This is a genomic window from Lelliottia nimipressuralis, from assembly GCF_004115925.1.
Classification (GTDB): domain Bacteria; phylum Pseudomonadota; class Gammaproteobacteria; order Enterobacterales; family Enterobacteriaceae; genus Enterobacter; species Enterobacter nimipressuralis.
In genome coordinates, this window is record NZ_SDDX01000013.1 from 57,672 (window position 1) to 115,342 (window position 57,671).

Genomic DNA, 57,671 nt, shown 5'->3' on the forward strand with positions numbered 1-57,671 from the left:
GGTAGGCCGTCGTTTCCGTCTTGCACACGTGATGTTTGGTCCGGAAATTATCGAAGTGGCAACCTTCCGTGGCCACCACGAAGCCGGCGCACCAACCGATCGCACGACCTCTCAGCGTGGCCAGAACGGCATGCTGCTGCGTGACAACATCTTTGGTTCCATCGAAGAAGATGCCCAGCGTCGCGATTTCACCATCAATAGCCTTTACTACAGCGTGGCCGATTTCACGGTGCGTGATTTCGTGGGCGGCGTACAGGACCTGAAAGAGGGCGTGATTCGCCTGATTGGCAATCCTGAAACTCGCTACCGCGAAGATCCGGTGCGTATGCTGCGCGCCGTGCGCTTTGCCGCCAAGCTGAATATGCAGATAAGCCCAGAGACCGCTGAGCCGATTCCGCGTCTGGCAACGCTTATCAACGACGTGCCACCGGCGCGTCTGTTCGAAGAAGCGCTGAAAATGCTGCAAGCCGGTTATGGGTATGAAACCTATAAACTGCTGCGCGAAAACAGCCTTTTCCAGCCGCTGTTCCCGACCATCGTGCGCTACTTCACCGAAAGCGGTGACAGCCCGATGGAGCGCATTATCGCTCAGGTGCTGAAAAACACTGACACCCGCATTCATAACGATATGCGTGTGAACCCGGCGTTCCTGTTCGCGGCGATGTTCTGGTATCCGCTGCTCGAAACTGCGCAGAAAATTGCTCAGGAAAGCGGCCTGGCCTATTACGATGCTTTCGCGCTGGCCGCCAACGACGTGCTGGACGAAGCCTGCCGTACGCTGGCGATTCCTAAGCGAATCACCACCCTGGTTCGCGATATCTGGCAGCTGCAATTACGCATGTCTCGCCGTCAGGGCAAGCGTGCGTGGAAGCTGATGGAACATCCGAAATTCCGCGCGGCTTACGATCTGCTGGCGCTGCGCGCTGAGATCGAGAACAACAAAGAGCTGCAAAGTCTGGCCCAGTGGTGGGGCGAATTCCAGGTTTCCGCTCCGCCGGAACAGAAAGGAATGCTCACCAATCTGGATGAAGAGCCAGAACCGCGTCGCCGTCATCGTCGCCCACGCAAGCGCGCCCCGCGCCGCGAAGGCAGCGCATGACCCTTGCGTATATCGCCATCGGCAGCAATCTGGCCTCTCCTCTGGAGCAGGTTAATGCTGCCGTTCAGGCGTTAAGCGAGATCCCACAGAGCCGCCTCGTGAAGGTTTCTGCGTTTTACCGCACGCCGCCGCTCGGACCGCAGGATCAGCCTGATTACCTGAACGCCGCCGTGGTGCTTGAAACATCCCTCGATGCCGAAACCTTGCTGGATAACACCCAGCGTATTGAGCTTCAGCAGGGCCGCCAGCGTAAAGCAGAACGCTGGGGACCGCGCACGCTGGATCTCGATATCATGCTGTTCGGTGATGAAGTCATAAATACGGACCGCCTGACGGTGCCGCATTACGACATGAAAAATCGCGGTTTTATGCTCTGGCCGCTGTGGGAAGTCGCCCCTGAATTAACCTTCCCCAACGGTGAATCGCTGCAGGCGATTTTGCAACAGCTCAACGCCGAAAAACCCGCCCTCTGGTAATCCCGTTATTTTGCTGATAACCCCTAAAATAATTGGTGTTAATCGGTTGCCTAAAATCATTGTTCCCCCGAATGTTACTGTTAGAATGCGCAAAGATTCGTTTTGGGCTATCAGGAAACATTATGAAACCAACCACCATCGCCTTATTGCAGAAATGCAAACAGGAAAAAAAACGCTTCGCCACGATCACCGCCTATGACTACAGCTTCGCGAAGCTGTTTGCCGACGAAGGCATTAAGGTCATGCTGGTCGGCGACTCGTTAGGGATGACGGTACAAGGACATGATTCCACCCTGCCAGTGACAGTAGAAGATATTGCTTACCATACCCGCGCCGTTCGTCGCGGTGCGCCGGAGTGCCTGCTGCTTTCCGACCTGCCTTTCATGGCCTATGCCACGCCAGAACAAGCCTTCGAAAATGCCGCCGCCGTGATGCGCGCAGGCGCCAATATGGTGAAAATCGAAGGCGGAGCCTGGCTGGTCGACACCGTGAAAAAACTGACCGAGCGCGCGGTGCCGGTTTGCGGCCATCTCGGTTTAACGCCGCAATCGGTGAATATCTTCGGCGGATATAAAGTTCAGGGTCGCGGCGAAGCAGGACAAACGCTGCTGGACGACGCGCTGGCGCTGGAAGCCGCCGGTGCGCAGCTGTTGGTGCTGGAGTGTGTGCCCGTTGAACTGGCCAAACGCGTCACCGAAGCGCTCTCAATCCCCGTAATTGGCATTGGCGCAGGCAACGTGACCGACGGGCAAATCCTGGTGATGCACGACGCTTTCGGCATCACCGGCGGCCACATCCCTAAATTTGCGAAGAATTTCCTAAGCACCGCGGGCGACATGCGCGCTGCGGTCAGGCAGTATATTGCCGACGTCGAATCCGGTGTTTACCCGGCTGAAGAACACAGTTTCCATTAAGGAGTCTCATTGTGCTAATCATTGAAACCTTGCCACTGCTGCGTCAGCACATTCGCCGCCTGCGTCAGGAGGGTAAACGTATCGCCCTGGTCCCGACCATGGGCAATCTGCATGATGGCCACATGAAACTGGTCGACGAAGCGAAAGCCCGCGCCGATGTCGTCGTGGTGACGATTTTCGTTAACCCGATGCAGTTCGACCGTGCCGACGATCTGGCGCGCTACCCGCGCACGCTGCAGGAAGATTGTGAAAAGCTCAAAAAACACCATGTGGATTTCGTCTTCTCACCCACGCCTGACGATATTTATCCGCAGGGTACCGAAGGGGCGACCTTCGTCGATGTGCCGGGCATTTCGACCATGCTCGAAGGGGCCAGCCGTCCGGGGCATTTCCGCGGCGTTTCGACCATCGTCAGCAAGCTCTTCAACCTGGTGCAGCCGGATATCGCCTGCTTTGGCGAGAAGGATTTCCAGCAGCTGGCCCTGATTCGCAAAATGGTCGCAGACATGGGCTACGACATTGAGATCGTCGGCGTGCCGATTGTGCGCGCCAAAGACGGTCTGGCGCTTAGCTCACGCAACGGGTATCTGACCGCTGACCAGCGCAAAATCGCGCCGGCGCTGAGCAAAGTCATGAATGCGATGGCGGAGAAGCTGGAAGCTAACGAACTGACGGCGGAAGAGATTATCGCTATCGCGGAACAGGAGCTGAACGAAAAAGGGCTGCGTGCCGACGACGTTCAAATCCGCGATGCGGACACGCTGCTGGCGCTTTCAGACACCAGCAAACGCGCGGTGATTCTGGTGGCCGCATGGCTCGGTCAGGCGCGCCTCATCGACAACAAAGTGGTTGAGCTGACGCAGTAGACAGCGACTAAAAATCGGGCAATACTGCGCTAATATTTGCCTGGGGAATGTTTCCCCCCACCCTGCCCTCTCCAGCCGGAGAGGGACTGCATGAAGAGTAAAGGTAACGTTATGATTCGCACAATGCTGCAAGGTAAGCTTCACCGCGTCAAAGTGACGCAGGCAGACCTGCATTACGAAGGTTCCTGCGCGATTGACCAGGATTTCCTTGAGGCGGCGGGTATTCTCGAATACGAAGCCATTGATATTTACAACGTAACCAACGGCAAACGCTTCTCTACCTATGCGATTGCCGGTGAGCGCGGCTCAAAAATCATCTCCGTCAACGGCGCGGCGGCACACTGTGCTGACGTGGGCGATATCCTGATTATCGCCACCTACGTCACCATGCCGGACGAACAGGCGCGCAGCTGGCAGCCTAAAGTGGCCTATTTTGACGGCGACAACGAGATGAAACGTACCGCGAAAGCCGTACCGGTTCAGGTTGCCTGATGTTACCCCTGCGGCTGATTGCTGATCAGCCGCGACATTGTCTCCAGCGAATCCGTTCTTAAGATATACAGGCGTTTAAGTAAGAACGGATTATCTCCCGGTTTCACCTTCCCTTTTACCGTCGTCACCGCCAGATGAAAACCGGCGTCGTTCGCCGCTTTCACCGCTTTGTCATCGTAACCGCCGAACGGATACGAGAGATAGAGCACGCGCGGGTTGAACTGTGCCAGCGAGCGCCGCGAGCGTTCAAAATCAAACAGAATGACGTGGTAGCTACGGCTCAACAAAATAGGATGTTTATTGCCATCGACGCGGTGCAGGAAGTGGGTGTGCGACTGGATATCAAACACATCCTGAATCTCTTTCAGCTCCGACACGCTCATAAACTGCAGCGATTTCGGGTCCCACTTCTGCGGATGGCCTTTGATTCGCGACGAGATGATAAACGCCGTCGCCTTAAAGCCGTACTGCTTCAGAATCGGCCACGCGTAGCGGTTGACCGACTTCAGACCATCGTCAAAGGTAATCACCACCGCGCGGGCCGGCAGGTTCATTTTATTGCGCACGTAGCCTTCCAGCTGATAGAGCGTCAGCGTGGTGTAACCCTGATCGCGCAGCCAGGTCATCTGGTTGTTAAAGGCGCGCACGCTGGTGGTCGTGGAGGTGTGGCGGAAACGGGTGTTCTCTTCGTCGCGCAAAATATGGTGATAGGTGATCACCGGAATACCGCTGTCTTCCTGCGCATCCAGGCTGCTGATCCACGCCAGACGGTTGCCCATGCGGATTTGAAACCAGGTCTGGTTGAGTCTGTCTTTCAGCTTGCTGAGAATGGGATAGCGCAGGTTTGAACTCAGCGTACCAAACGGGGCGCTGCCGCTGTTGGGTGCGTTATACACCGGGGTGTCTTTCCAGGTGATCAGATTCTGGTTACTGAGCGGCTTATTGAGATCGCCCAGGCTGTCCTGAACGCGCTGTTTCCCCTGCACCTTTTCCAGATGGCCTTTGTCGATAAACCCGGTGCCAAAGCCGAAGCGAAATTCGTAATAGTCTGCTGCCGTAGGAACGACCGCAAGAATCTGCCCCGCGCGCACATTGCCGACGTTAACAACCTCGTTGCCCACCTGCGCCCAGATCGCCGCATCTTCAGTGGTTTGCATATATTGAGCGGGTAAGCCCTGCTGGCTTAATAAACTGGAAGAGACGCCGCCGGAGACCAGCAGCAACAGAAGGGAAAAAACACGTATAAACATGGGATTATTATCGACACTAAAAATCAGTCGCCATTGTAGCAAAAGCGACATCAATACCAATGTTTAATTCTTATACAGATCGTGGAGCAGGACAAAAGGCGGGTTTTTCTGCTGCTGATGCCAGAGGCTGCTGACGCCGGGGATCTCCTGCCCGACCAGCGTATCGCGGAACTCGGCGCTGCTCAGCGTTTCGCGCAGCGGATACATCATCTCCAGCAATGCGTAGTTAATCCCGGAAATCACTTCACAGTTTTCATGCTTGTGACTCAACAACGCGGCGGCGCGATACGGCGCAGCGCCCGATTTGTCGGTCATAAAAATGACGCCCTCACCGGTATCCGTCTCATGCAGCGCATCGCACATCATACGGCTTAGCATGTTGGTGCTCAGCCCGCGCCAGTAGTTCACCGCCCGGCACTGAGGCAGCGGACCCAATTTTTTTTCCAGGCGATCGATCATTGCCTGGGCATCGTCATCATGACAGGTAATCACCCAACCCAACATAGCGTCTCTCCTTTAGGGGAAAGTAGTTTAGCGGAGTGAAGATTAATTTATGGTGATAACTATCAAAGAAAATGCCCCGGCAGGCAGAGTGCTGCCGGGGATGCGGCTTAGCTGCGCAATCCACGTCCGCGCTGAATCAGATACCAGCACAGAATATAGAAAGCGATGATGAAGACGGCGAGGACGATAACGGTGGTAAACAGCGGCACGTCAGTAATGCCGAGGAAGCCAAAGCGGAAGCCGCTGATCATGTAGACAATCGGGTTCAGGTGCGACAGCGCCTGCCAGAACGGTGGCAGCAGCGTCAGGGAGTAGAACACCCCACCGAGATAGGTCAACGGCGTCAGAACAAAGGTCGGGATCAGGCTGATGTCATCGAAAGTGGTCGCAAACACCGCGTTCAACAGGCCTGCCAGCGAGAACAGGATCGCGGTCATCAGCAGGGTCAGCGCCACGAACATCCATGAATGCACCTGGAACGGGACAAAGAACAGCGAGATAGCCGTCACCAGAATCCCTACCGCCAGCCCGCGCGCTACGCCGCCGCCCACATAACCGGCGATGATGACGTGCGTTGGCACCGGGGCCACCAGCAGTTCTTCAATATTACGCTGGAACTTCGCGCTGAAAAACGACGACGCCACGTTGGCATAGGCGTTGGTGATCACCGCCATCATGATCAGCCCCGGCACGATAAACTGCATATAGGTAAAGCCATGCATTTCACCAATACGGGAGCCAATCAGATTCCCGAAGATGATGAAATAGAGCGTCATGGTGATCACCGGCGGCACCAGAGTTTGCACCCAAATGCGCATAAAGCGGTTAATCTCTTTGGCCCAGATACTTTTTAGCGCCACCCAGTAAAGATGCATCATGCCTGCTCTCCTTGTTTATCCTGGACCAGCGAGACAAACAGTTCTTCCAGTCGGTTAGCTTTGTTACGCATACTTAATACCTGAATGCCCTGCGCGCTCAGCTGCGCAAAGACGCTGTTAATGCCCTGCTCGCGCAGGACTTCCACTTCCAGCGTCGACGTGTCTACCAGACGATACTGATAGCCCTCCAGCTTCGGCAGCGGGCTTTTGGCCGCCAGATCGAGGATAAAGGTTTCGGACTTCAGCTTGGACAGCAGGTTCTTCATCGAGGTGTTTTCCACCAGCTCACCGCGCTGAATGATGCCGATATTGCGGCACAGCATTTCAGCTTCTTCGAGGTAGTGGGTGGTCAGAATGATGGTGGTGCCTTTGTCGTTCAAATCTTTAAGGAAACCCCACATCGAGCGGCGCAGTTCGATATCCACGCCTGCCGTTGGCTCATCAAGGATCAGCAGTTTTGGCTCGTGCATCAGGGCGCGGGCGATCATCAGACGGCGCTTCATCCCGCCGGAGAGCATACGCGCACGTTCGCCGCGTTTTTCCCACAGATCGAGCTGTTTGAGGTACTTTTCGCTGCGCTCGATGGCGTCCTGACGTTCTACGCCGTAGTAACCCGCCTGATTCACCACAATTTGCTGCACGGTTTCAAACGGGTTGAAGTTAAATTCCTGCGGCACCAGCCCCAGCTGACGTTTGGCGTTGACCACATCTTTTTCGAGATCGTAGCCAAACACCGCGACGCTGCCCGAAGACTTGTTCACCAGCGAGCTGATGATGCCGATGGTCGTGGATTTCCCCGCGCCATTCGGCCCCAGCAGGGCGTAGAAATCCCCCGCTTCGACCTGCAAATCAATTCCGCGCAGCGCCTGAACGCCGCCCGGATAGACTTTTTTAAGCTGCTTAAGCTCAAGTGCGATAGTCATGAATTAAACTTACCTATAGTTCTGACACACGTTGTGTGGTTTCAATAAAAGTCGAGTTACCCTATATTAGCGCAACGCTATTACTCGGTTACAGGTCGTTAACCTCTATGAATGACATAGATACACTCATCAGCAACAATGCACTATGGTCAAAAATGCTGGTAGAAGAGGACCCGGGATTTTTTGAGAAGCTGGCGAAGGCGCAGAATCCACGTTTTTTATGGATTGGATGCTCTGACAGCCGCGTCCCGGCGGAACGCCTGACAGGCCTTGATTCGGGTGAACTGTTCGTTCACCGTAACGTCGCAAACCTGGTCATTCACACCGATCTCAATTGCCTTTCCGTCGTGCAGTACGCGGTTGATGTGCTGGAAGTTGAGCACATTATTATCTGCGGCCATTACGGCTGCGGTGGTGTGCAGGCGGCGGTCGAAAACCCGGAGCTGGGGCTGATCGACAACTGGCTGCTGCATATTCGCGATATCTGGTTCAAACATAGCTCACTGCTGGGCGAAATGCCGCAGGAGCGTCGCCTCGACACCCTGTGCGAGCTTAATGTGATGGAGCAGGTCTATAACCTTGGCCACTCCACCATCATGCAGTCAGCATGGAAGCGCGGGCAGAAAGTCTCCGTTCACGGCTGGGCGTACGGTATCCATGATGGATTGCTGCGCAATCTGGAAGTGACCGCCACCAATCGCGAAACCCTGGAGCAGCGCTACCGTTCCGGGATTGCCAACCTGAAGCTCAAGCACGTTAACCACAAATAACCTGCAAAAAAGCCGGGCGGCGGCTTCGCCTTACCCGGCCTTAAGATGTGCCGTTCACGCTTTACAGGCCCGGTCAGCACAGCGCTTCCGGGCTAGCCCGCTGAGATTACTCGTCCAGCAGTACCACTTTCCCGACATACGGCAGATGGCGATAACGCTGTGCGTAATCGATGCCGTAACCCACCACGAACTCGTCTGGAATTGAGAAACCAACAAATTCAACCGGGACGTCAACTTCACGGCGAGTCGGTTTATCCAGCAGGGTGCAGATCGCCAGGGATTTCGGGCCGCGCAGGCTCAGGATCTCGCGCACTTTAGAGAGCGTGTTACCGGAGTCGATAATATCCTCTACGATTAACACATCCTTGCCGCGAATATCTTCATCCAGATCTTTCAGGATTTTCACGTCACGGGTGGTCGACATACCGCTACCGTAGCTGGACGCGGTCATGAAATCCACTTCATGGGACACCTGAACTTCACGGCACAGGTCTGCCATGAACATGAATGAGCCGCGCAGCAGACCCACCAGCACCATATCGCTGCCGCTTTCCTGATAACGTTCGGTGATTTGACGACCCAGTTCGGCGATACGCGCTTTGATCTCCGCTTCCGGGATCATCACTTCAACACTATGTTTCATATTACTAACCGTATGATTTAAAACCAATCTATCACTGCGGATGCAGATACGTCCGGCAATGATTCACAAGTACGGCAGTATACCAGCAAATGGATTCGCCTGGCGCATGAGTTACAAAAAGCTCATTTTGTGATTCCGATCACACTTGTTAATACCTATAATTAATTGCTATCAAATAATTAACAAACTACAGAGTACTTTTCTATGGCTGAAATAAAATCTCAACAGCCGCGTCTACTGGTAACGTTAACAGCCGCTTTTGCCGCATTCTGCGCGCTGTATCTGTTAATCGGTGGCGTATGGCTGGTCGCGCTTGGCGGCTCCTGGTACTACCCGATTGCGGGCCTGGTCATGATTGCTGTGACCGTCCTGCTTTTGCGGCGTAAACGTTCCGCGCTGTGGCTTTACGCAGCACTTCTGCTCGCAACCATGATCTGGGGTGTCTGGGAGGTCGGCTTCGATTTCTGGGCGCTCACGCCGCGTAGCGACATTCTCGTCTTCTTTGGTATCTGGCTGATCTTGCCCTTCGTCTGGCGTCGCCTGCTGGTGCCGTCCAGCGGTGCGGTTGCGGCACTGGTCGTGGCGTTGCTCATCACCGGTGGCATTCTGACCTGGGCCGGATTTAACGATCCGCAGGAAGTGAAAGGTACCCTGAGTGCCGATTCCACGCCTGCCGCCGCCATTTCTCAGGTGGCTGACGGCGACTGGCCGGCGTATGGGCGCAATCAGGAAGGACAACGTTACTCGCCGCTGAAGCAAATCAACGCCGATAACGTGAAAAACCTGAAAGAAGCCTGGACGTTCCGTACCGGCGATCTGAAGCAGCCGAACGATCCGGGTGAGCTGACCAACGAAGTCACCCCGATCAAAGTGGGCGACATGCTGTACCTGTGTACCGCTCACCAGCGTCTGTTCGCGTTGGATGCGTCGACCGGTAAGGAAAAATGGCACTTTGATCCGCAGCTGAACACCAACACCTCCTTCCAGCACGTGACCTGTCGTGGCGTCTCTTACCACGAAGCGCGCGCGGACAACGCCAGCCCGGACGTGGTGGCTGATTGTCCTCGCCGTATCATGCTGCCGGTGAACGATGGCCGTCTGTTTGCGATCAACGCCGAAACCGGCAAGCTGTGCGAAACCTTTGCCAACAAAGGTATCCTCAACCTGCAGACCAATATGCCGGATACCACGCCGGGCCTGTACGAGCCGACGTCGCCGCCGATCATCACCGATAAAACCATCGTCATTGCCGGTTCTGTCACGGATAACTTCTCTACCCGTGAAACCTCGGGTGTGATTCGTGGTTTCGACGTGAACACCGGCAAACTGCTGTGGGCCTTCGATCCGGGCGCGAAAGATCCTAACGCCATCCCGTCGGATGAACACACCTTTACCTTTAACTCACCGAACTCCTGGGCACCGGCAGCGTATGACGCGAAGCTGGACCTGGTCTATCTGCCGATGGGCGTGACCACGCCGGATATCTGGGGCGGGAACCGTACGCCAGAGCAGGAGCGTTACGCGAGTGCCATCGTGGCGCTGAACGCAACGACCGGGAAACTGGCCTGGAGCTATCAAACCGTTCACCACGATCTGTGGGATATGGATATGCCGTCCCAGCCAACGCTGGCCGACATTACCGTCAACGGGAAAACTGTTCCGGTCATCTACGCGCCAGCGAAAACCGGCAACATCTTCGTGCTCGACCGTTCTAACGGCAAACTGGTGGTTCCGGCTCCGGAAAAACCGGTACCGCAGGGCGCAGCGAAAGGCGACTACGTTTCGAAAACGCAGCCGTTCTCTGACCTGAGCTTCCGTCCGAAGAAAGATCTGACCGGCGCGGACATGTGGGGCGCCACGATGTTCGATCAGCTGGTGTGCCGCGTGATGTTCCATCAGCTGCGCTATGAAGGCATCTTCACCCCGCCGTCTGAGCAGGGCACGCTGGTCTTCCCGGGTAACTTGGGGATGTTTGAATGGGGCGGTATCTCGGTCGATCCAAACCGTCAGGTGGCGATTGCCAACCCGATGGCGCTGCCGTTTGTCTCGAAGCTGATCCCACGCGGTCCTGGTAACCCGATGGAGCAGCCGAAAGACGCGAAAGGCAGCGGTACCGAAGCCGGTATTCAGCCGCAGTACGGCGTGCCGTATGGCGTTACGCTGAACCCGTTCCTCTCTCCGTTTGGCCTGCCGTGTAAACAGCCTGCCTGGGGTTACATCTCCGCGCTGGATCTGAAAACGAACCAGGTAGTATGGAAAAAACGTATTGGTACGCCACAGGACAGCATGCCGTTCCCGATGCCGGTTCCTGTTCCGTTCAATATGGGTATGCCGATGCTCGGCGGCCCGATCTCTACTGCCGGAAACGTTCTGTTCATCGCGGCAACCGCAGATAACTACCTGCGCGCGTACAACATGACTAACGGTGAGAAACTGTGGCAAGGCCGTCTGCCGGCCGGTGGACAAGCCACACCGATGACCTACGAAGCGAATGGCAAGCAGTACGTTGTCATCTCCGCGGGCGGTCACGGGTCATTTGGCACGAAGATGGGCGACTATATCGTCGCGTATGCGTTGCCGGATGATGTGAAGTAGATGTGAGTGAAATGCAAAACGGCAACCTTCGGGTTGCCGTTTTTAGAACTCTGGCCGGGTAAGGCGAAAACGCCGCCCGGCTTTTTTACACCGTAAATCCTAGCATCATCCCCGTATCTTCATGTTCCAGCAGATGGCAGTGGGCCATATAGGCAAACTCCTTCGGCGCGTCATGCTCAAACTTCACCAGCACTTCGCTGACTCCGCCCTCCACCCGCACCGTATCTTTCCAGCCCGTTCGATGTGCCGCCGGCGCTTTGCCGTTCTCGGAGATAATGCGGAACTGCGTGCCGTGAATGTGGAACGGATGCAGCATCATGTCGCCCTCGCCTGAAATCACCCAGCGTTCGTACTGGCCCTTGCTGGCCGCAAACATCGGGGTGTTCATATCAAAGGCCTGGCCGTTGATACGGTTGGCGTTATGGAAATCAAACCCTTTCCCGCCGCCGTGATTCATATGGCCCATGTTGCCCATCTTGCCGTGGTCCATATTCATATGCCCCATCGACTGGCCGTGGTGCATGCCCGCCATCGCCTGATCGCCATATTTGTTCATCAATGCCTGCATGCCCATCATGTCGAGCATGGGGTCCATCGACAGCTGGAGTTTGCGCTGGGTTAATCCGTCGAGGGACGGCATCGCAGGCATGGCCGCCAGCGTATCCGGCAGCGTGCCGGAGGCCGTCACCCGCAGCGGCTGAATGCGCAGCACCGGATGCGGCTTATCGAACGGCGCAACGGCCATCCCCATCTGACTCACCGGGAGCGTAATGAGGTCAAACGGTTTCCCGTCGCTGATATCCACCAGCACTTCGAAACGCTCACCCATCAGCATCGGCAGCTCGCTGACTTTCACCGGCTCAGCCAGCAGCCCGCCGTCGCTCGCCACCACGTACATTGGACGCTGGTCGCTGGTGGCAAAGTTGAGAGAGCGCGCGTTACAGCCGTTGAGCAAGCGCAGGCGCAGCCAGCCTCGTGGCGCTGAATGCTGCGGATAAATCGCCCCGTTGGTGAGGAGCGTGTCGCCAAACCAGCCGACGGCGGCGCTCATCACGTCGAGCTGATAGTCAATCTGCCCCTCAGCGGTAAATTTCTTGTCCTGTACGATCACCGGCACATCGTCGATGCCCCACTGTTTTGGCAGACGCAGCATCCGGCTTTCGTCGTCTTCAATGAGCACCAGCCCCGCCAGCCCCATCGCCACCTGATGCCCGGTTTTGCCGTGCTGATGGGGATGGAACCAGCAGGTCGCCGCGTGCTGGTCAGGGGTAAAGGTCACCGTGCGCTCACCGCCCGCTTTGATCACCCCTTGCGGGCCACCGTCGACCTCGCCGGGAACCTCCAGGCCATGCCAGTGCAACGTCGTCTCTTCCGCAAGGGTATTATGAATATTCACCGTCACCGGTTTGCCCCGGGAAAGCTGAAGCGCCGGACCGAGCAAATTACCGTTATATCCCCATGTGGTGGCCTGATGCGCGCCAAAGGTCGATTTTCCCGACTGAACCATTAACTGGATGCGACTGCGGGCGTCGGCAGTCAGTAAATCAGGGATGGGGAGGGTGGGTCTGTCGGCGGCGAATGCGGCGCGGCTCCATAAAGGTAACGCGCTGGCAGCCCCCAGTACGGCTGAATATTTCAAAAAATCACGACGTTGCATGTTCATTCCTTTTTTCCGTGCAGGCGATATTTTGAGCTTAAACCCTCCCCTTGGGAGAAGGTCAAGTAAAGCGGCAATAATAAAGGTCGTCGCGCTGGTATCAAGTATGCTAACGTTTAATTTCCGTGACGCAGTGGTAAAAGCAATGAAGACGTTTTTCAGGACAATTTTGTTCGCCAGCCTGGTGGCGATGAGTGCGAACAGTTATGCGCTGAGTGAAAACGAAGCGGAAGATATGGCCGATCTGACGGCAGTTTTTGTTTTCCTGAAAAACGATTGTGGATACCAGAATTTACCTAACGGGCAGATTCGTCGCGCACTGGTTTTTTTTGCCCAGCAGAATCAATGGGATCTCAGCAACTACGATAGCTTTGACATGAAGGCGCTCGGTGAAGACAGTTACCGCGATTTAAGCGGCATTGGCATTCCTGTCGCGAAAAAATGCAAAGCGCTGGCCCGCGATTCGCTGAGCCTGCTCGCCTACGTGAAGTAACCCTTCCCGACGCCCCTTTGTTGCAATGATGGCCGTGCATGCGCGGTCGTTGTTGGCTATGATGTTGCGCCCATTTTGCGTGGGTGTAATGGATGTTAACAAAGGAGGTATCAGCCTGTGACCGATAACACCTTGTGGCATGAAACGCTGCATGACCAGTTTGGTCAGTACTTTGCCGTTGATAACGTGCTTTATCATGAGAAGACCGATCATCAGGATCTGATCATTTTCGAGAACGCCGCGTTCGGGCGCGTCATGGCACTGGACGGCGTGGTGCAAACCACCGAGCGCGATGAGTTTATCTATCACGAAATGATGACCCATGTGCCGCTGCTGGCGCACGGGCACGCGAAACACGTGCTGATTATCGGCGGCGGCGACGGCGCAATGCTGCGCGAAGTCTCCCGCCATAAAACCGTCGAGAGTATTACGATGGTCGAGATCGACGCCGGTGTGGTCTCTTTCTGTCGCCAGTACCTGCCAAACCACAATGCAGGCAGCTACGACGATCCGCGTTTTACGCTGGTGATTGACGACGGCGTTAATTTTGTTAATCAGACCCGCCAGACCTTCGATGTGATCATCTCCGACTGCACCGATCCCATCGGGCCGGGCGCGACGCTCTTCACCTCGTCCTTCTACGAAGGCTGCAAACGCTGCCTGAACCCTGGCGGGATTTTCGTGGCGCAAAACGGCGTCTGTTTCCTGCAACAGGACGAAGCCCTCGACAGCCATCGCAAGCTGAGCACCTATTTTGATGACGTCAGCTTCTATCAGGCGGCGATCCCGACCTACTACGGCGGCATTATGACCTTTGCCTGGGCGACGGATAACGGGGCGCTACGCCATCTGTCGACCGAAATAATCCAGGCACGCTTCCATCAGGCAGGCCTGAAATGCCGCTACTATAATCCGGCAGTCCACACGGCGGCCTTTGCCCTGCCACAATATCTGCAAGACGCGCTGTCCTCTAAGGGGGTGAACTAAATTGAAAAAGCTGAAACTGCATGGCTTTAACAACCTGACCAAAAGCCTGAGTTTTTGTATTTACGATATCTGCTACGTGAAAACAGCGGAGGAGCGCGATGGTTATATCGCCTATATCGATGAACTCTACAATGCCAACCGCCTGACCGAGATCCTGTCAGAAACCTGCTCCATCATCGGGGCCAATATTCTGAACATTGCGCGTCAGGACTATGAACCGCAGGGTGCCAGCGTCACGATCCTCGTGAGCGAAGAGCCGATCGACCCGCAGCTTATCGATCCCACCGAGCACCCTGGCCCGCTGCCCGAGGCGGTGGTCGCCCATCTCGATAAGAGCCATATCTGCGTGCACACCTATCCTGAAAGCCACCCGGAAGGCGGGCTGTGTACCTTCCGCGCTGACATCGAGGTCTCCACCTGTGGGGTGATTTCACCGCTGAATGCGCTGAACTATCTCATCCACCAGCTGGAATCAGATATTGTCACCGTGGACTATCGCGTGCGCGGTTTCACCCGTGATATCAACGGCATGAAGCATTTTATCGATCATGAGATCAATTCGATTCAGAACTTTATGTCCGAGGACATGAAGGCGCTGTATGACATGATGGATGTGAACGTCTATCAGGAAAACATCTTCCACACCAAGATGTTACTGAAGGAATTCGACCTGAAGCATTACATGTTCCACACCAGGCCAGAAGATTTAAGCGAAGAGGAGCGGAAGGAAATTACCGACCTGCTCTGGAAAGAGATGCGCGAAATCTACTACGGCCGCAATATTCCGGCCGTGTAAAGCGCACGGGGAGCAAGGAAGCTCTGCTGATTTACTTCTGTTTCATGAAATCACGGTACGCCGCTACCACCTGCAAAAAGTCCTCCACGCCGCACAGCGACAGGCTCTCTTCGTCGTAGTAGCTCATCCCCTCTTCCATCTCATCGCCTGAAAACTCAAGCTGATTGGCGCGCACCATGACCTCTTCCCCGTCCATCCAGAGGGTGTATTCATGTCCGACGCGCTGCCAGGATCGCTCGCTGCCTTTTACGGTTTGCGCAGCGTCTTCGACTTCGTCGAGCAGGGCGAGATTTTCTTTCACTTCTTCGTTAAACCAATGCCCGACCACCTCGTGGCCCATCGACATACGCACTTTCACCACTCCGGTGATATCGCGCAGAAATTCGTAATCCATGGTGTTTTCCTCTGCAGAGCCATTGGCGTAATTATCGCAGATAGAGAGGAGATAAAAAGCGGGACGGGTGTCAGGAGTGGAAAATAAAAAACCCCGCAGGCAAAACGCGGGGTTTTATTGTCTTGCAGGCCGGGCAGCGCGGTGCCGCCCGGTAACACCTTACACGGCAGTCTGGAAGATCACGCCGTCGGCTTTCTCGGTGTACTGAGAGAGCTTGTCGAAGTTCAGATAGCGATAGGTATCCACCGCCGTCTTATCAACCTGAGCAACGAAGGTCTGGTACTCTTCCGGCGTCGGCAATTTGCCGATCAGCGCCGCAACAGCCGCCAGCTCCGCAGAGGCCAGATAGACGTTCGCACCGGTCCCTAAACGGTTCGGGAAGTTACGGGTCGAGGTAGAGACTACCGTTGCACCGTCAGCCACACGCGCCTGGTTACCCATACACAGGGAACAGCCAGGGATTTCGATACGCGCACCGCTCTTACCAAAGACGCTGTAGTAGCCCTCTTCCGTCAGCTGTGCCGCATCCATACGCGTTGGCGGAGCGACCCACAGACGCGTTGGCAGCTGGCCTTTGTGGGTATCCAGCAGCTTACCGGCAGCACGGAAGTGACCGATGTTGGTCATGCAAGAGCCGATGAACACTTCGTCGATCTTATCGCCCTGCACGTCAGACAGCAGACGCGCATCGTCAGGATCGTTTGGTGCACACAGGATTGGCTCTTTGATATCCGCCAGATCGATGTCGATAACCGCCGCGTATTCTGCGTCAGCATCGGCTTCGAGCAGCTGCGGATCGGCCAGCCATTTTTCCATACCCTGAACGCGACGCTCGAGGGTGCGACGATCGCCGTAACCTTCAGCGATCATCCACTTCAGCAGCACGATGTTAGAGCTGAGATACTCAACGATCGGCTCTTTGTTCAGCTTGATGGTACAGCCTGCCGCAGAACGCTCGGCAGAGGCATCCGTCAGCTCAAACGCCTGCTCAACTTTCAGATCCGGCAGACCTTCGATCTCCAGAATGCGGCCTGAGAAGATGTTTTTCTTCCCTTTCTTCTCAACGGTCAGCAGACCCTGTTTGATCGCGTACAGCGGGATCGCATGCACCAGATCGCGCAGGGTGATTCCCGGCTGCATTTTGCCTTTGAAGCGCACCAGAACGGATTCCGGCATGTCCAGCGGCATCACGCCCGTTGCGGCAGCAAACGCCACCAGGCCAGAGCCTGCCGGGAAGGAGATGCCGATCGGGAAGCGGGTGTGGGAGTCACCACCGGTACCCACGGTATCCGGCAGCAGCATGCGGTTCAGCCAGGAGTGGATAACACCATCGCCAGGGCGCAGCGATACGCCGCCACGGTTCATGATGAAGTCTGGCAGCGTGTGGTGTGTGGTCACGTCTACCGGCTTCGGATAGGCAGCCGTGTGGCAGAAGGACTGCATCACCAGGTCGGACGAGAAGCCCAGACACGCCAGGTCTTTCAGCTCATCACGGGTCATTGGACCGGTGGTGTCCTGAGAACCGACGGAGGTCATTTTAGGTTCGCAGTACGCGCCCGGACGAACACCCGTCACGCCGCACGCGCGCCCAACCATTTTCTGAGCCAGGGAGTAGCCGCGAGTGCTCTCCGCCACGTCTTTCGCCTGACGGAACACATCGCTGTGCGGCAGGCCCAGCGCTTCACGCGCTTTGGTGGTCAGGCCACGACCGATGATCAGCGGAATACGGCCACCGGCGCGGACTTCGTCGATCAGCACGTCGGTTTTCAGTTCGAAGCTGGCCAGCAGTTCGCCGGTTTCATGGTTGCGGACTTCGCCTTTGAACGGATAAACGTCAATCACGTCACCCATGTTCAGGTCGCTCACATCCACTTCGATCGGCAGTGCGCCCGCATCTTCCATGGTGTTAAAGAAGATAGGTGCAATTTTGCCGCCGAGACACAGACCGCCGCCGCGCTTGTTCGGCACATGAGGGATGTCATCGCCCATGAACCACAGCACAGAGTTGGTTGCGGATTTACGCGAAGAACCGGTACCGACCACGTCACCGACATACGCCAGCGGGAAGCCTTTCTTATTTAATTCTTCGATCTGTTTGATCGGGCCGACAACGCCCGGCTGATCGGGGTTAATGCCTTCGCGGGCATTTTTCAGCATCGCCAGGGCGTGCAGTGGGATATCCGGGCGGGACCAGGCATCCGGGGCCGGAGACAGGTCATCGGTGTTGGTTTCGCCGGTCACTTTGAAGACCGTAACGGTAATTTTTTCAGCAAGCTGAGGACGGTTCAGGAACCATTCGGCATCAGCCCAGGATTGCATCACCTGTTTCGCATAGACGTTGCCTGCTTTCGCCTTCTCTTCCACATCGTAGAAGTTATCAAACATCAGCAGCGTTTGTGCCAGCGCTTTTGCGGCAATCGGTGCCAGCGCGTCGCTGTCCAGTGCATCAATTAACGGATGGATGTTGTAGCCGCCCTGCATGGTGCCGAGCAGTTCAATCGCTTTTTCAGGAGTAACCAGTGGGGAGGTTGCTTCGCCTTTGGCAACGGCAGCAAGGAATCCGGCTTTCACATACGCGGCTTCATCGACGCCTGGCGGAACACGGTTGATCAACAGATCTAACAGGAATTCTTCTTCGCCCGCAGGCGGATTCTTCAGCAGCTCGACGAGGCCGGCCATCTGGGTTGCATCTAAGGGTTTCGGTACAATTCCCTCGGCGGCACGTTCTGCTACGTGCTTACGGTATTCTTCTAGCACGACGGTTCTCCTCGCTCTCATTGTCATATGCGGTCGGCGTTCTCTTCACGCTCCTGTGAGACAGCAGTTTGTAGGGTAAATGCCCGATACCGCGTCGGGCAGCATAGCAGGATTTCTGCACAGTGTTAATCCGTTTACAAAAAAGCAACATTAAATAGTTTGCTGAATCGTTAAGGATGGTATAGCGCGCGGAGAGCGGGATTTTTCGGGCACAAAAAAACCGCCTTTCAGCGGTTTACTGCTGGCCGCTCGCAAGGGCGGCCTTTTGAATATCTCACGCCTTTTTCCCCATCGGATATAATTTGTGTAATAAATGCTCACACTCTTTATCCGGATACAGCGGGCCGTTTCCCAACATTAATCAAAACCACAAAATACGGGTGAATATACTCGCGGCAACAAGAACGCCCATCGACACTGCTTACGCTGGAGTCACACTATGAAGTTGCCCTTTAAGCCACATCTGCTTGTCCTGCTGTGCAGTGCCGGGCTGTTAGCCGCATCCGGCGTCATGTATGTGAAAAGTCGAGCGCCCGAGACAGTTTCAACGCCTCCGCCCGCTGTGGCGCCCACCGCACCTCAGCCTGTTTCCCCGACACCCGCACCGGTGGTCACCCCGACCTATACCGCCGCGCAAATCGATCAGTGGACCGCGCCCATCGCGCTGTACCCTGACGCACTGCTCTCACAGATCCTGATGGCCTCAACCTACCCGGCGAACGTAATTCAGGCCGCGCAGTGGTCGAAAGATAACCCTAAAATGCAGGGCGATGCCGCCATTCAGGCGGTGAGCAATCAGCCGTGGGACCCCAGCGTCAAATCCCTGGTAGCCTTCCCTCAGCTGATGTCCCTGATGGGGGAAAACCCGCCATGGATTCAAAGCCTCGGCGATGCGTTTCTGGCTCAGCCGAAAGATGTGATGGACTCCGTCCAGCGTCTGCGGCTCCTGGCCCAGCAGACGGGCGCGCTGCAGTCCACGCCACAGCAAACGGTCACCAGCGTGAAGAAAGCGGCACCGGCTGCCAGCACAGCGTCCGGCTCAACGTCAACGACCGCTGCCACGACGAGCAGCCCAACGGTGATTAAAATCGAGTCCGCCGATCCGCAGGTCGTTTACGTCCCGACCTACAATCCCAACACGGTTTACGGCACCTGGCCCAGCGCCAGCTATCCGCCGGTCTACCTGCCCCCTTCCCCTGGCGAGCAGTTTACCGATAGCCTGGTGAAAGGCCTTGGGTTTAGCCTTGGGGTCGCCACGACTTACGCGATTTTTAGCAATATCGACTGGGACGATGACGACGATTATCACCATCATGATCACGATGACTACGATAACCACAACGGCGGCTATAACCGCAATGGTGATAACAACATCAATATCAACGTGGATAATTTCAACAAAATCAGCGGACAGCGCCTGACGGATAACAACCGCACCTGGCAGCATAATCCGGCCTATCGCGAAGGCGTTCCGTATCCAAATAATCAGCTGAACAACCGCTTCCACTCGACGAATAGCGCGACGGGTCTGAGTGCCACTCAGCACCAACCGATCAATCGCGACAGCCAGCGTCAGGCGGCGATGGCGCAAGTTCAGCAATCAACCGGGAAAACCCTTTCACAAACCCAGCGCCCGGCAACCAAAAACGTGCAGCGTCAGGCGGCGAACAATCAGCTGAAACAGATCTCCCAGCGTAATAACTATCGCGGGTACGACACCAGTAAACCGATCACCGCCCAGCGATCGAATAACAAAGCGCAGCGCGAGAATCATCAGAATTTGTCACAGCGGCAGGATCGACCGGCCTCACAGCCAACCCGCCAGCGAAATACGCAACCGCGAGCCAATGCGTTAAGCGGCAACGACAGCCGCTCAGCCAACTGGCAGGCGCAGCAACAGCGCGGGGCGCAAAGCCGTCAGTTCACCGCGCAGCACCAGAATCGTCAGCAGCCACGGCAAATGCCGGCAGGCCGCAGCGAACACCGTGAATTCCGTCACCGCTAAGGGAATCGAAATGAAAACGAAATTACTCAGTGGGATGATGTTGTTCATGGTCTCAACCTTCGCCCTCGCACAGCAGCATTTTGCCACGCCGGACGAGGCGACCAGCGCGCTGGCGAAAGCCATCAGCGGGCAAAACGAAGCCGAGATGAAAAATCTGCTCGGCGATGACTGGCGTGATTTTCTGCCGCCGGAGGGCGTCGATCCCGAGGCGGTCGACCGTTTTCTGCGCGACTGGAAAGTCAGCCACCACACGGTGATCAACGGCGATGTGGCGCACCTCAACGTGGGCGACAGCGACTGGCAATTGCCCATCCCGGCGGTGAAACGCGCCGCTGGCTGGCAGTTTGATATGCAAAAAGCCGCCGAAGAGATCCTGACACGGGAGATCGGCCGCAACGAGCTGGCCGCTATTGAAGCGCTCCACGCCTACGTGGATGCACAGAAGAGCTACTTCGCACTCAACCATCGCTATGCGAAAAAAGTGATCAGCGCTGAAGGGAAAAAAGACGGTTTATACTGGCCAGCCGCGCCGGGTGAAGCGCCCAGCCCGCTAGGGCCAGCATTCAGCCCGCAGGTGCCGGGAACCGGTTATCACGGCTATCACTTCCGCATTCTGCCGGATAAAGAGAGCGGCTTTGCGATGATCGCCTGGCCCGTCAGCTACGGGCAGACTGGCGTGATGAGTTTTGTGGTGAACGGTGATGATCAGGTGTATCAGACAAACCTGGGAAGTGAATCGCAGAAGAAAGCGAAAGCGATAACAGCTTATCATCCTGATAAAGAGTGGCAGCCCGTTGCGCCGTAAATAAAAAAAGCCGCTCAGTTGAGCGGCTTTTTACGGTTCGAGAGATTACTTCTTCTTGGCTTTCGCGTTTGGCAGGTCGGTGATGCTACCTTCAAACACTTCTGCAGCCAGGCCCACGGACTCGTGCAGAGTCGGGTGCGCGTGGATGGTCAGCGCGATGTCTTCAGCGTCACAGCCCATTTCGATAGCCAGACCGATCTCACCCAGCAGCTCGCCGCCGTTGGTACCGACAATCGCACCACCGATCACACGGTGAGTCTCTTTGTCGAAGATCAGTTTGGTCACGCCATCGGCGCAATCGGAAGCGATCGCACGGCCAGAAGCTGCCCACGGGAAGGTGGCGGTTTCGTAGCTGATGCCTTTCTCTTTCGCTTCTTTCTCGGTCAGACCGACCCAGGCAACTTCCGGCTCGGTGTACGCGATTGATGGAATGACTTTCGGGTCGAAGTAGTGCTTCATGCCCGCGATAACTTCAGCGGCAACGTGACCTTCGTGAACACCTTTGTGCGCCAGCATTGGCTGACCGACGATATCGCCGATAGCAAAGATGTGCGGCACGTTGGTACGCAGCTGTTTGTCCACACGGATAAAGCCACGGTCGTCCACTTCAACGCCAGCAGCGCCTGCATCGAGGTTTTTACCGTTTGGCACACGGCCAATCGCCACCAGTACGGCGTCGTAACGCTGCGCTTCAGCAGGGGCTTTTTTGCCTTCCATGGAAACGTAAATACCGTCTTCTTTTGCTTCAACGGCAGTGACTTTGGTTTCCAGCATCAGGTTGAATTTCTTGCTGATGCGTTTGGTGAAGACTTTAACGATATCTTTATCGGCAGCCGGGATAACCTGGTCGAACATCTCAACCACGTCAATCTCTGAACCCAGCGCATGGTATACGGTACCCATTTCCAGACCGATGATACCGCCACCCATAACCAGCAGGCGTTTTGGTACGGTTTTCAGTTCCAGTGCGTCAGTGGAATCCCACACGCGAGGATCTTCATGCGGAATGAACGGGAGTTCGATCGGACGGGAGCCCGCCGCGATGATCGCGTTGTCGAAGTTGATCACGGTTTTGCCGTTCTCGCCTTCCACTTCCAGGGTGTTAGCCCCGGTGAATTTACCCAGACCGTTGACCACTTTCACTTTACGGCCTTTGGCCATACCCGCCAGACCGCCGGTCAGCTGAGTGATCACTTTCTCTTTCCAGGTACGAATCTTGTCGATATCGGTTTTCGGCTCGCCGAAGACGATACCGTGGTCAGCCAGTGCTTTGGCTTCTTCGATAACTTTTGCAACGTGCAGCAGTGCTTTAGAAGGGATACAGCCGACGTTCAGACAAACACCGCCGAGGGTGTTGTAACGTTCTACGATAACGGTTTCCAGACCTAAATCAGCGCAACGGAAGGCAGCAGAGTAACCTGCCGGGCCTGCCCCAAGTACCACGACCTGAGTTTTGATTTCAGTACTCATCATGACCTCTTATTGATTTCCGGCGGTCCAGGTACTTGTCGCCCTTCATCCACCGGGACGTTCTATCCGCCCGTATTTTACAAAATTGTTAACAATTTTGAAACAACAAACGGCTCATGAATTCTTGTCTTTACCAATAACCTCACAATTTTCATGAGATTACAAGACAAAAAGCCGGCCGACTGGCCGGCTTTTGCGATTACATCACCAGGCGGCGAATATCGCTCAGGGTGTTATTGATGATGGTAATGAAGCGCGCACCATCAGCACCGTCGATCACGCGGTGGTCGAAGGAGAGAGAGATTGGCATCATCAGACGCGGCACAAACTCTTTACCATTCCACACTGGTTCCATCGCGGACTTGGACACACCGAGGATCGCCACTTCCGGCGCGTTAACAATCGGCGCGAAGTGGGTAGTACCCAGGCCGCCGATGCTGGAGATAGTGAAGCAACCGCCCTGCATTTCGCCGGCAGTCAGCTTACCATCACGCGCTTTCTTGGAGATCACCGTCAGTTCACGGGACAGCTCAGTGATGCTCTTCTTGTTCACGTCTTTGAAGACCGGAACAACCAGACCATTTGGCGTATCTACCGCAACACCGATGTTGATGTATTTCTTCAGCGTCAGACGCTGTGCATCTTCAGACAGGGAGCTGTTGAAACGTGGCATCTGCTCAAGAGCTGCCGCAACAGCTTTCATGATGAAGACCACTGGGGTGAATTTCACGTCCAGTTTACGTTTCTCGGCTTCGGCGTTCTGCTGTTTACGGAACGCTTCCAGATCGGTGATATCGGTTTTGTCGAAGTGAGTAACGTGCGGGATCATCACCCAGTTACGGCTCAGGTTAGCACCAGAGATTTTCTGGATACGGCCCAGTTCCACTTCTTCGATTTCGCCAAACTTGCTGAAGTCGACTTTCGGCCATGGCAGCATGCCCGGAATACCGCCACCGGCAGCAGCAGCTGGTGCCGCTTCAGCGCGTTTCACAGCTTCTTTCACGTAAGTCTGAACGTCTTCGCGCAGGATACGACCTTTACGGCCCGTCCCTTTCACTTTCGCCAGATTCACACCGAATTCGCGCGCCAGGCGACGAATCAGCGGAGTCGCGTGAACATACGCGTCGTTCTCAGCAAACTCAGATTTGCCTTCTGCTTTCGCGGCCGGTGCAGCGGCTTTCGCAGCAGGCGCCGGAGCGGCAGCAGCAGGTGCTGGCGCAGCAGCCGGAGCCGCAGCAGGCGCAGCGCCTTCCACTTCGAAGACCATGATCAGAGAGCCGGTAGACACTTTGTCGCCGGTGCTGATTTTGATTTCTTTAACGGTACCTGCGAACGGAGCCGGGACTTCCATAGAGGCTTTGTCGCCTTCTACGGTGATCAGTGACTGCTCAGCGGCAACTTTGTCGCCCACTTTCACCATCACTTCAGTCACTTCAACTTCGTCACCGCCGATATCCGGAACGTTAACGTCTTTCGCGCCAGACGCTGCAGGTGCAGCAGCCGCTGCCGGAGCAGCCGCCTGTGCTGGAGCCGCAGCCGGTGCAGCACCTGCCACTTCGAAGACCATAATCAGGGAGCCGGTAGACACTTTGTCGCCGGTGTTGATTTTGATCTCTTTCACCACGCCCGCGAACGGAGCAGGGACTTCCATAGAGGCTTTGTCGCCTTCTACGGTGATCAGGGATTGTTCAGCAGCAACGGTGTCGCCCACTTTCACCATGATCTCAGTCACTTCAACTTCGTCACCGCCGATGTCAGGCACGTTAACGTCTTTTGCAGCCGCAGCCGCTGGTGCAGCCGCCGGAGCCGCTGCTTCTTTCTTCTCTTCCTGCGCAGGTGCAGCAGCTGCTGCACCGTCGGCGGAATCGAAAATCATGATCAGTTTGCCAGTCTCGGTTTTATCGCCAACAGAGACTTTGATCTCTTTAACGATGCCAGCCTGAGGAGACGGGACTTCCATAGAGGCTTTATCGCCTTCTACGGTGATCAGCGACTGTTCAGCTTCAACTTTGTCGCCTACTTTGACCAGGATCTCGGTGATTTCAACTTCATCAGCCCCGATGTCCGGTACATTGATTTCGATAGCCATTATTCTTTTACCTCTTACGCCAGACGCGGGTTAACTTTATCTGCATCGATGTTGAATTTGGTGATTGCTTCCGCAACCACTTTCTTATCGATTTCGCCACGTTTAGCCAGTTCGCCCAGCGCTGCAACGACCACGTAAGAAGAGTCAACTTCGAAGTGGTGACGCAGGTTTTCGCGGCTGTCAGAGCGACCGAAGCCGTCGGTACCCAGTACGCGGTAATCATCAGCCGGTACATAAGTACGAACCTGCTCGGCGAAAAGTTTCATATAGTCAGTAGATGCGACTGCCGGAGCGTCGTTCATCACCTGAGCGATGTACGGTACGCGTGGCGTTTCCATTGGGTGCAGCATGTTCCAGCGCTCACAATCCTGGCCATCACGTGCCAGTTCAGTGAAGGATGTTACGCTGTACACGTCAGAGCCAACGCCGTAGTCGTTCGCCAGGATCTGCGCTGCTTCACGTACGTGACGCAGGATAGAACCGGAGCCCAGCAGCTGAACTTTGCCTTTGCTACCCGCGATGGTTTCGAGTTTGTAGATACCTTTACGGATACCTTCCTCGGCACCTGCTGGCATAGCCGGCATGTGGTAGTTTTCGTTCAGAGTGGTGATGTAGTAGTAAATGTTCTCTTGCGCTTCACCGTACATACGAACCAGACCGTCATGCATGATGACTGCCACTTCGTACGCGTAAGACGGGTCATAAGAGATACAGTTCGGGATAGTCAGAGACTGAATGTGGCTGTGGCCATCTTCGTGCTGCAGACCTTCACCGTTCAGAGTCGTACGACCGGAAGTACCACCGACCAGGAAGCCGCGAGCCTGTTGGTCGCCAGCCTGCCAGCACAGGTCACCGATACGCTGGAAACCGAACATGGAGTAGTAGATGTAGAACGGAATCATCGGCAGGTTGTTGGTGCTGTAAGAGGTCGCAGCAGCCAGCCAGGATGCGCCTGCGCCCAGCTCGTTGATCCCTTCCTGCAGAATCTGGCCTTTCTCGTCTTCTTTGTAGTATGCAACCTGCTCACGGTCCTGCGGGGTGTACTGCTGGCCGTTCGGGCTGTAAATACCGATCTGACGGAACAGACCTTCCATACCGAAGGTACGCGCTTCATCGGCGATGATTGGAACCAGGCGATCTTTGATCGACTTGTTCTTCAGCATCACGTTCAGGGCACGAACGAACGCGATAGTGGTAGAGATCTCTTTGTTCTGCTCTTCAAGCAGCTGGGAGAAGTCTTCCAGAACCGGCAGTTCCAGTTTCTCAGTGAAGTTCACCTGACGGGACGGCAGGTAGCCGTTCAGTTTCTGACGCTGTGCGTGCAGGTAGGTGTGTTCTTCAGAACCTTCAGGGAAGGTGATGTAAGAGAGGTTTTCAACCTGCTCGTCGGTGACAGGAACGTTGAAGCGGTCGCGGATATAACGCACGCCGTCCATGTTCATTTTCTTCACCTGGTGCGCAATGTTTTTACCTTCGGCGGTGTCACCCATGCCATAACCTTTGATGGTATGAGCCAGGATAACTGTTGCTTTGCCTTTGGTTTCTTGCGCGTTTTTCAGTGCTGCGTAGACTTTCTTCGGATCGTGGCCGCCACGGTTCAGAGCCCAGATCTGATCGTCAGACCAGTCTGCAACCAGCGCTGCGGTTTCAGGGTATTTACCGAAGAAGTGCTCACGAACGTAGGCACCGTTTTTGGATTTGAAGGTCTGATAGTCGCCGTCAACGGTTTCGTTCATCAGCTGAATCAGTTTACCGCTGGTATCTTTACGCAGCAGCTCATCCCAACGACCGCCCCACATCACTTTAACGACGTTCCAGCCAGCACCGCTGAAGATCCCTTCCAGTTCGTTGATGATCTTGCCGTTGCCGGTTACCGGACCATCCAGACGCTGCAGGTTACAGTTGATGATGAAGCACAGGTTGTCCAGTTTCTCACGGGTAGCGATGGTGATCGCACCTTTAGATTCTGGCTCATCCATCTCGCCGTCGCCCAGGAAGGCGTAAACGGTCTGCTGAGAGGTATCTTTCAGGCCACGGTGTTCCAGATATTTCAGGAATTTAGCCTGGTAAATCGCACCGATTGGACCCAGACCCATAGAAACGGTCGGGAACTGCCAGAACTCAGGCATCAGTTTAGGGTGCGGGTAAGAAGACAGACCTTTACCGTGAACTTCCTGACGGAAGTTGTTCATCTGCTCTTCAGTCAGACGACCTTCCAGGAACGCACGTGCGTAAACGCCCGGAGAGATGTGGCCCTGGAAGTAAACCAGGTCGCCGCCGTCTTTCTCAGTGCGTGCGCGGAAGAAGTGGTTAAAGCACACTTCATAAACGGTCGCAGAAGACTGGAAGGAAGCCATGTGGCCGCCCAGCTCCAGGTCTTTCTTGGATGCGCGCAGAACGGTCATGATCGCGTTCCAGCGAATTGCAGAACGGATACGACGTTCCAGATCCAGATTGCCCGGGTATTCCGGTTCGTCTTCGACGGCAATCGTGTTTACGTAGTTGCTAGCCCCTGCACCTGAAGCTACTTTCACGCCACCTTTACGGGCTTCTGAAAGCAGCTGATCAATCAGATACTGAGCGCGCTCAACACCTTCTTCACGGATGACCGATTCGATCGCCTGTAGCCAGTCGCGAGTTTCGATCGGATCCACGTCATTTTGGAGACGTTCTGACATGGGGGTATTCCTTATCTATCTAATACGTTGATTTGTCTGGAACCTGTCCCATTGTGCTCTCAGCAAAGAACACAATAAGACAGGTTCTGCGTTTAGTTGCCGCGCTCTAAAAAAACTCTGGCGCTTAATCCTTTCGTTGCTGTATGCGGCGGAGTGAACGTTCTCTACGACTCTGTTCACGGCTGCGGTCCAGCAAGATTTCCTCAATGAAAGCCAGGTGACGGTGCGACGCTTCACGCGCCTGCTCCGGTTCCCCGGCCATTATCGCCTCGAATACACGGGTGCGATGATTGCTGACCAGCGGGAGCATCTCCCGGCGGGCGTACAACAATTCAAAATTTTGTCGAACATTCTGGGCCAGCATCGGCTCCATACAACGAAGCAGGTGGAGAAGCACGACATTGTGCGCTGCTTCGGTGACGGCAATTTGATACTGGACGACGGCATTGGACTCGGCGTCGAGATCGCCTGACTGCTGTGCCCGTTCAATGGCCTGATGCAGTTCGCGAATACGCACGCGATCTTCATCATTGCTGCGCAGGGCCGCGTAATAAGCAGCGATACCTTCAAGCGCGTGACGGGTTTCAAGCAGGTCAAACTGGGATTCTGGGTGGTCAGACAAAAGCTCGACCAGCGGATCGCTGAAGCTCTGCCACAGGCTATTTTGCACAAACGTTCCACCGCCCTGACGACGAAGCAGCAAGCCCTTCGCTTCGAGACGTTGAATCGCCTCACGCAGAGAGGGACGGGAAACGTCGAACTGTTTTGCCAGCTCGCGTTCAGGCGGGAGTTTTTCACCGGGGCGCAGAGTCCCTTCGAGGATTAAAAACTCCAGCTGCTGCTCTATCACATCCGATAGTTTTGGTTGGCGAATTTTGCTGTAGGCCATATTCCCTGTCTTACGCCTTTTTGCCCGGAGTAAATTGGTCTTACCAATTTCATGTTCGTATCGCTAAAGTAACAAAGTATTCACCTTCTGTCCATATTGGTTTTGATTGAAATCAGTAAACCCTGCACATTTTAACAACCTTACAGAAATAACGTTTCAGAAATGTAACTTTGCACAAATGAACTGGTTACCACTAAAAAGGTAGTTTTAACCTTATTGAAACGAGGGTATTTGCAATCTGAAGCGATTCAACAAGGTAAATAATGAAAATTCGCCCACTTATGGAGCATTTTTATTCTATAGATGGGGTGAGGGAGCGACGCGCACGCATTTACAAATGCTTTCTTTTTATTCAAGCGATCGACATCCTTTCATAAAGCAGGTGCATTCGCTGGCGCTTACCACTATTCTTGCGTCAACGGAAGCCATCTCCGCTTTTTTCGGTCAACTTAACCGTAAAGAAATAAATACAGAAAATGGACTTTCATAATTACACACGCCCGAGCGTGAACATAACAACCACACACGAGGTTTCAAATGGAAGCTCAACAGCATGGCGATCAGCTAAAGCGCGGCCTTAAAAACCGCCATATACAGCTCATCGCGTTGGGTGGCGCTATCGGTACCGGCCTGTTTCTGGGCAGCGCATCCGTCATTCAATCGGCAGGTCCGGGGATTATTCTGGGCTATGCCATCGCGGGCTTTATCGCCTTCCTTATTATGCGCCAGCTCGGTGAAATGGTGGTTGAAGAACCGGTAGCCGGCTCCTTCAGCCACTTTGCCTATAAGTACTGGGGCGGCTTTGCCGGTTTCGCGTCGGGCTGGAACTACTGGGTCCTGTACGTTCTGGTTGCCATGGCTGAGCTGACTGCCGTCGGGAAATACATCCAGTTCTGGTATCCGGAGATCCCAACCTGGGTATCGGCAGCGGCTTTCTTTGTGATCATCAACGCCATCAACCTGACTAACGTCAAAGTGTTTGGTGAGATGGAGTTCTGGTTCGCGATTATCAAAGTGATCGCGGTTGTGGCGATGATCATCTTCGGCGGCTGGCTGCTGTTCAGCGGCAACGGTGGCCCGCAGGCGACCGTACGCAACCTGTGGGAACAAGGCGGGTTCTTGCCTCACGGCATGACCGGGCTGGTAATGATGATGGCGATCATTATGTTCTCGTTTGGTGGGCTTGAGCTGGTGGGGATTACCGCCGCAGAAGCCGATAACCCTGAGCAGAGCATCCCGAAAGCCACCAACCAGGTTATCTACCGTATTCTGATCTTCTATGTGGGCTCACTGGCGGTTCTGCTCTCCCTGCTGCCGTGGACGCGCGTCACCGCTGACACCAGCCCGTTTGTCCTGATCTTCCATGAACTGGGCGATACCTTCGTGGCAAACGCGCTGAACATCGTGGTGCTGACCGCGGCGCTGTCCGTCTATAACAGCTGCGTCTACTGCAACAGCCGTATGCTGTTCGGTCTGGCACAGCAGGGTAACGCTCCGAAAGCCCTGCTGAACGTCGATAAACGCGGCGTACCGGTGAACTCCATTATGGTGTCCGCAGTGGTGACCGCCCTGTGCGTGCTGATTAACTATCTGGCACCGGAATCTGCATTCGGTCTGCTGATGGCGCTGGTCGTGTCCGCACTCGTAATCAACTGGGCGATGATTAGCCTGGCGCACATCAAGTTCCGCCGCGCGAAACAGCAGCAAGGCGTGAAAACGCGCTTCCCTGCCCTGTTCTATCCGCTGGGCAACTGGGTATGCCTGATCTTTATGGCGGCGGTGCTGGTGATCATGCTGATGACCCCTGGCATGGCGATCTCCGTGTATCTCATTCCTGTGTGGATTGTGATCCTCGGCGTGGGCTATCTGTTTAAACAGAAAAATGCCAAAACCGTAAAAGCGCATTAATCTCTTCTCGCTCTGTGCCGAATGCGGCACAGAGCGTGTTACATGCCTCACAAATTCTCACCAACAGCCAAATCATCCATATCACCGACCTGATACTGCAACGCAAATATTCATTTGCCAGCGAATAATTCTCTCCATACCGAAACCCGGAGAGCTGTCGATGGATAACAATAAACTGTCTGTAAAAGAAAAGATCGGCTATGGCATGGGCGACGCGGGATGCAACATCATCTTCGGCGCCATAATGTTGTTTGTTAACTACTTTTATACGGATATCTTTGGGCTCGCCCCCGCTCTGGTAGGGGTGCTATTGCTGTCAGTGCGCGTGATTGACGCCATCACCGACCCCATCATGGGAGCCATTGCCGACCGTACCCGCAGTAAATATGGGCGATTTCGTCCATGGCTGCTGTGGATTGCCTTCCCGTATGCCCTGTTCAGTATTCTGATGTTCACCACACCAGAGTGGACGTACAACAGCAAAGTTATCTATGCGTTCGTCACCTATTTCCTGCTGTCACTCACCTACACCGCGATCAATATCCCTTACTGCTCGTTGGGCGGGGTAATCACTAACGACCCGAAAGAGCGCGTGGCGTGCCAGTCGTATCGCTTTGTCATGGTAGGGATTGCGACGCTGCTGCTCTCCTTAACCCTGCTGCCGATGGTGGAGTATTTTGGCGGTGACAACAAAGCCAAAGGCTATCAAATGGCGATGACCGTGCTGGCGCTGATTGGCACCTGCATGTTCCTGTTTAGTTTCTCAACCGTACGGGAACGTATTCGCCCGGCGGTCCAGACCAATGACGAGCTGAAAAACGATCTCAAGGATGTGTGGAAGAACGACCAGTGGGTGCGCATTCTGCTGCTGACTATCTGTAACGTCTGCCCTGGCTTTATTCGCATGGCGGCGACCATGTACTATGTCACCTGGGTGATGGGGCAAAGCACCCATTTCGCCACGCTGTTTATCAGTCTCGGCGTGGTGGGCATGATGCTCGGTAGCATCCTCGCCAAACCCCTGACCGACCGCTGGTGTAAGCTGAAAGTCTTCTTCTGGACTAATATCGCCCTGGCCATTTTCTCCAGCGCGTTCTACTTCTTCGATCCAAAAGCCACCACCACCATCGTGGTGCTCTACTTCCTGCTCAACGTGTTGCATCAGATCCCTTCCCCGCTGCACTGGTCGCTGATGGCCGACGTGGACGACTACGGCGAGTGGAAAACCGGTAAACGCATCACCGGGATCAGCTTCTCCGGCAATATTTTCTTCCTCAAGCTGGGTCTGGCGATTGCTGGTGCGATGGTCGGATTCCTGCTCTCCTGGTACGGTTACGATGCGGGAGCCAAAGCGCAAAGTGCCGATGCCATCAACGGGATCGTCCTGCTGTTCACCCTGATTCCAGGCGTCGGTTATCTGATCACCGCGGGTGTGGTTCGTCTGCTGAAAGTCGATCGTGAACTGATGAAGCAGATTCAGGAAGATCTGGAGAAACGCCGCATAAACTATCGCGAGCTGAATGATTACCAGGAACTCAAAGCCGCTGAAACCAAATAAGGAAAGCCCAATGCGTCACTGGCCCAATCCCTTTATCGAACAACGTGCCGACCCGTTTATTTTGCATCACGAGGGGCAATACTACTTTATCGCTTCCGTGCCAGAGTACGACAGGTTGGCGATTCGCCGCGCCGACTCGCTGGAAGCGTTACGCCACGCACCCGAAGTGGTGGTCTGGCGTAAGCCGGAGAGCGGCCCGATGAGCGAGCTTATCTGGGCACCGGAGCTGCATCACATCGACGGCAAATGGTACATCTACTTTGCCGCCGCGCACACGAAAGCGCTCGATCAGCGCAATATGTTCCAGCACCGGATGTACGCGCTGGAATGCGCCGATAGCGATCCACTGACCGGGAAATGGGTCGAAAAAGGGCAGATAACGACGCCGTTTGATACCTTTGCCCTCGATGCCACGACCTTTGTTCATCAGGGCAAACGCTGGTATCTGTGGGCACAAAAAGCGCCGGATATCTCAGGTAACTCCAATCTCTATCTCTGCGAGATGGAAAACCCGTGGACGCTGACGGGTGCGCCCGTTCTGCTCAGCAAACCCGAGTATGACTGGGAGTGCCGTGGATTCTGGGTCAACGAAGGCCCGGCGGTGCTGGAGCACGGAGACAGGCTGTTTATCAGCTACTCTGCCAGCGCGACGGATGAGAATTACTGCATGGGGCTGCTGTGGATTGATAAAAGCGCTGACCTGCGTAACCCCGCCAACTGGCACAAAGCGCCGCGCCCGGTGTTTACCACAAGCTATGAAAATCGTCAGTACGGGCCTGGGCATAACAGCTTTACGCAAACGCCGGACGGTGAGGATGTGCTGGTGTATCACGCGCGCAACTACACCGAAATCGAGGGCGATCCGCTGTACGATCCGAACCGTCACACCCGTCTGAAGCTTGTCCACTGGAACGAAAACGGGATGCCAGAGTTTGGCATCCCGCCTGCGGATACTGAGTGAGACGTGCGGTGCGCTGGCTTACACCAGCGTACCGTAAATCGTCAGAAGCGCCACCAGCACCACAATCACAAATGAGGTTTTCTTCGCCATCGACACCGCTGCTTTCGGGGTTTCGACTTTGTCCGTGTGCGGCTCACGCGCCAGGGAGAACTGCGCCAGACGCGTCAGCACCTGATACTGAGAGGTGTGTCGATCGGCCAGTGACGCAAACCAGGCCGGAAGCGCCTTCTCACCGTGACCAATAAGCGCATATACCACGCCGACCAGGCGAACCGGCAGCCAGTCCAGCACATGTAAAATTGCATCGATTCCTGACAGCAGACGCTCATGCGGCGTCAAATAGCGGGCAAGCCAGGTTTGCCAGGCGCGCAGGAACGCATATCCCATCAGGAATACCGGTCCCCACGGGCCGCCGACCACAAACCAGAACAGCGGCGCGAGATAATAGCGGAAGTTAATCCACAGCAGCGCATTTTGCAGCTCGCGCAGGTAATCGCGCTCGTTGCAGTCCGGTGGTACACCGTGGATGAGCGTCAATTCGCTTGCCATCGCGCCACGCGCGTGGCTGTCGTCTCGCGATGCTGCTTTCAGATAGGCGTGATAGTGCAACCGCACCTTTCCGGCACCGATGCACAGCACGCCGAGCAGGATCCACACCACCAGCAGCGGCACGTTGAAAAAGAGGCCGTGCAGCGCACGCAGCAGCAGCAGATACACCACGCACATTACCACTGCGGTCATCAGCAGGGTGCGCAGCATCGAGAAATGTTTAATCCGGCGGAACAGCACTTCCATCCGGTGATCCAAATGCCAGTGTTCGCCCAGTTTGAACAACCGTTCAGCGATCATCACCAGCAGCATGGTAAACAACGTCATGTCATCTCCTTATCTGACGAAGCGGTAAGCATGGCGCGAAACCGGGACCAGTCAAACGCCGGGCCAGGATCGGTCTTTCTCACTGGCGCAATATCGCTATGCCCGGTGATGTTATCAGCAATTCTTGGGTACAACGCGGTGAGTTCACGCGTCACCGCCACCAGCGCCTGATACTGCGCATCCGTGTAAGGCGTTGTGTCCGTCCCTTCCAGCTCAATGCCAATCGAAAAATCGTTGCAGCGTTCACGCCCCTGGTACACCGACACACCTGCATGCCATGCGCGTTTATCGAAAGGAACATACTGGACGATTTCACCGTCGCGGCGAATCAGACAATGAGCAGAAACGCGCAGGTGCGCAATCTCAGCAAAAAAAGGATGGGCATCGGGATCGATTGTTCCGGTGAATAATGCATCGATCCACGGACCACCAAATTCACCCGGCGGCAGGCTAATATTGTGGACTACCAGCAGTGAGGGCGTTTCATCCTCCGGGCGGCAATCATGGTGCGGCGACGGTACGTGCCGCGCATCAACCAGCCATCCATCTTGTAACTGCATGCTGGCTCTCCTTATATATGGTGCAGATTCTCGGTTCAGAGTAGCATGTTTCAATCTTATGATTCGTTACCAATTTGGAGTTTTATCATGCCGCCTCGCCGTTATAACCCCGACCACCGACGTGACGCGCTTCTGGAACGTATTAACCTCGATATCCCGGCAAGCGTCGCCCATGCGCTGCGCGAAGATCTGGGCGGCGAGGTCAATGCGGACAACGATATTACCGCACAATTATTGCCAAAAGAGACGCGCTCCCACGCGGTGATCATCACCCGCGAAGACGGCGTGTTCTGCGGCAAACGCTGGGTTGAGGAGGTCTTTACCCAGCTCGCCGGCGATGACGTTCAGATTACCTGGCATGTTCAGGATGGCGACAGCATCAGCGCCAATCAGCCCCTTTTTGAACTCGACGGCCCTTCCCGCGTGCTGTTAACGGGTGAGCGTACTGCGCTGAACTTCGTCCAGACGTTGTCCGGCGTCGCGAGCGCCGTTCGTCGTTACGTCGACCTGCTCGAAGGCACCAAAACCCAACTGCTGGATACCCGTAAAACCCTGCCCGGCCTGCGTACTGCACTGAAATACGCGGTGCTGTGTGGTGGTGGAGCGAACCATCGTCTGGGGTTATCCGATGCCTTCCTGATTAAAGAGAACCACATTATTGCGTCTGGCTCTGTGCGCCAGGCGGTCGAAAAAGCCTTCTGGCTGCACCCGGACGTCCCTGTCGAGGTTGAAGTCGAAAACCTCGAAGAGCTTGATGCCGCGCTGAAAGCCGGAGCCGATATCATCATGCTCGATAACTTCGAGACGGAACAGATGCGTGAAGCCGTCAAACGCACCAACGGCCAGGCGCAGCTTGAAGTGTCGGGCAACGTGACGCATGAAACCCTGCGTGAGTTCGCTGAAACCGGCGTGGATTTCATCTCCGTCGGTGCGCTCACCAAGCATGTGCAGGCCCTTGACCTCTCGATGCGTTTCAAATAATACGCGACTCTTCCCCCTCTCATGCCAGAGAGGGGGAAGAAAATTCCGTGATTACGACCCTTCTCGCAAAACTCTGATGCTCTCCTGCAACCGCGTCAAAATTCTCTGAATCCCCTTTCACAATTCTCTTTTTGCTCCTCGTGTTTGCTTTTTGCCGCTGCCACAGTTGTGCCACGAAACTCAAGGAGCAGATATGAACAGACAACATGGATTTACCCTCATTGAACTGATGGTGGTGATTGGCATCATCGCCATTCTGAGCGCCATCGGCGTGCCGGCGTACCAAAACTATCTGCGCAAAGCCGCACTGACCGACATGCTGCAAACCTTTGTCCCCTACCGCACGGCGATTGAGCTTTGCGCACTCGATCATGGCGGTGTCGGGACCTGCGATGGCGGAACCAACGGCATTCCCTCGCCCACGACAACGCGCTATGTCTCTGCCATGAGCATTGCCAAAGGCGCTGTAGCACTCACGGGCCAGGAGAGTCTGAACGGACTTGAAGTGGTTTTAGCCCCGCTCTGGAGCGATGGCGACGGCATTACCGGCTGGACGCGTGATTGCAACATTGCAAACGACAGCACCCTTCAACAAGCGTGTGAAGACGTTTTCCGCTTCGACAGCAAATAACAGGGGGCGGAACATGAATTCAGAACAACTGAGACTGCTTTGTCAGCGACATCGTGCGCTGCTGCTGACCAGCAACGACGAGATGGTCAGCATTGCCGTGGTGGACACGCCGGCATCCCAAATGATGGAAGCCCTGCGCTTCGCGACGCAAAAGCGAATCGACATTGAATGCTGGACCAAAGAGCGGATGGAGAAGTACCAGCAGTCGTCATCGCCGTCAAACTTGCCGGTTGTGACTCCCATTGCCAGTTCTGCTGTCGATATTCTTAACCGCACGCTGCTGCAGGCGCTCAGTCAGCGCGCCTCGGATATTCACATTGAGCCTGCCGAAGAGGCCTGGCAAATCCGCTTACGTATTGATGGCGTGCTTTATCCACAGCCTCCGCTGGCGGCTGCGCTGGCAACCACCCTGATTGCCCGTTTAAAGGTGCTGGGCGATCTGGATATCGCCGAGCGCCGCCTGCCGCAGGATGGGCAGTTTACCGTTGAACTGGCGGGCGCCTCGGTCTCTTTTCGCATCGCGACCCTCTCCTGCCGGGGTGGTGAAAAAATCGTGCTGCGCTTGCTGCATCAGGTGCAGCAGGCTCTGGAGCTTGACGCATTAGGTATGACAGACGCACAGCGCAGGCTTTTTGCCGAGGCGCTCAACCAGCCGCAGGGGTTACTGTTGGTCACCGGCCCGACCGGCAGCGGGAAAACCGTCACGCTCTATAGCGCGCTTCAGGCCCGAAACGCGGAGGATGTGAATATTTGCAGCGTCGAAGATCCGATTGAGATCCCACTGGCCGGGCTGAACCAGACGCAAATCAACCCGCGTGCGGGCCTGACGTTTCAAACGGTGTTGCGGGCACTATTGCGCCAGGATCCGGACATCATCATGGTGGGTGAGATCCGCGACGGTGAAACGGCAGAAATCGCCATCAAAGCCGCGCAGACGGGCCATTTAGTGCTCTCCACGCTGCACACAAATTCCACGACAGAGACCCTGATCCGTCTTCAGCAGATGGGGGTTGCCCGTTGGATGGTCTCTTCTGCTCTGACGCTGGTCATTGCACAAAGGCTGGTACGCCGCCTCTGCCCCCATTGTCGAAAGGAGAGCTACCAGGAGGCGAGACTCCCTAAAACAGTCTGGCCACGCAAGCTACCGCACTGGCAGCCGGTGGGCTGTGATCGTTGCTATCACGGGTTTTATGGCCGCGTCGCTCTGTTTGAAGTGCTGCCAGTGAACAATGATATCCGCCAGGCTATCGCCAGTGGTGCATCAATTGAAGAGATCGAAAAAACAGCCCGACGAACGGGTATGACCACGCTATTTGAACACGGGTGCCTGGCCGTAGAGCGTGGGCACACCACGCTCGAAGAGCTACTTCGCGTACTGGGGATGCCTGATGGCTGTTAAATATCTCTGGTGCTGGCGTGCGCTCACGGTTGAGGGGGAACTGCAGCAGGGCACACTTTGGGCTGCCGATCGCGAGTCGGCCTGGGGTCAGCTGTCGCAAAAGGCGCTCTGTCCGCTGGCCTTGAAGCGCAATCTTATGCAGCAAAAATGGCAGACACAGCACTGTTATGAAATATTCCGACAACTTGCTGCCCTGCTTCAGGCTGGACTGACGCTCGCCTGGAGCCTGCAAATGTTGGCCGAGCAGCATCCCGTTAAGCAGTGGCAGGCACTACTGGCCAGTCTGGCAGACGATCTCAGCGCGGGTTGTGCCTTCTCCGACGCCTTAAAGAAATGGCCGGAGGTGTTTTCTCCGCTCTATATTTCGATGATGAAAACCGGTGAACTCACCGGAAAACTGGAAGAGTGCTGCCGCGAATTAGCACAGCAGCAGCAATCACAGCAGCAACTTAGTGCGAAAGTAAAAAAGGCCCTGCGATACCCCACGATTATTTTGGCCCTCGCCGTTGTCGTGGTGATGGCGATGGTCACGCTGGTATTGCCCGAGTTTGCTGCTATTTATAAGACGTTTAATACCCCCTTACCGCTGCTCACAAAGCTGGTTATCGGATTTGCTGACTTTGTTGGTCAGCATCTCACCGCGCTGATATGCATCGGACTGTCCCCGGTGCTCGTCATGCGTTTCCTAAGGCGGTATGAAGGCTGGCAGCGTTTTCATCAGAGATTTGGGTTGCGTGTGCCCATTATGGGCTCGCTGATTCGTGGGCAAAAGCTGAGCCAAATATTTACCGTGTTATCGCTGACACAGCAGGCAGGCATCGCTTTTTTACAAGGACTGGAAAGCGCCCAGGAGTCGGTCGAGGGGATGTTCTGGCAAGAGGTGCTGCGGGATGTCAGGGAGCGTGTGGTGCAGGGGGCACCTATCTGGTCGTCGCTAAGTGACGCAGGAATTTTCACCCCGTTATGCATCCAGCTGGTGCGAACGGGTGAGGTTTCTGGAGCCCTGGATATGATGCTGACCAATCTGGCGCGTCATCATAACGAGCAGACGTTTCAGCACGCGGATAATCTGGCGTCGCTGTTAGAACCGCTGCTATTGATTGTGACGGGAGTGATAATCGGAACGTTGGTGGTGGCGATGTATCTGCCCATTTTCCATCTGGGGGACGCCATGAGTGCGGGATAGCGCTGGCACGCAGGTGCGCACCAGCGATAAAGCGATTACAGGCTATTGAAAACGCGGTTTTCTTGTTCCTGAACGCGGATAAAGGTAGTGCGTTTGGTCAGCTCTTTCAGGCGTGATGCGCCGACATACGTGCATGCAGAACGCAGCCCACCCAGAACGTCGCGAGCGGTATTTTCGACCGGGCCGCGCAGAGCCAGTTTCACGGTTTTGCCTTCTGCTGCACGGTACTGTGCAACGCCGCCAACGTGGCGGTTCATGGCCGATTCAGAGCTCATGCCGTAGAACAGCATGAATTTCTCGCCATTTTCTTCAACTACTGCGCCACCGCTCTCTTCGTGCCCTGCCAGCATACCGCCCAGCATCACGAAATCAGCGCCGCCGCCAAAGGCTTTCGCCACATCGCCAGGGGTGGTGCAGCCACCGTCGCTGATGATCTGACCGCCCAGGCCGTGGGCCGCATCGGCACACTCAATCACGGCGGACAGCTGCGGATAGCCAACACCTGTTTTAACACGCGTGGTGCAAACAGAGCCTGGACCGATACCGACTTTCACGATATCTGCACCAGACAGAATCAGCTCTTCGCACATTTCGCCGGTCACGACGTTACCCGCAATGATGGTTTTGGTCGGCCAGGCTGCGCGCGCTTTGCTGACGAACTGAACAAAATGCTCGGAATAGCCATTCGCAACGTCGATGCAGACAAAATTAAACTCGGGATTTGCGACCAGGATTTGTTTGGTTTTTTCGAAATCCGCATCGGAGGTACCGGTAGATACCATGATGTGTTTCTTCACATCATCAGATGCTGAAGCGGCAAAAGCGCTCCACTCTTCAATGCTGTAATGCTTATGCACCGCAGTCAGAATATCGAAAGTCGCCAGCGCGGTAGCCATAGCAAAGGTACCGACGGTATCCATGTTAGCGGCAATAACAGGCACGCCAGACCAGGTCTGACCGGAATGCTTAAAGGTGAATTGACGTTCGAGTTCAACGTCTGAGCGGCTTTTCAGCGTAGAGCGTTTAGGGCGGATGAGAACGTCTTTGAAACCTAACTTCAGATCTTCTTCGATACGCATGTGCGGATTCCTGGGGTTAGAGGCAAATATGTTAAAAGCACAACTCCAGTGACGTTATCATACGCACTAATACGTGCTCCGCAAGACTGCGAATTTCTCTTTTTTTACGCTACAATCCTATAAATTTACCTGGTCAAAAGCAGGTAAACAGAATTAACCATTCGCTACTGTAAGTTCAATTTCTAAGCAGCTGATTTTAAAAATGAATAATTCCCAGGATCTGATTTAATGGGGTACGTCGTAGCGTTAACGGGCGGTATTGGCAGTGGCAAAAGCACCGTGGCCGATGCTTTTTCACGTCGGGGTATCGCGATTATTGATGCGGATATTATTGCCCGTCAGGTGGTAGAGCCTCATACACCCGGCCTTAATGCGATTGCCGGGCATTTCGGACATCACATCATCAATGCCGATGGCACATTGAACAGACGCCTGCTGCGTGAACGTATCTTTGCGCAGCCCGCTGAGAAAACCTGGCTCAATGCCCTCCTGCACCCCATGATTCACCAGGAAACTCAGCGCCAGATCGCTGCGGCCACATCACCTTATGTGCTATGGGTTGTTCCTTTGCTCGTTGAAAATCAGCTGCAGCACAAAGCCGATCGTGTTCTGGTCGTCGATGTATCGCCTGAGACACAGCTTCAGCGTACGATGCTGCGCGATAATGTCACTCGTCAGCACGCTGAACAAATTCTTGCTGCGCAGGCAACGCGTGAAGCGCGCCTTGCCGTCGCAGATGATGTTATTGATAATGATGGCGCACCCGACACAATTGAATCGGATGTTGCCCGCCTGCACGCCCAGTATCTGATCTACGCGGCGCAGGCCGTAGCACAGGAAAAACCATAATGAATACGCACATCCTTTTTGAGCACCCACTCAATGAAAAAATGCGCACCTGGTTGCGCATAGAATTTCTCATTCAGCAGATGTCGCACCATCGTCCTATCGCCGATCACGCTACGGCGCTGCATTTTTTTCGCAATGTCGGCGATCTACTGGATGTCATTGAGCGCGGTGACGTTCGTACCGAATTACTGAAAGAACTTGAGCGCCAGCAGCGTAAACTGCAGGCCTGGACTGAAGTTCCCGGTGTCGATCAGAGCCGCATTGACTCCCTGCGTCTTCAGCTGAAACAAAGCAGTAGCATTCTGATGGCTGCGCCTCGCGTGGGGCAGTTTCTGCGCGAAGACCGCCTGATTGCCCTGGTGCGCCAGCGTCTGAGCATTCCGGGCGGCTGTTGCAGTTTCGACCTGCCAACGTTGCACATGTGGCTGCATATGCAGCAACAACAACGCGATGCACAGGTGACGAGCTGGATGGAAAGTCTGGAGCCAATGAATCAGGCGTTGACGCTAATCCTCGATCTCGTGCGCCACTCATCGCCGTTTCGCAAGCAGACCAGCCTTAACGGTTTTTACCAGGACAACGGCGACGATGCCGATCTACTGCGTCTGAATATTGCGCTCGGCGAGCAGCTTTATCCGCAGATTTCCGGGCATAAAAGCCGCTTTGCGATTCGCTTTATGCCGCTGGACAGTGAAAATGGCACCGTGCCAGAACGTCTCGATTTCGAACTGGCTTGCTGCTAAGGAGTATTGATGTCTGAAATTATTACCGTCAGTTGCCCGACCTGTGGGAAAGCCGTGATCTGGGGCGAAATCAGCCCGTTTCGCCCGTTCTGCTGCAAACGCTGCCAGTTAATCGATCTGGGTGAATGGGCTGCGGAAGAGAAACGCATCCCGAGCGCGGGCGATCTGTCCGACAGCGACGACTGGAGCGAAGAACAGCAGTAACCCGTTCTCCGCAGCGCCTGCTGACAATCGGCTTAGCAGGCCTTCCATTCCTCAATCAGTTTCGCAATGACAGGCGCATTGGCTGGCGGGAATTTATCGGCGTCCAGCGCTTCTAATTCAACCCAGTTGCCAGGCTGTCCCTCTTTGCCCCAGGGTTCCCCCTCCCAGCTTTCCACCACCCAGAACCACAGCGTAATGTGGCGATCCGGGAACTGGTATTCGAGCTTATCGAACAATATAGGGCCACTCGGGGTGATCCCCACCTCTTCCTGAAGTTCGCGAATCAGCGCCTGTTCCGGCGTTTCACCTGATTCGATTTTCCCGCCAGGAAACTCCCATTTATTCGCCATATGGGCATCAGCGGCGCGTTGAGTAATGAAGATCTGGTTTTGCGGGTTGCGAATAATCCCGACAGCGATTTGCAGTATTTTCATATTGTGACTTCCATAAAAAAGGCGCAGATGTCTGCGCCTTTTCAACTGGTGATACGTGTTTAGCTCAGACGGCCATGACACGCTTTGTATTTTTTACCGGAACCACATGGGCACGGATCGTTACGGCCCACTTTGCGATCGCCCGTCTGGGATGCAATCGCCGCTGCCGCTTCGTCTTCGTCAGTCTGGTGGCTCAGCTGCTGCATCTGTGCCAGACGCTCAGCCTCTTCACGACGCTGTTGTTCCATCGCTTCCACTTCTTCTGGCATACGCACCTGAACTTTGCTCAGGGTACTGATCACTTCGTATTTCAGTGACTCCAGCATAGAGGCGAACATGGCGAAGGATTCACGTTTGTACTCCTGCTTAGGATCTTTCTGCGCATAGCCGCGCAGGTGAATACCCTGACGCAGGTAATCCATCGCTGCCAGATGCTCTTTCCACAGAGAGTCCAGGGTCTGCAACATGACGCCTTTCTCGAAGTGACGCATCATCTCGGTGCCAACCACTTCTTCCTTCTGCTTGTAAACGGCAACCGCAGTTTCAAGAATACGCTCGCGCAGCGTCTCTTCGTGCAGCTCTGGCTCTTTGTCCAGCCACTCTTTGATCGGCAGTTCGAGATCGAAGTCGTTTTTCAGACGTTCCTGCAGGCCTTCAACATCCCACATCTCTTCCAGAGACTGCGGTGGAATGTGCGCATCGATAGTCACTTTGAAGACATCTTCGCGAATGCTGTTGATGGTTTCACTCACATCGGACACATCCAGCAGTTCGTTACGCTGGGTGTAGATAGCACGACGCTGATCGTTGGCAACATCATCATACTCAAGCAGCTGCTTACGAATATCGAAGTTGCGGCTCTCCACTTTACGCTGTGCGTTGGCAATCGCTTTGGTCACCCAAGGGTGCTCAATCGCTTCGCCCGGTTTCATCCCCAGTTTACGCATCATGCCAGACACACGGTCAGAGGCGAAGATACGCATCAGGGCATCTTCCATTGACAGGTAGAAGCGGGAAGAACCGGCATCACCCTGACGACCCGCACGACCACGCAGCTGGTTATCGATACGACGAGATTCGTGACGCTCAGTACCGATAATGTGCAGACCACCGGAGGCCAGCACCGCATCGTGACGCACCTGCCAGTCAGCTTTGATCTGCGCAATTTGTTCTGGCGTTGGGTTTTCCAGCTCGGCCACTTCGGCCTGCCAGCTACCGCCCAGCATAATATCGGTACCACGACCCGCCATGTTTGTAGCGATGGTAACCGCAGCCGGATAACCCGCCTGCGCAACGATATCTGCCTCTTTGGCGTGGAATTTAGCGTTCAGCACGTTGTGCTTAATGCCCGCTTTATCCAGCTCGTGAGAAACCACTTCGGATTTTTCGATAGAGATAGTACCCACCAGCACCGGCTGGCCTGCAGCGGTACGCTCGCGGATATCTTCGATGATCGCCTGAATTTTTTCCGCTTCGGTCATGTAGACCAGATCCGGCATATCTTTACGGATCATTGGGCGGTTCGTTGGAACAACAACGGTATCCAGTTTGTAGATAGAGCTAAATTCGAACGCTTCGGTATCCGCTGTACCGGTCATGCCCGCCAGTTTTTCATACAAACGGAAGTAGTTCTGGAAGGTGATAGAAGCCAGCGTCTGGTTTTCGTTCTGAATATCGACGCCTTCTTTCGCTTCCACAGCCTGGTGCAGACCATCAGACCAGCGACGGCCCTGCATGGTACGGCCAGTGTGCTCATCAACGATGATCACTTCGCCGTCTTTCACGATGTAATCCACATCGCGGGTGAACAGGACGTGAGCGCGCAATGCCGCAGTAACGTGGTGCATCAGCATGATGTTGGTCGGGGAGTAAAGTGACTCGCCCTCTTCCATAATGCCCTGCTCAACCAGCAGCTCTTCGATCTGGACCAGACCGCGTTCAGTCAGGTTCACCTGACGCGCTTTTTCATCCACGGAGAAGTGGCCTTCGCCCTGGAAGGTATCAGAATCTTCTTTCTCCTGACGAATCAGGTGCGGGATGATTTTGTCGACTTTACGGTACATCTCGGAGCTGTCTTCAGCCGGGCCGGAGATGATCAGCGGAGTACGGGCTTCATCGATGAGGATTGAGTCGACCTCATCCACCAGCGCGTAATGCAGTTTACGCTGTACGCGCTCTTCCGGGCTAAACGCCATGTTGTCGCGCAGGTAGTCAAAACCGTATTCATTGTTGGTGCCATAAGTGATATCCGCGCCGTACGCTTCACGCTTCGCCGGAGCGGGCAGGCCGGACATGTTGATGCCGACGGACATGCCGAGGAATTCGAACAGTGGACGGTTATTTTCGGCGTCACGCTGTGCCAGGTAGTCGTTGACGGTCACGACGTGAACGCCTTTACCGGTCAGCGCGTTCAGGTAGGCAGGCAGCGTTGCAGTCAGGGTTTTACCTTCACCGGTACGCATTTCTGCGATGCAGCGTTCGTTCAGAACCATACCGCCGAGCAGCTGAACGTCGAAGTGACGCATGCCAAACACGCGTTTACTCGCTTCGCGGACCACGGCGAAAGCTTCCGGGATCAGGCTTTCCAGAGTTGCGCCTTTTTCCAGACGCTCACGGAACTCGCCCGTTTTCGCTTTCAGTTCGTCATCGGAGAGTTTTTCCATCTCCGGTTCCATACCATTAATGACGGTGACCGCTTTGCGCATACGGCGCAGGGTACGATCGTTACGGCTACCGAAAACTTTGGTTAATAATTTGATTAGCATAATAAATTCTCACACGCCCCATCATGGGCAGATAAATTAAGGTATTGAAAAAAAGTTAATTTAGCTGAGGCGTTGTGGCCCGGCGCGGATGCCCTGCACCTGACTAATCCAGGCGGACACCGAAAAGGCGGCGTGTGGGATAAAGGCGGTCTGAGCCATCTGACGAACGATGACCGGCGGTTTGCTCTCCTGCGTCAGCAGCGCATTGAGCGTATCCAGCAGCGCAAGATGTTGCGCCTGAACCGGCAGCGACTCTTCCGCAGCAGGCACGGCTTGTGGCGCCATAGCAAACGAAAGATGACGGATGACGGTGCGAATAGCATGTTGATGCCAGTAATCGACCGTAAAGTTCGGACGGCGACTGGCTTCGAGCAGCGCGAGATGAGTGAAGTTAACCCGCGTGGAGAGATCGTGTTTGGCGGTGGTGGTGTTCGCAGGCGTTGCCGCTTCTGCGGTGTGGCTGAGTACAGGCAAGCCGAGGCTCGCCGCAACCATCCCTAATAAGAGATGCGGCCAGAAGTAACGTCTGCCAAATTGTCGCCAGCGCGTTAGTATTCCGCTCACCTAATCCACCATCGTATGCAGGCCTGTTCAGGCATGCGTTCAGATATTATTTAGCGCACAGATATTATCACTAAAGCGATAATACATCAGCAGGAATGACAGATTGCCACGGGTAAAAACGGTCAAGAATGCAGCGAACGCGCGCGCATACTGTGCTTAGCGGGCAATAATCATGCGGGGAAGAAAATCAGACGTGCAAAAACAAAAACGACTGGTCTTCCTGGCCGGAGAGAGTACCAGGTCAACCAGTCGATTTTACGATACGGAATTAACCGTTACGCCAGAACCGTGCTCGGCGCTTTGAATGCCAGTGGCAGTTCAGCTTCATCTTCGAAGGTCACAAATTCCCAGGCTTCCTGTTTTGCGAGGACTGCCTGCAACAATTTGTTGTTCAGTGCATGGCCGGATTTAAACGCGGTAAATGCACCAATGATGTTGTGACCACACATGAAGAGGTCGCCGATTGCGTCCAGCATTTTGTGACGAACGAATTCATCTTCAAAACGCAGGCCGTCTTCGTTCAGTACGCGATAATCGTCAACAACGATGGCACAATCGAAGCTGCCGCCCAGGCACAGGCCACGGGACTGCAGATATTCGATATCACGCATGAAACCGAAAGTACGTGCACGGCTAATCTGACGCATAAACGCATCAGCAGAGAAGTTCATCGCATAGCGCTGGTTGCTGCCGTCAATCGCCGGATGGTTAAAGTCGATGGTAAAGTCCAACGAGAAACCATTAAACGGTTTGAATTCAGCCCACTTGTCGCCATCTTGCACGCGAACAGTCTCTTTAATGCGTACAAATTTCTTCGCGCAGTTCAGTTCATCAATGCCCGCATCAAGCAGCAGATAAACGAATGGAGCAGCACTGCCATCCATGATTGGGATTTCTGGCGCATCGACTTCAATAACGATGTTGTCAATACCCAGACCCGCCAGGGCGGCGTTCAGGTGCTCTACGGTAGAAATCCGCACGTCATGCTCGTTCACCAGGCAAGTACAGAGCATAGTATCACGCACAGATTTGGCATCGGCCGGAAAATCTACCGGTGGATTCAAGTCGGTGCGACGATAGATGACCCCGGTATTGGCCGGCGCAGGGCGCAGCGTCAGTGTGACTTTTTTGCCGGTATGTAAACCGACACCAGTCGCCTGAACGATACGTTTAAGTGTCCTTTGTTTGATCATCGTATAATCTCGCCAAATTACTTATCCAACCGAGAGTGTATATCACTAACGGGTGGCCAGTTTAGCACAAAGAGCGAAAATCCCCAAATTCCAGCCAATTCTTAGTCAGCTTGCTTACGCAGGAACGCTGGGATATCCAGATAATCCGGTTCTTTCGCAGTTTGTGGCGTATTGTCATTCACCACTTTCGCAGCTGGTTTTTGCTCCTGCGTCAGCGGCGCCATGCCGTGCTGCTGGTAGCGATCCATTACCGGTTGCTGGGTCTGTTTGTTGGTGACCAGGGTGATCTCTGGACGTTTGTCCATGCCGATACCAGTGGCAACAACGGTCACACGCAGCTCATCATTCATTTCCGGATCAAGGGAAGTACCGATAACCACGGTGGCGTTATCAGACGCGAATGCACGAATGGTGTTACCCACGGTTTCGAACTCATCCAGACGCAGATCGAAGCCAGCGGTAATGTTAACCAGTACGCCGCGCGCACCGGACAGATCGATGTCTTCCAACAGTGGAGAAGAGATCGCCATTTCAGCCGCTTCTTCCGCACGGTCTTCACCGCTTGCCACGCCAGAGCCCATCATCGCATAGCCCATTTCGGACATCACGGTGCGGACGTCGGCGAAGTCGACGTTCATCAGACCCGGACGAGTAATCAGCTCAGCGATACCCTGAACCGCGCCTTTCAGCACGTCGTTTGCTGCGCCAAAAGCGTCCAGCAGGGAGATACCGCGACCCAGCACTTTCAGCAGTTTGTCGTTCGGGATGGTAATCAGAGAGTCCACGTGTTTGGACAGCTCAGTGATACCCTGCTCCGCGAATGCCATACGCTTCTTGCCTTCAAAGTTGAAAGGCTTCGTCACGACAGCAACGGTCAGGATACCCAGATCTTTTGCCACTTCAGCAACGACCGGTGCAGCACCCGTACCGGTACCACCGCCCATGCCCGCTGCGATAAACACCATGTCGGCGCCATCGAGTGCAGCACGCAGTGCTTCACGGTCTTCTTCAGCCGCGTTACGACCGACTTCTGGGTTAGCCCCAGCGCCCAGACCTTTAGTGATACCACCACCGATCTGAATAGTCTGGCCTACAGCTGTCTTTCGCAGTGCCTGAGCATCGGTGTTAACTGCAAAGAATTCAACACCTTCGATGCGTTCGCGCACCATATGCTCGACAGCGTTACCGCCGCCGCCACCGACGCCGATGACTTTAATCACCGCGTCGTTGGTTAATTCCATTGGTTCAAACATGGTTTCTCTCCGTTTTTACGCTTCATCACTCAAGCCTGCCTGGGCAAAAGAGTGCTTTTGCGTATGTGCCTGTCGCCTGAGACCGCTAATTCTCTCCGGTCTCTTTAAAAATTAAAATTCTTTTCTCAGCCAGGAATTGAGTCGTTTGACCCAGGAACCGACCGACGTTCGTTTTTCCACTTCTGCTTCACCACTCAAATGGGACTCTTTCCCGTAGTGCAGCAGGCCCACGGCCGTTGAATAATACGGCTCCTGAGCGTAATCCGTTAACCCGGTAATATTCAGCGGCGCACCAATACGGACTTGCGTATGGAACACTCGCTGGGCACAGGCGGCAAGACCTTCAATTTGCGCTGCACCACCGGTTAATACAATCCCCGCCGCGAGATGGTGTTTCACACCCTGCTGACGAAGCTGTTCTTGTAACTGTAAAATCTCTTCGTTGACGAGGTTGAGCAGCTCGGTATAACGCGGCTCAATCACCTCTGCCAGCGTCTGACGCTGCAGACTGCGCGGCGGACGACCGCCCACGCTTGGCACTTCAACGCTCTCATCTTTGCCGACGATGGAGCCTAATGCACAACCATGGCGCACTTTAATCGCCTCTGCATCGCTCGGAGGCGTACCAAAGGCGTAAGCGATATCGCTGGTCACGACATTCCCGGCATAAGGGATGACTTTAGTGTGACGCAATGCACCGCCCGTATACACGGCCATATCCATTGTACCACCACCGATATCAACCACACAGACGCCCAATTCACGTTCGTCTTCTGTCAGAACCGAGTAACTTGCTGCCAGTCCTGCAAAAATAAGTTGGTCAACTTTCAGGCCACAACGTTCAACGGCTTTGACGATGTTTTTCGCCATGTCGTTGTGACATGTGATCAAGTGCACTTTTGCCTGCATACGCACCCCGGAAAGACCGACCGGATTTTTGATACCTTCCTGGTAGTCGATCGCATATTCCTGCGGAATCACGTGCAGCACGCGGTGTTCATCGCGCACGCGCACGGATTTAGCCGTGTGCACTACGTTTTCAACGTCTTCCTGCGTCACTTCCTCTTCGGAAATCGGCACCATCCCGATTTCGTTCTGGCAGCTAATGTGCTTACCAGAGAGGGCCAGATAGACGGAGGAAATCTGGCAATCTGCCATTAATTCTGCCTGATCGATGGCGCGCTGTACGCATTTCACCACCGACTCGAGGTCGTTTACCCCACCTTTATCCATACCACGGGACGGGCAACTGCCCACACCAATGATATTGACCATACCGTCGGGCAGAACTTCCCCTACTAAAGCGGCAACCTTAGCGGTGCCAATCTCCAGTCCAACTACCAGTTTTCTGTCCGTCGCCTTGATCATTGTTGTTCTGCCTGTACCTGTGCCTGATTCTGTTGCTGATTAGGTTCCTCAACCGGAGCCGGTACCCAACCGACTGCTGCGCCTGAGTCATAGCGCAAATCAACGTAGCTTATCCGTTTGCCGTCGGTCTGCGCCTGCTGCTGTAAAACGGGGTACAGTTCTACAAAACGCGCCAAACGCTTCATCGTGTCGCCGCGACCAAGATTGAGCTTAATCCCATTCGTCAACGTCAGCTGCCAGGAGCGGCGAGCCGTCATTGACGCATCTTTTAACGCAAATCTGTCCTTAGCCAGCACCTGCCCCATCTCGCGAAAACCTTGTAGCACTTCGTTTTCACTGCCTTCCGGGCCAGACAACATCGGTAAACTTTGCTTGCTGACACGATCTGCCGGGACGCTGAACGAATTTCCGTCTACGTCGACCATATGCTGATCATTCCAACGCGCAATGGGCACATATTCAACCAGATGAATCTTCAATTCATCTGGCCATTGCTTTCTGACGCTCGCCTGTTTTATCCATGGCAGACGTTCAATCTGGCTCTGGATAATGTTGACGTCCTGGGTCATGAAAGTGCCAGGCGATCCCAGCGCAAGGATCGACTGACGGATATCATCGTTACGCGTGTAGTGACGCTCGCCGGTAACCACCAGTTTTGACAGCGGTAACCGTTGTGCATCTTCCATCCAGCCCAACACCATCCAGCCGCTGATAAACACGGTACACAGCACACCGAGCAGGAACAAGATCCCTGCAAGACGCGTTCCATTACTCCGTCCTGAAGAGGAATATTCTTCCTCTTCTTCGCGGTTGCGCGTGTTTAGTGCAGCCTGCGACATATCAGCCCGCCTGGTCCAGAATACGTACGACTAACTGCGAGAAGCTCATGCCCGCCTGACGCGCCGCCATCGGCACCAGGCTGTGGCTGGTCATACCCGGAGAGGTATTCGCTTCCAGCAGGTAAAATTCTCCGTCGCTGTCCTGCATCACATCGATGCGTCCCCAGCCACGGCAACCCAAAACAGTCCAGGCTTTAAGCACCAGGTCCTGTAAATCTGCTTCACGTTCTGCTTCCAGACCACTTGGGCAGAAATATTGCGTCTCATCAGAGAGATACTTCGCTTCATAATCATAGAAGGTTCCAGCGGGTTGGATACGAATTGACGGCAAAATTTCTTCGCCGAGCATCGCCACGGTAAATTCCGGACCGCTGAGCCATTTTTCAATCAGAACTTCTTCATCATGTTGAAAAGCCAGTGCTAACGCCTGGTTTAAATCACCAGCTTGATCAACTTTGGACATACCGACGCTTGAGCCTTCACGGCTGGGTTTGACAATAACCGGCAAACCCAACTGCGCAATGCGCGCATTGACGCTCTCGTCAACGCCCGCTTCAAACTCGCGGCGCGTCAGCGCAACCCATGGCGCAACGGGTAAACCCGCGCCCTGCCACAGTAATTTACTGCGTAATTTGTCCATGGAAATGGCGGAGGCCATCACACCACTGCCGGTGTAAGGCAAACCGATTAAATCCAATAGCCCTTGCAGCGTACCGTCTTCACCGCCACGACCGTGTAAAGCGATAAAGACTTTATGAAACCCCATCTCCTTGAGACGAGTGATGTCCGTCTCTTTAGGATCTACCGGGTGGGCGTTGACTCCCCCCTCACGCAGACCCGCCAGCACGGCGGCGCCGGAGTTCAGCGAGACGTCACGCTCAGCAGAGGTTCCGCCAAAGAGGACCGCAATCTTATCAGCCATTGCGTTCATCCTCTGAGGTTTGCGGCGTCAGTTTGATTTGCGCTAAGTTACGCGCGATTTTGCCGATATTTCCCGCGCCCTGAATCAGAATCAAATCGTTGCCGGTCAGCACTGGCGCCAGAATTTCAGCCGCCTGAGCCGGATCGGAAACCAGAATCGGGTCTACCTTACCGCGTCCGCGTATCGTACGACACAAAGAACGGCTGTCCGCGCCCGGAATCGGAGTTTCACCCGCTGAATAAACATCCAGCATCAGCAGCGTATCCACCTGCGACAGCACGTTTGCGAAGTCGTCATAAAGATCGCGCGTACGTGTGTAGCGGTGTGGCTGGAAAATCATCACCAGATTTTTGTCCGGCCAGCCCGCACGTGCCGCTTTAATGGTTGCATCCACTTCTGTCGGATGGTGACCATAGTCATCCACCAGCATCGCGGTACCTGCTTTGCCGTTTACCGGCTCCAGCGGGAATTCACCGAGGAAGTCGAAACGACGCCCTGTGCCCTGGAAACCTTCCAGCGCATGTAAAATCGCATCGTCCTCAATGCCCTCTTCAGTGGCAACAGCCACCGCAGCCGCAGCATTGAGCGCGTTGTGGCGTCCCGGTGCATTCAGGGTGACGCGCAGCAGCGGTTTGTCCTGACGCGCCAGGGTGAAATGCCCCTGCGCACCGATTTGCGTGTAATCTTCCACCCGCACGTCCGCATCTTCACTGAAACCGTAAGTCGTAATCTGACGACCCACGCGCGGCAGCAATTCACGAATCACCGGATCGTCCACACACATCACCGCACGACCATAAAACGGCAAATTGTGCAGGAAATTAATAAACGTCTGCTTTAAATTTTCGAAGTCGCCCTGGTAGGTATCCATGTGGTCGGCTTCGATGTTGGTGACAATCGCCACCATCGGCTGCAGATGCAGGAACGACGCATCGCTCTCATCCGCTTCAGCAATCAGATAACGGCTATGGCCCAGACGCGCGTGAACGCCCGCCGCTTTTACCAGACCACCGTTGACGAAGGTCGGATCAAGACCGGCTTCTGCATAAATGCTGGAGACCATCGCCGTGGTCGTCGTTTTACCGTGGGTACCCGCAACGGCAATACCGTGACGAAAACGCATCAGCTCAGCCAGCATCTCTGCGCGGCGAATCACCGGGATACGCGCTTCGTGCGCGGCAACAATCTCCGGGTTATCAGAGGAGATCGCGCTGGAGACCACAACAACACTCGCATCGAGTACGTTTTCAGGACGATGGTTGAAATAGATGGTCGCCCCAAGCGACGCCAACTGTTGCGTAACAGGGTTCGGCGCCAGATCGGAACCGCTGATCTGGTAACCTTCGTTCGCTAAAACTTCGGCAATACCGCCCATACCTGCGCCGCCGATGCCAACGAAGTGGATGTGCCGGACGCGACGCATCTCGGGCACGATTGAACGCAGTTTCGCCAGTTGTTGTGTATTCATTCTCTAACCGCCATCGATACTTCTAAAAATTCGTGCAACGCAAAACGCGCTGCAAGGGTTAAGCCTTTGCTGCCAGGCTCACTTCATTTGCCACCCGCTCGGTCGCATCCGGAATAGCCGTCGCGCGTGCGCGTTCGGCCATCTCCAGCAGAGTCGCTCTGTTCCAGCCCGCGAGGGTGGTAGCGACGGCGTCTGCGGTAAACTGTGGCTGTTCAAAAATCTTTGCGGCACCCGCTTTCTCAAGCGGTAACGCATTCCAGTACTGCTGGCGATCTTTGTGCTGAAAAGGCACAAACACTGCTGGCAATCCTGCTGCGGCGATTTCACTCACCGTCAGTGCGCCAGAACGGCACACCACGACATCGGCCCAGGCATAGGCCGCTGCCATATCATCAATAAATTCAGTAACTTTATGCTGAGACTGACCGGCTTCTGCATAGGCCTGTTCGACCATTTGCTGCGCACCTTTTCCGCTCTGATGCCAGATCGTCACGCTATCGCCCAGTTTCGCCGCCACCTGAGGCAGGGTCTGGTTCAAAATCCGCGCGCCCTGAGAGCCGCCGACAACCAGCACCCGCACCGGGCCTTCGCGCCCGATCAGGCGTTCCTGCGGCAACGGGAGCGCCAGCACATCCACGCGCACCGGATTACCCACTACGTCTGCGTCAGGAAACGCTCCCGGGAAAGCCTGCATCACTTTGGTGGCAATTTTTGCCAGCCATTTGTTGGTCAGCCCGGCGATACCGTTCTGCTCATGGAGCACAACCGGGATCCCGAGCGACCAGGCCGCCAGTCCACCCGGACCGGAAACATACCCGCCCATCCCCAGCACCGCATCAGGCTTAAAGCGCTTCATGATTGCGCGCGCCTGACGCCAGGCATTGAAGATACGCACCGGAGCCAGTAGCTGCGCTTTGATGCCTTTGCCACGTAAGCCTGAAATCCGAATAAAGTCGATCTCGATACCGTGCTTCGGCACCAGATCGGCTTCCATGCGATCGGCGGTTCCCAGCCAGCGTACTTGCCAGCCTTGATCCATTAAATGGTGCGCAACCGCAAGCCCCGGGAAAACATGTCCGCCGGTACCGCCTGCCATCACCATTAACCGCTTCGGTTGATTCATCGTGAACCTCGTGTAAACGCCTGCGCTTTTTCCAGACGCGTCTCATAATCTATGCGTAACAAGAACATAATCGCCGTCGACATAATCAACAGACTCGAACCACCGTAACTGATCAACGGCAACGTCAGGCCCTTCGTCGGCAGCATACCTGCTGCGGCGCCAACGTTGACCAATGCCTGGAAGCTAAACCAGATACCAATTGAGCAGGCCAGGAAACCTGAGAAGCGGTGATCGATTTCCAGCGCTTTTCGGCCAATCGACATAGCACGGAAAGCGACGAAGAATACCATTAAAAGTGCCAGTACCACACCGATATAACCCAGTTCTTCCCCAATAATGGAGAAGATGAAGTCCGTATGCGCCTCGGGCAGATACTCCAGTTTTTGAACTGAATTGCCTAAACCCTGGCCCCACACTTCACCGCGACCAAAGGCCATCAGAGACTGAGTGAGCTGATAACCGCTGCCGAACGGATCTTCCCAGGGGTTCCAGAAAGAGGTCACACGGCGGATACGATACGGCTCGGCGAGGATCAGCAGGACCACGGCCGAGATGCCCATGCCGATAATCGCGATGAACTGCCACAGCTTGGCACCCGCCAGGAACAGCATCGCCAGCGTGGTGACGAACAGTACCACCACCGTACCGAGGTCCGGCTGCGCCAGCAGAAGCACTGCCAGCACCAGAATCACACCCATCGGTTTTAAGAAGCCGCGCAGGTTATTTCGCACTTCATCAACCTTGCGCACAAGGTAGTTAGCGAGATAGCAAAATAGCGACAGTTTGGTGAATTCCGCAGGCTGAATACGCAGCGGGCCAAAGGCGATCCAGCGCGATGCACCGTTAACGGAGCTACCCACCACCAGCACGATCAACAGCATAATAATGGAGGCGATCAGCATCGCGGTACTGTGGCGCTGCCAGAACTCCATTGGCAGACGCAGCGTAATCAGCGCCAGGCAGAATGCTAGGATGATGTACAAACCGTCACGCTTGGCGAACAGGAAAGGATCGTTCGCCAGACGCTGCCCAACGGGCATTGAAGCCGAGGTCACCATGATAAAACCGACGGCCGCCAGACCCAGCGTGAACCACAGGAGCGCACGGTCGTACATGACCAGGCTGTCGGAATCTTTCGTCCGCGAGCCCATCACCCAGCCTTTCAGCGCCGCAAACAGCCAGCCCAGGATTCGGGACCCCGGCATGCGCGGCATTCTCAGGCGAGGGAGAGATAAACGCATCAGCCTAACTCCCTCGCGAGGCGGGTAAACAGATCACCACGCTGTTCGAAATTCTTAAACTGGTCGAGGCTGGCACATGCCGGAGAGAGCAGCACCATATCTCCCGGTTTAACCTGAGGCGCGATGAGGCGGATAGCCTGTTCCATCGTTTCAGTTTGTTCAGCAATTTCCGGGCGCAGCTCCGCCAGCTCAGCGCCGTCACGGCCAAAGCAGTACAGGCGGATGTTATCGCTCATCAGATACGGTTTCAGGGACGAGAAATCCGCCGATTTTCCATCGCCGCCCAGCAACAGATACAGCGTGCCATCGACGCGTAATCCTTTCAGTGCAGCTTCGGTGCTGCCGACGTTGGTTGCTTTTGAGTCGTTAATCCAGCGCACGCCGTTGTGCTCCAGCGCCAGCTGGAAGCGGTGCGCCAGACCGGTAAAGGTTGTCAGCGCTTTGAGGCTGGAGGCACGCGGTAAACCTGCGGCATCAGCCAGCGCCAGCGCCGCGAGCGCGTTGGTGTAGTTGTGCTGCCCGGAAAGAGTCATCTCTTTCACGTTCAACACTTTTTCGCCCTTCACACGAAGCCAGGTTTCGCCCTGCTGGTGATTCAGGTGATAGTCACCCATATTCACGCCAAAGCTGATGCAACGTTCGTCCGCACCACGCACCGGCATGGTCAGCGCATCGTCTGCGTTCACCACACAGACTTTCGCATTTTCATAGACGCGCAGTTTGGCCGCGCGGTACTGTTGCAGGCCAAACGGATAGCGATCCATATGATCTTCAGTCACGTTCAGGATCGTGGCTGCCACGGCCTGCAGACTAGAAGTGGTTTCCAGCTGGAAGCTGGAAAGTTCAAGCACATACAGCTCGCGAGCCGGATCGAGCAGCATCAGCGCAGGCAGGCCAATATTGCCGCCGACGCCGACGTTAACGCCCGCCGCTTTCGCCATATCGCCGACCAGCGTCGTAACCGTACTTTTGCCGTTAGAGCCGGTAATCGCCACAATCGGCGCCTGGGCTTCACGACAAAACAGTTCGATATCACCGACAATTTCAACGCCCGCATCCGCTGCCGCGCTTAATGACGGATGCGCCAGCGCCATACCAGGGCTGGCGACAATCAGATCGGCATCGAGCAGCCAGGTATCATTCAGACCACCAAGGTGGCGTTCAACCTGTTCTGGCAGCTTGTCCAGACCAGGCGGAGAAACACGCGTATCCATCACACGCGGCGTAACGCCGCGCCCGAGGAAAAAGTCCACGCAGGAAAGGCCCGTAAGGCCTAACCCGATGATAACGACTTTTTTACCCTGGTAATCTGCCATGATTAACGTACCTTCAGCGTGGCCAGGCCAATCAGGACCAGCATCAGCGAAATAATCCAGAAGCGCACAATCACGCGCGGTTCCGGCCAGCCTTTCAGTTCATAGTGGTGGTGAATCGGCGCCATGCGGAAGATGCGCTGACCGCGCAGCTTGAAGGAGCCGACCTGCAAAATTACCGAAAGGGTTTCAACCACAAACACGCCGCCCATAATCACCAGCAGGAACTCCTGACGCAGCAGTACGGCGATAATGCCGAGCGCGCCGCCCAGGGCCAGCGAACCGACGTCGCCCATAAAGACCTGCGCCGGATAGGTGTTGAACCATAAGAAACCGAGGCCCGCGCCGACAATTGCCGTGCAGACAATCACCAGCTCACCGGCGTGGCGCAGATAAGGAATGTGCAGGTAGCTGGCAAAGTTCATGTTACCGCTCGCCCATGCCACCAGCGCAAAACCACCGGCGACAAACACGGTTGGCATAATCGCCAGGCCATCGAGACCGTCGGTCAGGTTAACGGCGTTACCCGTTCCGACAATCACGAAGTAGGCCAGCAGGATGTAGAACAGGCCCAGCTGCGGCATCACATCTTTGAAGAACGGCACCACCAGCTCGGTCGCCGGCGTGTCTTTCCCTGCCAGATAGAGCGCAAATGCCACGCCGAGGGCAATGACCGACATCCAGAAATATTTCCAGCGGGCAATCAGGCCCTTGGTGTCTTTGCGCACCACTTTGCGATAGTCATCGACAAAACCGATAATGCCGTAGCCGATAAGAACGGTCAGCACGCACCAGACGTAAGGGTTTGACGGGTAAGCCCACAGCAGAACAGAAACGACAATGGCGGTGAGGATCATGATCCCCCCCATAGTCGGCGTGCCGCGTTTGCTGAAGTGTGATTCCGGACCGTCGTTACGCACGACCTGGCCAAAGGAGAGTTTTTGCAGACGGGCGATCATGCGCGGGCCCATCCACAAAGAGATGAACAGCGCGGTCAGCAGGCTGACGATGGCGCGAAACGTCAGATAGGAAAAGACGTTAAAGCCTGAATAATATTTGACCAAATGTTCGGCCAGCCAAACTAACATGTTCCGTTCTCCTGTAATGCGTGCACGACCTCTTCCATGGCGGCACTACGTGAACCTTTCACTAAAACCGTCACAATTTGGTGTTCTTTAACAAGCGTTTTAAGGCGCTCAATCAGCGCTGTTTTTTCTGCGAAATGCTCACCGACACCGCTCGCCTGGCTAATTGCCTGGCTCAGCGTCCCGGCGCTCAACACCCGATCGATGCCAGACGCTTTTGCCGCTTCACCGACCTGGATGTGACAGGCTTCGCTCTCAACACCAAGCTCAGCCATGTCGCCCACCACCATCACGCGGTAGCCGGGCATTTCTGCCAACACCTGCACAGCGGCAGTCATGGAACCGACGTTAGCGTTGTAGGAGTCATCCAGCAGCAGTTTGTTTTCTGCGAGCTGAACCGGGAACAGACGCCCCGGCACCGCTTTCAAATTCGCAAGACCGGCTTTGATCGCCTCATGCGTGGCACCCACCGCCATCGACAGCGCGGCAGCCGCCAGTGCGTTAGCGATGTTGTGGCGTCCCGGCAGTGGCAGTAAAACGTCCACGCCACCCGTCGGGGTCTGCAGCGTAAATTCGGTCCCGTGAGAGGTCACGTGGATGTTGGTCGCGGTGAAATCGCTGTTGGCCGCATTTGGCGAGAAACGCCAGGTTTTGCGAGAACCAATCACGCTTTTCCAGTTCAGCCAGTCGTTGTTATCGGCATTCATAATGGCGATGCCGTCTTTCGGCAGACCGGTG

General features: G+C 55.1%; 51 protein-coding genes (2 of these 51 cut by a window edge). 22 read left to right on the plus strand and 29 right to left on the minus strand.

What is annotated here, in order from left to right; translation table 11 throughout:
* From pcnB to panD, 5 genes are all read left to right on the plus strand, one after another.
* Nucleotides 1–1,099, plus strand: the 3' portion of a protein-coding gene (pcnB, locus tag ETG88_RS11140; protein ID WP_100777582.1) for a polynucleotide adenylyltransferase PcnB. Its footprint begins 302 nt before the window's first position; 1,099 of the gene's 1,401 nt are visible here — the last part of the coding sequence; its start codon lies beyond the left edge, outside the window; its stop codon occupies nucleotides 1,097–1,099.
* A complete protein-coding gene (folK, locus tag ETG88_RS11145; protein WP_129035408.1) occupies nucleotides 1,096–1,575 on the plus strand; it encodes a 2-amino-4-hydroxy-6-hydroxymethyldihydropteridine diphosphokinase in 480 nt (159 codons plus the stop codon). Before pcnB ends, folK begins: the two co-directional genes overlap by 4 nt.
* Nucleotides 1,576–1,697: 122 nt before the next feature.
* Complete coding sequence (gene panB / locus ETG88_RS11150) at nucleotides 1,698–2,489, plus strand: 3-methyl-2-oxobutanoate hydroxymethyltransferase (protein WP_123429473.1); 792 nt, start codon at nucleotides 1,698–1,700, stop codon at nucleotides 2,487–2,489.
* Nucleotides 2,490–2,500: 11 nt separating this feature from the next.
* Nucleotides 2,501–3,355: a pantoate--beta-alanine ligase gene (gene panC, locus ETG88_RS11155; RefSeq protein ID WP_100777585.1), complete on the plus strand. Its 855-nt coding sequence runs from the start codon at nucleotides 2,501–2,503 to the stop codon at nucleotides 3,353–3,355.
* Nucleotides 3,356–3,466: 111 nt separating this feature from the next.
* Nucleotides 3,467–3,847: an aspartate 1-decarboxylase gene (panD, locus tag ETG88_RS11160; RefSeq protein WP_095284178.1), complete on the plus strand. Its 381-nt coding sequence runs from the start codon at nucleotides 3,467–3,469 to the stop codon at nucleotides 3,845–3,847.
* Between the two features lie 2 nt (nucleotides 3,848–3,849).
* Here panD and ETG88_RS11165 read toward each other — a convergent pair whose 3' ends face one another.
* The 4 genes from ETG88_RS11165 to ETG88_RS11180 form a co-directional block, all read right to left on the minus strand.
* Nucleotides 3,850–5,097: a polysaccharide deacetylase family protein gene (locus ETG88_RS11165; protein ID WP_129035409.1), complete on the minus strand. Its 1,248-nt coding sequence runs from the start codon at nucleotides 5,095–5,097 to the stop codon at nucleotides 3,850–3,852.
* A 63-nt stretch (nucleotides 5,098–5,160) separates the two neighbouring features.
* On the minus strand, nucleotides 5,161–5,601 hold the full coding sequence (locus ETG88_RS11170) for a PTS sugar transporter subunit IIA (RefSeq protein WP_100777587.1): 441 nt from the start codon (nucleotides 5,599–5,601) through the stop codon (nucleotides 5,161–5,163).
* A 107-nt stretch (nucleotides 5,602–5,708) separates the two neighbouring features.
* Nucleotides 5,709–6,479 carry an ABC transporter permease gene (locus ETG88_RS11175; protein ID WP_100777588.1) on the minus strand — a complete coding sequence of 257 codons (771 nt, stop codon included), beginning with the start codon at nucleotides 6,477–6,479 and terminating at the stop codon, nucleotides 5,709–5,711.
* Nucleotides 6,476–7,402, minus strand: coding sequence for an ABC transporter ATP-binding protein (locus tag ETG88_RS11180; protein WP_100777589.1), 927 nt, complete (start codon nucleotides 7,400–7,402; stop codon nucleotides 6,476–6,478). Before ETG88_RS11180 ends, ETG88_RS11175 begins: the two co-directional genes overlap by 4 nt.
* A gap of 107 nt (nucleotides 7,403–7,509) precedes the next feature.
* On the opposite strand from ETG88_RS11180, the gene can reads away from it, so the two are divergent.
* Nucleotides 7,510–8,172 (plus strand): carbonate dehydratase, encoded by a 663-nt coding sequence (gene can, locus ETG88_RS11185; RefSeq protein ID WP_095280808.1) that lies wholly within the window; start codon nucleotides 7,510–7,512, stop codon nucleotides 8,170–8,172.
* A 106-nt stretch (nucleotides 8,173–8,278) separates the two neighbouring features.
* On the opposite strand, the gene hpt is transcribed toward can, so the two are convergent.
* Complete coding sequence (gene hpt / locus ETG88_RS11190; protein WP_129035410.1) at nucleotides 8,279–8,815, minus strand: hypoxanthine phosphoribosyltransferase; 537 nt, start codon at nucleotides 8,813–8,815, stop codon at nucleotides 8,279–8,281.
* A gap of 204 nt (nucleotides 8,816–9,019) precedes the next feature.
* On the opposite strand from hpt, the gene ETG88_RS11195 reads away from it, so the two are divergent.
* The gene (locus ETG88_RS11195; protein WP_129035411.1) at nucleotides 9,020–11,410 is read left to right on the plus strand and encodes a glucose/quinate/shikimate family membrane-bound PQQ-dependent dehydrogenase; all 2,391 of its coding nucleotides are present in this window, start codon (nucleotides 9,020–9,022) and stop codon (nucleotides 11,408–11,410) included.
* An 85-nt stretch (nucleotides 11,411–11,495) separates the two neighbouring features.
* On the opposite strand, the gene cueO is transcribed toward ETG88_RS11195, so the two are convergent.
* Nucleotides 11,496–13,067: a multicopper oxidase CueO gene (gene cueO / locus ETG88_RS11200; protein WP_129035412.1), complete on the minus strand. Its 1,572-nt coding sequence runs from the start codon at nucleotides 13,065–13,067 to the stop codon at nucleotides 11,496–11,498.
* 145 nt (nucleotides 13,068–13,212) lie between these two features.
* On the opposite strand from cueO, the gene ETG88_RS11205 reads away from it, so the two are divergent.
* From ETG88_RS11205 to speD, 3 genes are all read left to right on the plus strand, one after another.
* Nucleotides 13,213–13,560: a YacC family pilotin-like protein gene (locus tag ETG88_RS11205; RefSeq protein ID WP_100780766.1), complete on the plus strand. Its 348-nt coding sequence runs from the start codon at nucleotides 13,213–13,215 to the stop codon at nucleotides 13,558–13,560.
* A 117-nt stretch (nucleotides 13,561–13,677) separates the two neighbouring features.
* Entirely contained in the window at nucleotides 13,678–14,547 is an 870-nt protein-coding gene (gene speE, locus ETG88_RS11210) for a polyamine aminopropyltransferase (protein WP_100777593.1), read from the plus strand.
* Between the two features lies 1 nt (nucleotide 14,548).
* Nucleotides 14,549–15,343 carry an adenosylmethionine decarboxylase gene (speD, locus tag ETG88_RS11215; RefSeq protein WP_100777594.1) on the plus strand — a complete coding sequence of 265 codons (795 nt, stop codon included), beginning with the start codon at nucleotides 14,549–14,551 and terminating at the stop codon, nucleotides 15,341–15,343.
* Between the two features lie 31 nt (nucleotides 15,344–15,374).
* Here speD and yacL read toward each other — a convergent pair whose 3' ends face one another.
* Both yacL and acnB read right to left on the minus strand, forming a co-directional pair.
* Nucleotides 15,375–15,737, minus strand: coding sequence for a protein YacL (gene yacL, locus ETG88_RS11220; RefSeq protein WP_100777595.1), 363 nt, complete (start codon nucleotides 15,735–15,737; stop codon nucleotides 15,375–15,377).
* Nucleotides 15,738–15,896: 159 nt separating this feature from the next.
* Entirely contained in the window at nucleotides 15,897–18,494 is a 2,598-nt protein-coding gene (gene acnB / locus ETG88_RS11225) for a bifunctional aconitate hydratase 2/2-methylisocitrate dehydratase (RefSeq protein WP_100777596.1), read from the minus strand.
* A gap of 439 nt (nucleotides 18,495–18,933) precedes the next feature.
* On the opposite strand from acnB, the gene ETG88_RS11230 reads away from it, so the two are divergent.
* Together ETG88_RS11230 and ETG88_RS11235 are read left to right on the plus strand one after the other, a co-directional pair.
* The gene (locus ETG88_RS11230) at nucleotides 18,934–20,499 is read left to right on the plus strand and encodes a DUF3300 domain-containing protein (RefSeq protein ID WP_129035413.1); all 1,566 of its coding nucleotides are present in this window, start codon (nucleotides 18,934–18,936) and stop codon (nucleotides 20,497–20,499) included.
* A 10-nt stretch (nucleotides 20,500–20,509) separates the two neighbouring features.
* Nucleotides 20,510–21,304, plus strand: a complete 795-nt coding sequence (locus ETG88_RS11235) for a DUF2950 family protein (RefSeq protein WP_129035414.1) — start codon at nucleotides 20,510–20,512, stop codon at nucleotides 21,302–21,304.
* Nucleotides 21,305–21,349: 45 nt separating this feature from the next.
* Here ETG88_RS11235 and lpdA read toward each other — a convergent pair whose 3' ends face one another.
* The 4 genes from lpdA to pdhR all read right to left on the minus strand — a co-directional run bounded on the left by lpdA (nucleotide 21,350) and on the right by pdhR (nucleotide 28,430).
* On the minus strand, nucleotides 21,350–22,774 hold the full coding sequence (lpdA, locus tag ETG88_RS11240) for a dihydrolipoyl dehydrogenase (protein ID WP_100777599.1): 1,425 nt from the start codon (nucleotides 22,772–22,774) through the stop codon (nucleotides 21,350–21,352).
* Between the two features lie 199 nt (nucleotides 22,775–22,973).
* The gene (gene aceF / locus ETG88_RS11245; protein WP_129035415.1) at nucleotides 22,974–24,863 is read right to left on the minus strand and encodes a pyruvate dehydrogenase complex dihydrolipoyllysine-residue acetyltransferase; all 1,890 of its coding nucleotides are present in this window, start codon (nucleotides 24,861–24,863) and stop codon (nucleotides 22,974–22,976) included.
* A gap of 14 nt (nucleotides 24,864–24,877) precedes the next feature.
* Nucleotides 24,878–27,541 (minus strand): pyruvate dehydrogenase (acetyl-transferring), homodimeric type, encoded by a 2,664-nt coding sequence (gene aceE, locus ETG88_RS11250; protein WP_100777601.1) that lies wholly within the window; start codon nucleotides 27,539–27,541, stop codon nucleotides 24,878–24,880.
* Nucleotides 27,542–27,665: 124 nt separating this feature from the next.
* A complete protein-coding gene (pdhR, locus tag ETG88_RS11255; protein WP_100777602.1) occupies nucleotides 27,666–28,430 on the minus strand; it encodes a pyruvate dehydrogenase complex transcriptional repressor PdhR in 765 nt (254 codons plus the stop codon).
* A 537-nt stretch (nucleotides 28,431–28,967) separates the two neighbouring features.
* Between pdhR and aroP the strand changes: the two genes are divergently transcribed.
* The 3 genes from aroP (at nucleotide 28,968) to ETG88_RS11270 (ending at nucleotide 32,857) form a co-directional block, all read left to right on the plus strand.
* Entirely contained in the window at nucleotides 28,968–30,338 is a 1,371-nt protein-coding gene (gene aroP, locus ETG88_RS11260) for an aromatic amino acid transporter AroP (RefSeq protein WP_102104609.1), read from the plus strand.
* Nucleotides 30,339–30,498: 160 nt separating this feature from the next.
* Entirely contained in the window at nucleotides 30,499–31,896 is a 1,398-nt protein-coding gene (locus tag ETG88_RS11265; protein WP_100777604.1) for a glycoside-pentoside-hexuronide (GPH):cation symporter, read from the plus strand.
* Between the two features lie 10 nt (nucleotides 31,897–31,906).
* Nucleotides 31,907–32,857 (plus strand): glycoside hydrolase family 43 protein, encoded by a 951-nt coding sequence (locus ETG88_RS11270; RefSeq protein ID WP_129035416.1) that lies wholly within the window; start codon nucleotides 31,907–31,909, stop codon nucleotides 32,855–32,857.
* A gap of 18 nt (nucleotides 32,858–32,875) precedes the next feature.
* Here the strand turns inward: ETG88_RS11270 and ampE are convergent, their stop codons facing one another.
* Nucleotides 32,876–33,733, minus strand: a complete 858-nt coding sequence (gene ampE, locus ETG88_RS11275; RefSeq protein ID WP_129035417.1) for a beta-lactamase regulator AmpE — start codon at nucleotides 33,731–33,733, stop codon at nucleotides 32,876–32,878.
* Complete coding sequence (gene ampD / locus ETG88_RS11280; RefSeq protein ID WP_129035418.1) at nucleotides 33,730–34,293, minus strand: 1,6-anhydro-N-acetylmuramyl-L-alanine amidase AmpD; 564 nt, start codon at nucleotides 34,291–34,293, stop codon at nucleotides 33,730–33,732. Before ampD ends, ampE begins: the two co-directional genes overlap by 4 nt.
* 87 nt (nucleotides 34,294–34,380) lie before the next feature.
* On the opposite strand from ampD, the gene nadC reads away from it, so the two are divergent.
* From nadC to hofC, 4 genes are all read left to right on the plus strand, one after another.
* Complete coding sequence (gene nadC, locus ETG88_RS11285; RefSeq protein WP_100777608.1) at nucleotides 34,381–35,274, plus strand: carboxylating nicotinate-nucleotide diphosphorylase; 894 nt, start codon at nucleotides 34,381–34,383, stop codon at nucleotides 35,272–35,274.
* Between the two features lie 193 nt (nucleotides 35,275–35,467).
* Entirely contained in the window at nucleotides 35,468–35,905 is a 438-nt protein-coding gene (gene ppdD / locus ETG88_RS11290) for a prepilin peptidase-dependent pilin (RefSeq protein WP_107702249.1), read from the plus strand.
* Between the two features lie 13 nt (nucleotides 35,906–35,918).
* Nucleotides 35,919–37,304 carry a type II secretion system protein GspE gene (gene gspE, locus ETG88_RS11295; RefSeq protein ID WP_129035419.1) on the plus strand — a complete coding sequence of 462 codons (1,386 nt, stop codon included), beginning with the start codon at nucleotides 35,919–35,921 and terminating at the stop codon, nucleotides 37,302–37,304.
* Entirely contained in the window at nucleotides 37,294–38,490 is a 1,197-nt protein-coding gene (gene hofC, locus ETG88_RS11300; protein ID WP_129035420.1) for a protein transport protein HofC, read from the plus strand. Before gspE ends, hofC begins: the two co-directional genes overlap by 11 nt.
* Before the next feature lie 35 nt (nucleotides 38,491–38,525).
* Here the strand turns inward: hofC and ETG88_RS11305 are convergent, their stop codons facing one another.
* Nucleotides 38,526–39,569: a GMP reductase gene (locus tag ETG88_RS11305; protein WP_100777612.1), complete on the minus strand. Its 1,044-nt coding sequence runs from the start codon at nucleotides 39,567–39,569 to the stop codon at nucleotides 38,526–38,528.
* Between the two features lie 228 nt (nucleotides 39,570–39,797).
* On the opposite strand from ETG88_RS11305, the gene coaE reads away from it, so the two are divergent.
* Genes coaE through yacG form a run of 3 tightly spaced genes read left to right on the plus strand, consistent with a single transcriptional unit; the run spans nucleotide 39,798 to nucleotide 41,365 of the window.
* The gene (gene coaE, locus ETG88_RS11310) at nucleotides 39,798–40,418 is read left to right on the plus strand and encodes a dephospho-CoA kinase (protein ID WP_129035421.1); all 621 of its coding nucleotides are present in this window, start codon (nucleotides 39,798–39,800) and stop codon (nucleotides 40,416–40,418) included.
* Nucleotides 40,418–41,161, plus strand: coding sequence for a cell division protein ZapD (gene zapD, locus ETG88_RS11315; protein ID WP_107702253.1), 744 nt, complete (start codon nucleotides 40,418–40,420; stop codon nucleotides 41,159–41,161). Before coaE ends, zapD begins: the two co-directional genes overlap by 1 nt.
* 9 nt (nucleotides 41,162–41,170) lie before the next feature.
* Nucleotides 41,171–41,365 carry a DNA gyrase inhibitor YacG gene (gene yacG / locus ETG88_RS11320; RefSeq protein WP_100777615.1) on the plus strand — a complete coding sequence of 65 codons (195 nt, stop codon included), beginning with the start codon at nucleotides 41,171–41,173 and terminating at the stop codon, nucleotides 41,363–41,365.
* Between the two features lie 32 nt (nucleotides 41,366–41,397).
* Here yacG and mutT read toward each other — a convergent pair whose 3' ends face one another.
* The 14 genes from mutT to murF all read right to left on the minus strand — a co-directional run.
* On the minus strand, nucleotides 41,398–41,799 hold the full coding sequence (gene mutT / locus ETG88_RS11325) for an 8-oxo-dGTP diphosphatase MutT (RefSeq protein WP_100777616.1): 402 nt from the start codon (nucleotides 41,797–41,799) through the stop codon (nucleotides 41,398–41,400).
* 59 nt (nucleotides 41,800–41,858) lie between these two features.
* The gene (gene secA, locus ETG88_RS11330) at nucleotides 41,859–44,564 is read right to left on the minus strand and encodes a preprotein translocase subunit SecA (RefSeq protein WP_100777617.1); all 2,706 of its coding nucleotides are present in this window, start codon (nucleotides 44,562–44,564) and stop codon (nucleotides 41,859–41,861) included.
* Nucleotides 44,565–44,624: 60 nt separating this feature from the next.
* Nucleotides 44,625–45,128 (minus strand): secA translation cis-regulator SecM, encoded by a 504-nt coding sequence (secM, locus tag ETG88_RS11335; RefSeq protein WP_100777618.1) that lies wholly within the window; start codon nucleotides 45,126–45,128, stop codon nucleotides 44,625–44,627.
* 275 nt (nucleotides 45,129–45,403) lie between these two features.
* A complete protein-coding gene (lpxC, locus tag ETG88_RS11340) occupies nucleotides 45,404–46,321 on the minus strand; it encodes a UDP-3-O-acyl-N-acetylglucosamine deacetylase (protein WP_100777619.1) in 918 nt (305 codons plus the stop codon).
* Between the two features lie 101 nt (nucleotides 46,322–46,422).
* On the minus strand, nucleotides 46,423–47,574 hold the full coding sequence (gene ftsZ / locus ETG88_RS11345) for a cell division protein FtsZ (RefSeq protein WP_006173842.1): 1,152 nt from the start codon (nucleotides 47,572–47,574) through the stop codon (nucleotides 46,423–46,425).
* A gap of 111 nt (nucleotides 47,575–47,685) precedes the next feature.
* A complete protein-coding gene (ftsA, locus tag ETG88_RS11350) occupies nucleotides 47,686–48,942 on the minus strand; it encodes a cell division protein FtsA (protein ID WP_095280777.1) in 1,257 nt (418 codons plus the stop codon).
* Nucleotides 48,939–49,781: a cell division protein FtsQ gene (ftsQ, locus tag ETG88_RS11355; protein ID WP_100777620.1), complete on the minus strand. Its 843-nt coding sequence runs from the start codon at nucleotides 49,779–49,781 to the stop codon at nucleotides 48,939–48,941. Before ftsQ ends, ftsA begins: the two co-directional genes overlap by 4 nt.
* 1 nt (nucleotide 49,782) lies before the next feature.
* On the minus strand, nucleotides 49,783–50,703 hold the full coding sequence (locus ETG88_RS11360; RefSeq protein ID WP_129035422.1) for a D-alanine--D-alanine ligase: 921 nt from the start codon (nucleotides 50,701–50,703) through the stop codon (nucleotides 49,783–49,785).
* Nucleotides 50,696–52,171: a UDP-N-acetylmuramate--L-alanine ligase gene (murC, locus tag ETG88_RS11365; protein ID WP_129035423.1), complete on the minus strand. Its 1,476-nt coding sequence runs from the start codon at nucleotides 52,169–52,171 to the stop codon at nucleotides 50,696–50,698. The genes ETG88_RS11360 and murC overlap by 8 nt, the downstream gene beginning before the upstream one ends.
* Nucleotides 52,172–52,229: 58 nt before the next feature.
* The gene (gene murG / locus ETG88_RS11370) at nucleotides 52,230–53,294 is read right to left on the minus strand and encodes an undecaprenyldiphospho-muramoylpentapeptide beta-N-acetylglucosaminyltransferase (RefSeq protein WP_129035424.1); all 1,065 of its coding nucleotides are present in this window, start codon (nucleotides 53,292–53,294) and stop codon (nucleotides 52,230–52,232) included.
* On the minus strand, nucleotides 53,291–54,535 hold the full coding sequence (gene ftsW, locus ETG88_RS11375) for a cell division protein FtsW (protein ID WP_102104595.1): 1,245 nt from the start codon (nucleotides 54,533–54,535) through the stop codon (nucleotides 53,291–53,293). Before ftsW ends, murG begins: the two co-directional genes overlap by 4 nt.
* Nucleotides 54,535–55,851: a UDP-N-acetylmuramoyl-L-alanine--D-glutamate ligase gene (gene murD, locus ETG88_RS11380; RefSeq protein WP_100777625.1), complete on the minus strand. Its 1,317-nt coding sequence runs from the start codon at nucleotides 55,849–55,851 to the stop codon at nucleotides 54,535–54,537. The genes ftsW and murD overlap by 1 nt, the downstream gene beginning before the upstream one ends.
* Before the next feature lie 2 nt (nucleotides 55,852–55,853).
* Nucleotides 55,854–56,936, minus strand: coding sequence for a phospho-N-acetylmuramoyl-pentapeptide-transferase (gene mraY / locus ETG88_RS11385; protein WP_095280770.1), 1,083 nt, complete (start codon nucleotides 56,934–56,936; stop codon nucleotides 55,854–55,856).
* Nucleotides 56,930–57,671: the 3' portion of a UDP-N-acetylmuramoyl-tripeptide--D-alanyl-D-alanine ligase gene (murF, locus tag ETG88_RS11390; protein ID WP_129035425.1), read on the minus strand. Its footprint extends 617 nt past the window's final position; the window shows 742 of its 1,359 coding nt (coding positions 618–1,359); its start codon lies off the right edge, out of view; its stop codon occupies nucleotides 56,930–56,932. The genes mraY and murF overlap by 7 nt, the downstream gene beginning before the upstream one ends.

Excerpts from the sequence above, each read along its gene's own strand:
- aceE (WP_100777601.1), bottom strand. The coding sequence starts at position 27,541 with ATGTCAGAACGTCTCCAAAATGACGTGGATCCGATCGAAACTCGCGAC.
- hpt (WP_129035410.1), bottom strand. The coding sequence starts at position 8,815 with ATGAAACATAGTGTTGAAGTGATGATCCCGGAAGCGGAGATCAAAGCG.
- ETG88_RS11205 (WP_100780766.1), top strand. The coding sequence starts at position 13,213 with ATGAAGACGTTTTTCAGGACAATTTTGTTCGCCAGCCTGGTGGCGATG.
- ppdD (WP_107702249.1), top strand. The coding sequence starts at position 35,468 with ATGAACAGACAACATGGATTTACCCTCATTGAACTGATGGTGGTGATT.
- murG (WP_129035424.1), bottom strand. The coding sequence starts at position 53,294 with ATGAATCAACCGAAGCGGTTAATGGTGATGGCAGGCGGTACCGGCGGA.
- aceF (WP_129035415.1), bottom strand. The coding sequence starts at position 24,863 with ATGGCTATCGAAATCAATGTACCGGACATCGGGGCTGATGAAGTTGAA.
- ftsA (WP_095280777.1), bottom strand. The coding sequence starts at position 48,942 with ATGATCAAGGCGACGGACAGAAAACTGGTAGTTGGACTGGAGATTGGC.
- ETG88_RS11230 (WP_129035413.1), top strand. The coding sequence starts at position 18,934 with ATGAAGTTGCCCTTTAAGCCACATCTGCTTGTCCTGCTGTGCAGTGCC.
- panD (WP_095284178.1), top strand. The coding sequence starts at position 3,467 with ATGATTCGCACAATGCTGCAAGGTAAGCTTCACCGCGTCAAAGTGACG.
- secA (WP_100777617.1), bottom strand. The coding sequence starts at position 44,564 with ATGCTAATCAAATTATTAACCAAAGTTTTCGGTAGCCGTAACGATCGT.
- ETG88_RS11195 (WP_129035411.1), top strand. The coding sequence starts at position 9,020 with ATGGCTGAAATAAAATCTCAACAGCCGCGTCTACTGGTAACGTTAACA.
- ftsQ (WP_100777620.1), bottom strand. The coding sequence starts at position 49,781 with ATGTCGCAGGCTGCACTAAACACGCGCAACCGCGAAGAAGAGGAAGAA.
- ETG88_RS11165 (WP_129035409.1), bottom strand. The coding sequence starts at position 5,097 with ATGTTTATACGTGTTTTTTCCCTTCTGTTGCTGCTGGTCTCCGGCGGC.
- ftsW (WP_102104595.1), bottom strand. The coding sequence starts at position 54,535 with ATGCGTTTATCTCTCCCTCGCCTGAGAATGCCGCGCATGCCGGGGTCC.
- cueO (WP_129035412.1), bottom strand. The coding sequence starts at position 13,067 with ATGCAACGTCGTGATTTTTTGAAATATTCAGCCGTACTGGGGGCTGCC.
- ampE (WP_129035417.1), bottom strand. The coding sequence starts at position 33,733 with ATGACGTTGTTTACCATGCTGCTGGTGATGATCGCTGAACGGTTGTTC.
- ETG88_RS11305 (WP_100777612.1), bottom strand. The coding sequence starts at position 39,569 with ATGCGTATCGAAGAAGATCTGAAGTTAGGTTTCAAAGACGTTCTCATC.
- murD (WP_100777625.1), bottom strand. The coding sequence starts at position 55,851 with ATGGCAGATTACCAGGGTAAAAAAGTCGTTATCATCGGGTTAGGCCTT.
- ETG88_RS11170 (WP_100777587.1), bottom strand. The coding sequence starts at position 5,601 with ATGTTGGGTTGGGTGATTACCTGTCATGATGACGATGCCCAGGCAATG.
- folK (WP_129035408.1), top strand. The coding sequence starts at position 1,096 with ATGACCCTTGCGTATATCGCCATCGGCAGCAATCTGGCCTCTCCTCTG.
- hofC (WP_129035420.1), top strand. The coding sequence starts at position 37,294 with ATGGCTGTTAAATATCTCTGGTGCTGGCGTGCGCTCACGGTTGAGGGG.
- lpxC (WP_100777619.1), bottom strand. The coding sequence starts at position 46,321 with ATGATCAAACAAAGGACACTTAAACGTATCGTTCAGGCGACTGGTGTC.
- ETG88_RS11270 (WP_129035416.1), top strand. The coding sequence starts at position 31,907 with ATGCGTCACTGGCCCAATCCCTTTATCGAACAACGTGCCGACCCGTTT.
- ETG88_RS11360 (WP_129035422.1), bottom strand. The coding sequence starts at position 50,703 with ATGGCTGATAAGATTGCGGTCCTCTTTGGCGGAACCTCTGCTGAGCGT.
- ftsZ (WP_006173842.1), bottom strand. The coding sequence starts at position 47,574 with ATGTTTGAACCAATGGAATTAACCAACGACGCGGTGATTAAAGTCATC.
- gspE (WP_129035419.1), top strand. The coding sequence starts at position 35,919 with ATGAATTCAGAACAACTGAGACTGCTTTGTCAGCGACATCGTGCGCTG.
- murC (WP_129035423.1), bottom strand. The coding sequence starts at position 52,171 with ATGAATACACAACAACTGGCGAAACTGCGTTCAATCGTGCCCGAGATG.
- yacG (WP_100777615.1), top strand. The coding sequence starts at position 41,171 with ATGTCTGAAATTATTACCGTCAGTTGCCCGACCTGTGGGAAAGCCGTG.
- yacL (WP_100777595.1), bottom strand. The coding sequence starts at position 15,737 with ATGGATTACGAATTTCTGCGCGATATCACCGGAGTGGTGAAAGTGCGT.
- ETG88_RS11175 (WP_100777588.1), bottom strand. The coding sequence starts at position 6,479 with ATGATGCATCTTTACTGGGTGGCGCTAAAAAGTATCTGGGCCAAAGAG.
- pdhR (WP_100777602.1), bottom strand. The coding sequence starts at position 28,430 with ATGGCCTACAGCAAAATTCGCCAACCAAAACTATCGGATGTGATAGAG.
- coaE (WP_129035421.1), top strand. The coding sequence starts at position 39,798 with ATGGGGTACGTCGTAGCGTTAACGGGCGGTATTGGCAGTGGCAAAAGC.
- panB (WP_123429473.1), top strand. The coding sequence starts at position 1,698 with ATGAAACCAACCACCATCGCCTTATTGCAGAAATGCAAACAGGAAAAA.
- can (WP_095280808.1), top strand. The coding sequence starts at position 7,510 with ATGAATGACATAGATACACTCATCAGCAACAATGCACTATGGTCAAAA.
- aroP (WP_102104609.1), top strand. The coding sequence starts at position 28,968 with ATGGAAGCTCAACAGCATGGCGATCAGCTAAAGCGCGGCCTTAAAAAC.
- ampD (WP_129035418.1), bottom strand. The coding sequence starts at position 34,293 with ATGCAGTTACAAGATGGATGGCTGGTTGATGCGCGGCACGTACCGTCG.
- nadC (WP_100777608.1), top strand. The coding sequence starts at position 34,381 with ATGCCGCCTCGCCGTTATAACCCCGACCACCGACGTGACGCGCTTCTG.
- mutT (WP_100777616.1), bottom strand. The coding sequence starts at position 41,799 with ATGAAAATACTGCAAATCGCTGTCGGGATTATTCGCAACCCGCAAAAC.
- ETG88_RS11235 (WP_129035414.1), top strand. The coding sequence starts at position 20,510 with ATGAAAACGAAATTACTCAGTGGGATGATGTTGTTCATGGTCTCAACC.
- zapD (WP_107702253.1), top strand. The coding sequence starts at position 40,418 with ATGAATACGCACATCCTTTTTGAGCACCCACTCAATGAAAAAATGCGC.
- lpdA (WP_100777599.1), bottom strand. The coding sequence starts at position 22,774 with ATGAGTACTGAAATCAAAACTCAGGTCGTGGTACTTGGGGCAGGCCCG.
- ETG88_RS11180 (WP_100777589.1), bottom strand. The coding sequence starts at position 7,402 with ATGACTATCGCACTTGAGCTTAAGCAGCTTAAAAAAGTCTATCCGGGC.
- ETG88_RS11265 (WP_100777604.1), top strand. The coding sequence starts at position 30,499 with ATGGATAACAATAAACTGTCTGTAAAAGAAAAGATCGGCTATGGCATG.
- mraY (WP_095280770.1), bottom strand. The coding sequence starts at position 56,936 with ATGTTAGTTTGGCTGGCCGAACATTTGGTCAAATATTATTCAGGCTTT.